The sequence below is a fragment of the Xanthomonas pisi DSM 18956 genome, assembly GCF_001010415.1.
Classification (GTDB): domain Bacteria; phylum Pseudomonadota; class Gammaproteobacteria; order Xanthomonadales; family Xanthomonadaceae; genus Xanthomonas; species Xanthomonas pisi.
On the sequence record NZ_JPLE01000045.1, the window covers coordinates 1 to 57671 of the forward strand.

Annotated in this window: 41 protein-coding genes, 1 other RNA gene and 3 pseudogenes (1 of these 45 running past the window's edge); 25 read left to right on the top strand and 20 right to left on the bottom strand. The window is 65.5% G+C overall.

Translation table 11 applies throughout. From position 1 onward, the window contains the following. Positions 1–793: 793 nt before the first annotated feature. Positions 794–3634 (bottom strand): PAS domain S-box protein, encoded by a 2841-nt coding sequence (locus Y887_RS11590; protein ID WP_425445643.1) that lies wholly within the window; start codon positions 3632–3634, stop codon positions 794–796. Between the two features lie 314 nt (positions 3635–3948). On the opposite strand from Y887_RS11590, the gene Y887_RS11595 reads away from it, so the two are divergent. Both Y887_RS11595 and Y887_RS11600 read left to right on the top strand, forming a co-directional pair. Next, entirely contained in the window at positions 3949–6828 is a 2880-nt protein-coding gene (locus tag Y887_RS11595) for a M16 family metallopeptidase (RefSeq protein ID WP_046964482.1), read from the top strand. A gap of 344 nt (positions 6829–7172) precedes the next feature. Continuing rightward, on the top strand, positions 7173–8165 hold the full coding sequence (locus tag Y887_RS11600; RefSeq protein WP_342749444.1) for a GAF domain-containing protein: 993 nt from the start codon (positions 7173–7175) through the stop codon (positions 8163–8165). A 533-nt stretch (positions 8166–8698) separates the two neighbouring features. On the opposite strand, the gene Y887_RS11605 is transcribed toward Y887_RS11600, so the two are convergent. Then, positions 8699–9709 carry a hypothetical protein gene (locus Y887_RS11605; protein ID WP_046964484.1) on the bottom strand — a complete coding sequence of 337 codons (1011 nt, stop codon included), beginning with the start codon at positions 9707–9709 and terminating at the stop codon, positions 8699–8701. A gap of 593 nt (positions 9710–10302) precedes the next feature. On the opposite strand from Y887_RS11605, the gene treA reads away from it, so the two are divergent. Further along, positions 10303–11976, top strand: a complete 1674-nt coding sequence (gene treA / locus Y887_RS11610; protein WP_046964485.1) for an alpha,alpha-trehalase TreA — start codon at positions 10303–10305, stop codon at positions 11974–11976. Positions 11977–12122: 146 nt separating this feature from the next. On the opposite strand, the gene Y887_RS11615 is transcribed toward treA, so the two are convergent. Together Y887_RS11615 and Y887_RS11620 are read right to left on the bottom strand one after the other, a co-directional pair. Further along, positions 12123–13049 carry an arabinan endo-1,5-alpha-L-arabinosidase gene (locus Y887_RS11615; RefSeq protein ID WP_245879481.1) on the bottom strand — a complete coding sequence of 309 codons (927 nt, stop codon included), beginning with the start codon at positions 13047–13049 and terminating at the stop codon, positions 12123–12125. Positions 13050–13403: 354 nt separating this feature from the next. Next, positions 13404–15503, bottom strand: a complete 2100-nt coding sequence (locus Y887_RS11620) for an NHL repeat-containing protein (protein WP_046964487.1) — start codon at positions 15501–15503, stop codon at positions 13404–13406. 190 nt (positions 15504–15693) lie between these two features. Between Y887_RS11620 and Y887_RS11625 the strand changes: the two genes are divergently transcribed. The 4 genes and pseudogenes from Y887_RS11625 to Y887_RS11640 all read left to right on the top strand — a co-directional run bounded on the left by Y887_RS11625 (position 15694) and on the right by Y887_RS11640 (position 20401). Continuing rightward, a complete protein-coding gene (locus tag Y887_RS11625) occupies positions 15694–16389 on the top strand; it encodes an AIM24 family protein (protein WP_046964488.1) in 696 nt (231 codons plus the stop codon). Positions 16390–16623: 234 nt separating this feature from the next. Beyond that, complete coding sequence (locus Y887_RS11630; RefSeq protein WP_162199166.1) at positions 16624–18129, top strand: serine hydrolase domain-containing protein; 1506 nt, start codon at positions 16624–16626, stop codon at positions 18127–18129. A 198-nt stretch (positions 18130–18327) separates the two neighbouring features. Further along, a pseudogene (locus Y887_RS20285) lies at positions 18328–18498 on the top strand (AIM24 family protein); the annotation flags it as partial. 154 nt (positions 18499–18652) lie between these two features. Further along, the gene (locus Y887_RS11640; protein ID WP_104612379.1) at positions 18653–20401 is read left to right on the top strand and encodes a serine hydrolase domain-containing protein; all 1749 of its coding nucleotides are present in this window, start codon (positions 18653–18655) and stop codon (positions 20399–20401) included. Between the two features lie 97 nt (positions 20402–20498). On the opposite strand, the gene Y887_RS11645 is transcribed toward Y887_RS11640, so the two are convergent. Continuing rightward, on the bottom strand, positions 20499–21410 hold the full coding sequence (locus Y887_RS11645; RefSeq protein ID WP_046964489.1) for a CorA family divalent cation transporter: 912 nt from the start codon (positions 21408–21410) through the stop codon (positions 20499–20501). A 170-nt stretch (positions 21411–21580) separates the two neighbouring features. Continuing rightward, positions 21581–22957, bottom strand: a complete 1377-nt coding sequence (gene cycA / locus Y887_RS11650) for a D-serine/D-alanine/glycine transporter (protein ID WP_046964490.1) — start codon at positions 22955–22957, stop codon at positions 21581–21583. 556 nt (positions 22958–23513) lie between these two features. On the opposite strand from cycA, the gene Y887_RS11665 reads away from it, so the two are divergent. Next, positions 23514–25286, top strand: a complete 1773-nt coding sequence (locus tag Y887_RS11665; RefSeq protein WP_046964493.1) for an expansin EXLX1 family cellulose-binding protein — start codon at positions 23514–23516, stop codon at positions 25284–25286. A gap of 411 nt (positions 25287–25697) precedes the next feature. Here the strand turns inward: Y887_RS11665 and Y887_RS11670 are convergent, their stop codons facing one another. Then, positions 25698–25910, bottom strand: coding sequence for a hypothetical protein (locus Y887_RS11670; protein ID WP_046964494.1), 213 nt, complete (start codon positions 25908–25910; stop codon positions 25698–25700). A gap of 295 nt (positions 25911–26205) precedes the next feature. Between Y887_RS11670 and Y887_RS11675 the strand changes: the two genes are divergently transcribed. Beyond that, a complete protein-coding gene (locus Y887_RS11675) occupies positions 26206–26976 on the top strand; it encodes a transporter substrate-binding domain-containing protein (RefSeq protein WP_046964495.1) in 771 nt (256 codons plus the stop codon). Positions 26977–27100: 124 nt separating this feature from the next. On the opposite strand, the gene Y887_RS11680 is transcribed toward Y887_RS11675, so the two are convergent. Then, complete coding sequence (locus tag Y887_RS11680; RefSeq protein ID WP_046964496.1) at positions 27101–27976, bottom strand: DMT family transporter; 876 nt, start codon at positions 27974–27976, stop codon at positions 27101–27103. A 436-nt stretch (positions 27977–28412) separates the two neighbouring features. Here Y887_RS11680 and Y887_RS11685 point away from each other — a divergent pair, with 436 nt between their 5' ends. Beyond that, the gene (locus tag Y887_RS11685; protein ID WP_046964497.1) at positions 28413–29264 is read left to right on the top strand and encodes a class I SAM-dependent methyltransferase; all 852 of its coding nucleotides are present in this window, start codon (positions 28413–28415) and stop codon (positions 29262–29264) included. Between the two features lie 65 nt (positions 29265–29329). Further along, entirely contained in the window at positions 29330–29863 is a 534-nt protein-coding gene (locus Y887_RS11690) for a hypothetical protein (protein ID WP_046964498.1), read from the top strand. Positions 29864–30010: 147 nt separating this feature from the next. On the opposite strand, the gene Y887_RS19050 is transcribed toward Y887_RS11690, so the two are convergent. Beyond that, positions 30011–30331, bottom strand: a complete 321-nt coding sequence (locus Y887_RS19050; protein WP_084726013.1) for a hypothetical protein — start codon at positions 30329–30331, stop codon at positions 30011–30013. A gap of 306 nt (positions 30332–30637) precedes the next feature. Between Y887_RS19050 and Y887_RS11700 the strand changes: the two genes are divergently transcribed. Then, positions 30638–31183 (top strand): hypothetical protein, encoded by a 546-nt coding sequence (locus tag Y887_RS11700; protein ID WP_046964499.1) that lies wholly within the window; start codon positions 30638–30640, stop codon positions 31181–31183. A gap of 189 nt (positions 31184–31372) precedes the next feature. Here Y887_RS11700 and Y887_RS11705 read toward each other — a convergent pair whose 3' ends face one another. Beyond that, a complete protein-coding gene (locus Y887_RS11705) occupies positions 31373–33241 on the bottom strand; it encodes a diguanylate cyclase domain-containing protein (protein WP_425445644.1) in 1869 nt (622 codons plus the stop codon). Between the two features lie 657 nt (positions 33242–33898). Between Y887_RS11705 and Y887_RS11710 the strand changes: the two genes are divergently transcribed. Then, positions 33899–34957, top strand: coding sequence for a DUF1615 domain-containing protein (locus Y887_RS11710; RefSeq protein ID WP_181113348.1), 1059 nt, complete (start codon positions 33899–33901; stop codon positions 34955–34957). 50 nt (positions 34958–35007) lie between these two features. Here Y887_RS11710 and Y887_RS11715 read toward each other — a convergent pair whose 3' ends face one another. Then, positions 35008–36441, bottom strand: coding sequence for a GAD-like domain-containing protein (locus tag Y887_RS11715; RefSeq protein ID WP_046964501.1), 1434 nt, complete (start codon positions 36439–36441; stop codon positions 35008–35010). Between the two features lie 388 nt (positions 36442–36829). On the opposite strand from Y887_RS11715, the gene Y887_RS11720 reads away from it, so the two are divergent. Continuing rightward, positions 36830–39154, top strand: a complete 2325-nt coding sequence (locus Y887_RS11720; protein ID WP_046964502.1) for a S9 family peptidase — start codon at positions 36830–36832, stop codon at positions 39152–39154. 258 nt (positions 39155–39412) lie between these two features. Further along, entirely contained in the window at positions 39413–40681 is a 1269-nt protein-coding gene (locus Y887_RS11725; protein ID WP_046964503.1) for a VWA domain-containing protein, read from the top strand. A 57-nt stretch (positions 40682–40738) separates the two neighbouring features. Here the strand turns inward: Y887_RS11725 and Y887_RS11730 are convergent, their stop codons facing one another. Further along, positions 40739–42694 (bottom strand): alpha/beta hydrolase family protein, encoded by a 1956-nt coding sequence (locus tag Y887_RS11730; protein WP_046964504.1) that lies wholly within the window; start codon positions 42692–42694, stop codon positions 40739–40741. A gap of 194 nt (positions 42695–42888) precedes the next feature. Further along, positions 42889–43224, bottom strand: a complete 336-nt coding sequence (locus tag Y887_RS11735) for a DUF3817 domain-containing protein (RefSeq protein WP_084726014.1) — start codon at positions 43222–43224, stop codon at positions 42889–42891. 173 nt (positions 43225–43397) lie between these two features. Here Y887_RS11735 and Y887_RS11740 point away from each other — a divergent pair, with 173 nt between their 5' ends. From Y887_RS11740 to Y887_RS19055, 7 genes and pseudogenes are all read left to right on the top strand, one after another. After that, a complete protein-coding gene (locus tag Y887_RS11740) occupies positions 43398–44033 on the top strand; it encodes a YiiX/YebB-like N1pC/P60 family cysteine hydrolase (protein WP_046964521.1) in 636 nt (211 codons plus the stop codon). 274 nt (positions 44034–44307) lie between these two features. Next, positions 44308–45246: an alpha/beta hydrolase gene (locus tag Y887_RS11745; RefSeq protein WP_046964506.1), complete on the top strand. Its 939-nt coding sequence runs from the start codon at positions 44308–44310 to the stop codon at positions 45244–45246. 441 nt (positions 45247–45687) lie between these two features. Further along, positions 45688–46044, top strand: a complete 357-nt coding sequence (locus Y887_RS11755) for a MarR family transcriptional regulator (RefSeq protein ID WP_502362100.1) — start codon at positions 45688–45690, stop codon at positions 46042–46044. 25 nt (positions 46045–46069) lie between these two features. Beyond that, positions 46070–46270: a hypothetical protein gene (locus tag Y887_RS21335; protein ID WP_245879482.1), complete on the top strand. Its 201-nt coding sequence runs from the start codon at positions 46070–46072 to the stop codon at positions 46268–46270. Positions 46271–46288: 18 nt separating this feature from the next. Further along, positions 46289–46996 (top strand): CPBP family intramembrane glutamic endopeptidase, encoded by a 708-nt coding sequence (locus Y887_RS11760; RefSeq protein WP_245879483.1) that lies wholly within the window; start codon positions 46289–46291, stop codon positions 46994–46996. Positions 46997–47206: 210 nt separating this feature from the next. Further along, positions 47207–47668 (top strand): annotated as a pseudogene (locus Y887_RS11765) (DUF4126 family protein). A gap of 276 nt (positions 47669–47944) precedes the next feature. After that, a non-coding RNA gene (locus tag Y887_RS19055) (sX9 sRNA) lies at positions 47945–48020 on the top strand. Between the two features lie 95 nt (positions 48021–48115). Here Y887_RS19055 and Y887_RS11770 read toward each other — a convergent pair. The 4 genes and pseudogenes from Y887_RS11770 to Y887_RS11785 form a co-directional block, all read right to left on the bottom strand. Further along, positions 48116–48754 (bottom strand): hypothetical protein, encoded by a 639-nt coding sequence (locus Y887_RS11770; RefSeq protein ID WP_046964508.1) that lies wholly within the window; start codon positions 48752–48754, stop codon positions 48116–48118. A gap of 111 nt (positions 48755–48865) precedes the next feature. Next, positions 48866–49257: pseudogene (locus Y887_RS11775) on the bottom strand (VOC family protein). Between the two features lie 81 nt (positions 49258–49338). Further along, entirely contained in the window at positions 49339–50313 is a 975-nt protein-coding gene (locus tag Y887_RS11780; RefSeq protein WP_046964509.1) for a glutathione S-transferase family protein, read from the bottom strand. A gap of 143 nt (positions 50314–50456) precedes the next feature. Further along, entirely contained in the window at positions 50457–51236 is a 780-nt protein-coding gene (locus tag Y887_RS11785; RefSeq protein WP_046964522.1) for an SPFH domain-containing protein, read from the bottom strand. A gap of 412 nt (positions 51237–51648) precedes the next feature. Between Y887_RS11785 and Y887_RS11790 the strand changes: the two genes are divergently transcribed. After that, the gene (locus Y887_RS11790; RefSeq protein WP_046964510.1) at positions 51649–53238 is read left to right on the top strand and encodes an SDR family NAD(P)-dependent oxidoreductase; all 1590 of its coding nucleotides are present in this window, start codon (positions 51649–51651) and stop codon (positions 53236–53238) included. A 103-nt stretch (positions 53239–53341) separates the two neighbouring features. Here Y887_RS11790 and Y887_RS21470 read toward each other — a convergent pair whose 3' ends face one another. Together Y887_RS21470 and Y887_RS11795 are read right to left on the bottom strand one after the other, a co-directional pair. Further along, positions 53342–53701, bottom strand: coding sequence for an excalibur calcium-binding domain-containing protein (locus Y887_RS21470; protein ID WP_342749445.1), 360 nt, complete (start codon positions 53699–53701; stop codon positions 53342–53344). A 75-nt stretch (positions 53702–53776) separates the two neighbouring features. Next, positions 53777–54331 carry a hypothetical protein gene (locus tag Y887_RS11795; protein WP_245879493.1) on the bottom strand — a complete coding sequence of 185 codons (555 nt, stop codon included), beginning with the start codon at positions 54329–54331 and terminating at the stop codon, positions 53777–53779. 283 nt (positions 54332–54614) lie between these two features. On the opposite strand from Y887_RS11795, the gene Y887_RS11800 reads away from it, so the two are divergent. Continuing rightward, a complete protein-coding gene (locus tag Y887_RS11800) occupies positions 54615–56111 on the top strand; it encodes a hypothetical protein (RefSeq protein WP_046964523.1) in 1497 nt (498 codons plus the stop codon). A gap of 175 nt (positions 56112–56286) precedes the next feature. On the opposite strand, the gene Y887_RS11805 is transcribed toward Y887_RS11800, so the two are convergent. Next, entirely contained in the window at positions 56287–57207 is a 921-nt protein-coding gene (locus Y887_RS11805; RefSeq protein ID WP_245879484.1) for a hypothetical protein, read from the bottom strand. Between the two features lie 327 nt (positions 57208–57534). Between Y887_RS11805 and Y887_RS11810 the strand changes: the two genes are divergently transcribed. Continuing rightward, a protein-coding gene (locus tag Y887_RS11810) for an ankyrin repeat domain-containing protein (RefSeq protein WP_046964512.1) crosses the window boundary here: on the top strand, positions 57535–57671 show its beginning. It continues 1972 nt past the right edge of the window; only the first 137 of its 2109 coding nucleotides appear in the window; its start codon is at positions 57535–57537; its stop codon lies off the right edge, out of view.

Genomic DNA, 57671 nt, shown 5'->3' on the forward strand with positions numbered 1-57671 from the left:
AGGGGTTGGGGTGAGGGTGCCCCGTCGACCATTACATGTAGGCGGGCAAAGACGCGCACTGCCAGGGGCAGAAATGCGCCGGCAATTGAGAGATCGACAAACACCCCTCGTCACAGCTGTATCCAAACGCATTGATCAGCGCTGGCGCAGCCTGCATCGATGCAGCACCACCGCATCAAGCAGACTGCAGCGCGGAGCAGCACCACAGCTTCAGGCAGGCGCGTAGTAATGCGGCGCGCCACATGGAGCAAACTGCGTGATGCTGCAGCAGTACGTCGAGCAAACCGCAGAGTCATGGCTGACGGGGCACCTGCCTGACGTACCCTCATCCGCCCTTCGGGCACCTTCTCCCGAGGGGAGAAGGAACCGCACCACACGCTTAGCGGCTCAAGCCCCTCTCCCACCGGGAGAGGGGTTGGGGTGAGGGTGCCCCGTCGGTCGTTACATGTCGACATGCAAGACGCGCACTGCCGGTCGGCAGAAATGCGCCGGCAATCGAGAGATCGACAAACACCCCTCCTCACAGCTATATCCAAACGCATTGATCAGCGCTGGCGCAGCCTGCATCGATGCAGCACTATCGCCTAGAGCAGACTGCAGCGCGATGCAGCACCACAGCTTCAAGCAGGCGCGTAGTAATGCGGCGCGCCATATGGAGCAAGCTGCGTGATGCTGCAGCAGTACGTCGAGCAAACCGCAGAGTCATGGCTGATGGAGCGCCTGCCTGACGTACCCTCATCCGCCCTTCGGGCACCTTCTCCCGAGGGAAGAAGGTGCCCGGCTGCCGCTGACCTCAACGCGCAGCGTCGCGGCGGTGCATTGCTGCGTCCCTGCTGCAGCGCGCGTTCTTGGCGACGTACATCGCCTCGTCTGCGGCATGCATCAGGCTTGCCGCCTCGGCCCGGTCGCCGTGTTGCCAGGCGACGCCGATGCTGGGTTGGATCGGCAGCCGCTGCTCGCCGAACAGGGCGCCAGCGGAAGCCGCATGGCGGATGCGCTCGGCGACCCGGGCGCAGTCGGCCTCGGGCGCCTGCAGATTGTCCAGCAGCACCACGAATTCGTCGCCGGCCAGACGCGCGACCAGGTAACGGCCTTCCACCGCACGTTGCAGGCAATGGCCGAACTCCACCAGCACCGCGTCGCCGGCGCGGTGGCCGTAGGTGTCGTTGATGCGCTTGAAGCCATCCAGATCCAGAAACATCACCGCCACCGCGCGTTGCAACTGATGCGCCTGCTGGACGGCGTTCTGCAATGCCTCGGTCCAGGCGTGGCGGTTGGGCAGGCCGGTCAGCGCATCGCGGGTGGCGCGCTCGTGCATCAGGCGGTGCAGGGTCTTGTGCGCGGTGACGTCCTGCGCCATCAGGAAGAACCCTTGCGCCTGCCCCAGCAGGCGCCGGTTTTCCGGCACCAGGGTGATCTCCATGTCGCGTGCGTTGCCACCCACCTGCAACACGTGCTCGAAGCTGGCGCGCTGTCCTTGGGCCACCTGTGCCAGTGCGGCGCGTGCGGTCGCGCCCAGCGGCGCGCCCAGCAGATGCGTAATCGGCGACCCGACCAGGCTGGCCGGCTCCACGCCCAGCCAATCGCGGTGCGCTTCGTTGGCGAACAGGCAGCGTTGGCTTGCATCGAACTGGCTGACCAGCGCCGGGGTGGCGTCGCTGATCGCGCGCAGCCGCGCTTCGCTCTCGGCCAGACGTTCGGCGGCGACATGGCGTTCGGTGACGTCCTGGATCTGCGAAACGAAATGCACCGGTGCACCGCTACCGTCGCGCACCAGCGACACCGACAGCTGCGCCCAGATCACGGTGCCTTGCTGGCTGATGTAGCGCTTGGCCAGGCTGTAACTATCGCGCTTGCCGGCGATCAATTGCTGCACCAGCTGCAGGTCCATTTCCAGATCGTCCGGGTGGGTGATCTGCTGGAAGGTGGTACGCAGCAATTGCTCGCGCGGGTAACCGAGGATGCTGCACAAGGACGGATTGACGTCGCGCCAGGCGCCATCCAGCGAGACGATCGCCATGCCCTGCGGCGCGGTTTCGAAGGCGCCGGTGAAGCGTTCGGCGGCCAATTGTGCGGCGGCCTGCGCCTGCAGTTCGGCGGTGACGTCGATGGCCATGGCCAGATAGCCGGCCAGGCCTTGCTGCGTATCGTGGATGACGTTGAAGCACAGCCGCACCCGGCGCAGCTCGCCGTCCTTGCGTACCAGGGTCCACAATTCTTCGGCCAGCACATTGCCGGCGGCGGCCGCAGCCAGTTCCACATACGCGGGTGGCGACAACGCCAGCGTGGCCATGTGGCGCTCCAACTCGGCCTGCAGATGGAACCGCGACGGCGAGCTGCCCAGCACTTCGTCGGCCGCGTAGCCCAGCAGTTGTTCGGCACCGGGATTGAACAGCTCGATGCGCCCCTGCGGGTCGAAGGCGATGATCGCCACGTCCTGCGAGGCATCCACCAATGCCTGCAGCCGCGCGCGCTCGGCAGACAAGGCCGCCGATGCGTGCTTGAGCTGGGTGATGTCGTGCATCACGCAGACCGCGCCCAACGCAGTGCCCTTGTCGCCGACCACCGGGTCTGCATTGCACAGCACGCTGCGCGGAGGCTGACCGTTGGCACGGATCACCAGTTCGGCGTTGCGCACGTGCTCGCCGCGCCAGGCGCGCAGCAACGGAATGGCGTCGGTGGGCAGCAGTCGGTTGCCGTCCGCGTTGTACAGATCGAAATGCTGCGCCCACTGCTCAGGTGGCAGCACGCGCGGGTCGGTGCCATGCCATTGCCGCGCAGCGTGGTTGAACTCGCGCAGCAAGCCGTCGGTGCCGCAGGCCACCACGCCGTCGGGCATGGCTTCCAGCAGCATGCTCAGGGTCTGCCGCTGCGCCTGCGCATCGAGCCGATCGCGGCGCGCTTCCAGCTGGCTGACCGCCTGCCGCGCCAGTCGGATCAGCGCTTGCTTCTGATTGTCGTCGAGCACGCGCGATCTGGTGCTGAGCGTGCACAAGGTGCCGTAGGCATAGCCTTCGCGGCCGACCAGCGGCACCCCGACGTAGGAACGCACACCGGGCGCGGCGGTCACCAACGGGTTGTTGACGAAGCGTGGGTCGGCCTCGGCGTCGGGCACTTCCATCAATTCGGTGCCCATCACCGCGTAGGAGCAGAACGACACGCTGCGCGGCGTGCCCTCCAGGTCGGTACCGCAGCGCGCCTTGAACCATTGCCGGTCGGCATCCAGCAGCGACACCAGTGCCATCGGTGCGCCGGCGACATGCGACGCCAGCCAGGCGATATCGTCGAACTCGGCCTCGGCCTCGGTGTCCAGCACCCCCAGCCGGCGGACCGCCTCCACGCGCAAGGCGTCGTTGGCGGGAATCGGCACGGGCGGCAATGGGACAGTCATGGCGTGATCGGCGGGCGGCGTCTGGGCAAGAAGGTAGGTCGCCCCAAGTAACGGCGAGGCGACGATCAACTTGAGCGTGCCCAGCCGGGCCCGCTTGTGAGCTAACAAACCAGTGGCGGCCTGTGCGGGAGGGTCATAGTGGCGGGACGATCGCGCCAGCGTAAGCGACCGGCCGCTGCATCGTGCGCTTATGACCGTGCAGGCGCGTGGCGGGGCTCGACCGCCAGCCCTTGCAGTGCCCATGCCGGATCCCGGCACTGGCGCGTGCCGATGGCGCAACACCAACACGGCCAGGCAAGCTACCCACTGCAGCGCCTGCCTGTCCCCAGCACCCATGAGGCCCAAATGCCGGCCCCGACTCGAACCAGACAGCTGCCCGCTGCCACCCGCGCACGCCCGATCTCATGGCGCGCGTTCAACCCAGGACGAAGGTCTGTCGCCGTTTCCGCATTTCCGGCAGCCCGCTACCGCCGGCCGCCGCCTCCGTGCCGATCAGCATTTGCGGCCTCGCCAAGCAGCCACTACCCTCGGCCGATTGTCCCACTCTGGAGTGTCACATGCTGCGTCCGTTGTCCTTGTTGATCGCCGGCGTGCTCGGCGTCGCTGCCGGTACCGTTCCGCCCGCCGCACAGGCCGCCCCGGCCAGCCTGTCCAAGACTGCGGACAACAGCGCCATTCCCGACATCGCCTACACCCGCTTCACCCTGCCCAACGGCCTGACCGTGGTGGTGCACGAAGACCACAAGGCGCCGGTGGTGGCGGTGAGCATCTGGTACCACATCGGTTCCGGCGACGAGCCGGCCGGCAAGACCGGCTTTGCGCACCTGTTCGAGCACCTGATGTTCTCTGGCTCGGAAAACAACAAGGGCAGCTTCTTCGCGCCGCTGGAGCAGGTCGGCACCACCGACATGAACGGCACCACCTGGTTCGACCGTACCAACTACTTCGAAACCGTGCCGACCACCGCGCTGGATACCGCGCTATGGCTGGAGTCGGACCGCATGGGCCACCTGCTCGGCGCGATCGGCCAGGAAGAACTCGATACCCAGCGCGGCGTGGTGCAGAACGAAAAACGCCAGGGCGAAAACCGCCCCTATGGCCGCGTGGACCAGAACATCCTGTCCAACCTGTTCCCGGCCAACCACCCGTACCAGCACGACACCATCGGCTCGATGGAAGATCTGGACGCGGCCTCGCTGGCCGACGTGAAACAGTGGTTCAACGACAACTACGGCGCCGCCAACACCACCCTGGTGCTGGCCGGCGACATCACCGTGGCGCAGGCGCGCGCCAAGGCCGCGCAATACTTTGGCGATATCCCGTCCGGCAAGCCGGTGGCGCGTCAGCAGCCGTGGGTCACTCCGCTGGCCGCACAGAAGCGCGGCGTGCAGCACGACCATGTGTCGCAGCCGCGGATCTACCGCACCTGGGCCGCGCCGCAGCTGGGCACCGACGACATGATCCAGCTGGATCTGGCCACCACCGTGCTGGGCGGCGGCAAGACCTCGCGGCTGTATCAGCGCCTGGTCTACCAGGACAAGCTGGTCGATGACGTTTCCGCCTCGGTGCAGCCGTTTGCGCTCTCCAGCCAGGTGCAGATCCAGGCGGACGTCAAGGACGGTGTGGACCCGGCCAAGGTCGAGGCCGTGATCGACGAAGAGCTCAAGAAATTCATCGCGCAGGGCCCGACCGCCGACGAACTGCAGCGCGCCCAGGTGGCCTACCGCGCCGGCTTCGTGCGCGGGCTGGAAAAGGTCGGCGGCTTTACCGGCAAGGCGGTGCTCCTGGCCGAGGGCCAGGTCTATCGCGGCGACCCGGGCGCCTACAAGAAAGATCTGCAGCGCGGCCAGGCCGCGACCGTGGACAGCGTCAGGCAGGCCTCCGCCACCTGGTTCGGCAAGGGCGACTATCTGCTCACCGTGCTGCCGGCCGGCAAGGAGTTCGACCCGGCTGCCGAAGACAAGGCGGTGGTCGCACGCGCCGCCGAACCGGGCAAGCCGGCGCCCAAGCTGCCTGCGGCCGGCAAGTACACCGTCGCCGCCTCCAAGGTGGACCGCAGCAAGGGCGTGCCCAAGACCACCCAGTTTCCCGACCTGAGCTTTCCCAAACTGCAGCGCGGCAAGCTGAAGAACGGCATCGAGGTGGTCCTGGCCGAGCGCCACACCATCCCGGTCACCCAGGTCGAGCTGCTGTTCGACGCCGGTTACGCCGCCGACCAGGGCAAGAAACTCGGCACCGCCAGCTTCAGCGCCGCACTGATGAACGAGAGCACCGCCGCGCTGGATTCGGTGGAAGTGGCCCAGCGCAAGCAGCGCCTGGGGGCGATCACCGGCGTCGGCTGCGATCTGGATAGCTGCAGCGCCTCGCTCAATGCCCTCAACGACCAGTTGCAGCCGTCGCTGCAATTGTTCTCCGACATCGTGCGCAACCCGGCGTTCAACACGTCGGACATCGAACGCATCCGTGGCCAGTGGCTGGCCGGCATTGCACAGGAAAAGACCAAGCCCAACAGCCTGGGCCTGCGTGCGCTGCCGCCGCTGCTGTATGGCGACAAGCATCCGTACGGCATCCCGCTCACCGGCAGCGGCACCGAGGCGGCGATCAAGAGCCTCAATGCCAAGGACCTGCAGGCGTTCCACAGCCAGTGGCTACGCCCGGACAACCTGCGCATCCTGGTCGCCGGCGACACCACCCTGGCGCAGATCATCCCGCAGCTGGATGCGGCCTTCGGCGACTGGAAGGCCCCGGCCAGCCCGCTGCCGAAGAAGAACCTGGTCGATGTGGCCGCCCAACCCAAGCCGCGCGTGTACCTGATCAATCGGCCGGATGCGCCGCAATCGGTGATCCTGGCGGGCCTGCTGGCGCCACCGACCAAGAGCCCTGAGAATCTGGCCATCGGCGTGGCCGACGATGCCTTCGGCGGCACCTTCACTTCGCGGTTGAACATGAACCTGCGCGAGAACAAGCGCTGGGCCTACGGTGCCTTCACCCAGTTGCTCAATGCACAGGGCCAGCGGCCCTACATGTTCTCCGCACCGGTGCAGACCGACAAGACCGCCGAGTCGGCCAACGAGATCCTCAAGGAGGCCCGCGCCATCGTCGGCGACAAGCCACTGACCGACGAGGAGATCGAAAAGATCAAGAACCAGAACATCCGCGCCCTGCCCGGCAGCTACGAAACCACCACCGCCGTGCTCGGGGCGATCGAAGGCATCGTGCAGTTCGATCGCCCGGACGATTACGTGCAGACGCTCAAGCCGCGCCTGGAAGCGATCGACCAGCCGGCCGCGCAGAAGGCCATCGCACAGATCATCAAGCCCGACGCGATGACCTGGGTGATCGTGGGCGACCTGAAGAAGATCGAGGCCCCGGTGCGCGCGCTCAAGCTGGGCGAGGTGCAGGTGCTGGATGCCGACGGCAGGCCGGTCAAGCGCTGAGCCGCGCCGATGCCCTGCCCGCCTGCGAAATGCAGGCGGGTGGGTGAAGCGCGATGGTGCGTTGCTCGGTGCGCGGAGGTTTGAGGGATTTGCCGGTTGATCCGGTTGATCCGGTTGATCGCTTGATTAGCCGGCTGTTCCAGTGGTTGATCGACTGGTGGGTGGGCGCAGTCCGATCGCGCCGCTACCGGCATCAGGCCACACCGGCTGCTCGATTGCCCGCCTGCTGCTGCATTGCTGGGCGGTTGGCAGCAGTAAACGCCGGACCGTGGGCGATCGGCATTGCAACCCGCACGTCACTGCATCACTCCATTTCCAGCGGCGGCGGCCCTCCTATCCACGCCATGTTATCGGCCAGTCCGTTAAGGTTGGCCGCTCTCCTCGACAGGTGTTTGGCTGATCCGATGAAAGAGATGCCGACGGCAGATGAAGCCTCCCGCCAGCAGGTCCTCGATGGGTATCGCATCGTCGACAGCCTGCCGGAAGATACGTATCAGGACATCGTGCAGGTGGCCGCATCGCTATGCGATACGCCCATTGCACTGATGTCGCTGGTGGACCGCGACCGTCAGTGGTTCAAGGCCCAACTTGGCCTGGGGCTGCAACAGACCGACCGCAGCCAGGCGGTGTGCGACCACGCCATTCGCGACCCCAGCCACCTGATGGAAGTGCCGGACCTGACCCAGGACCCGCGGTTCCGCGATATTTCCGTGGTCACCGGCGACACCGGCGCGCGTTTTTACGCAGGCATGCCGTTGGTGACGACCGAAGGTGTGGCGCTGGGCACCGTCTGCGTGCTCGATACCGAACCGCGCACGCTCAACGAACACCAGCGCACCGGCTTGCAGGCGCTGGCCCGCGTCACCATGAACCTGCTGGACGCACGCCAGGAGGCGCTGCACCAGGAGCGTGCTGCCATCCTGCAGCCGGCCGCGGCCGCCGCGGCAACCGCGCTGGATGCCGAGGCGCCCTACCAGCTGGTGATCCTGGAAGTGCAGGAACTGGCCGCCCTGGCCGAACGCCAGAGCGAGCGCCTGCTTGGCCGCAACCTGCAACAGCTCGATCAGGCGTTCGCCGCACTCGTGCAGGGGCCAGGCAACAGCATCGACCGTGTCACCGACAGCGCGGAATTCATCGCCGTCCTGCGTGGCCCCGATGCCGACCGCACGCTGCAGCAGCTACGCGAGGTCGCGCAGCTGCAACAGGGACTGGGGCTGACGGTCTTGCTCGGCCAGGCGCAAGCCAACCGCGCCGACGAACCGATCGGCCAGGTCTTTTTACGCGCGGAAATTGCGCTGAGCGCAGAGAAGGATCGCTACCGGCAGAGCCTGGCCTAGCCGCTGCTTCGCTGCTGTAGCCTTAGCCGTGCCCTCACCCCAACCCCTCTCCCGCGAGCGGGAGAGGGGCTCACGGCAGCGATGGCGGACTGCCCCCCGTTTGGGACTGCCTTCCCCGTTTGGGACTGCCTTCCCCGCTTGGGACTGCCTTCCCCCGCCTGCGGGGGAAGGTGCCCGAAGGGCGGATGGGGGCCAGCCAAACCAGCTGTTCTCACCCGGATGGGCACAACGCCTTGCAGGGTGGAGCTCAGTGTTGAGTGCGCGGCTTGAGCGGTGAAGGATGTCCTGGCGTGTTTCCAGCGCATGCCTACGTTGCGCTCAGATGGCGGTCTGCCGCCGTGCCCTCACCCCAACCCCCGCTCTGCGCCCCGGCCCGCGCTTGCGGCGCGGGCGCTCCGAGGCACGCGCGCCCGTGGCGCGCCAGCCGTGCCTTCTCGCCCCGCGGGCGGGAGAGGAGCTCACAGCAGCGATCGGCGGACTGCCGTAGCGCCGTAGCGTTCAATCAGATCTACGAGGCAGCGCAAACGTCCCACCTACCCCACCGCGCACTGCTTCAATTGCCGGTCGGCGTACCACAGCGCGCGACGCGCCAGGTCGTAGGCACTGTCGGCCTGACGTGGCAACAGCTGTGCAGCCATTACTGGGTCGGCGCCATTGTTGAGCGCGTGTTCGGCGCGCTCCAGGTCGGACAGATGCGTGCGGACCGGCGACAGCAGCGATTTTCGCCTGGACCCATCGCAGCGTGCGCTGCGTTGTTCCAGCGCCGCCAATGCCTCGCGAATGCGGCGGCTGGCTTCGCCCTTGAGGTCGGGCAAGGTTTCGTGTGCGATCGGCGCGGCCTTGTACGCATCGCCGGTGGCTTCGCTGCCCATTTCTGCCTGATTCCCGGCCAGCGCAGGATTGAAGCGCACGTCCGGCGGCGGGCGGGCCTTGGCCACCTGCGTCTGCGGCCCGTTGAGCATGTCGTTGAACTTTTTCATGCCGCGATTCATTTCCTGCATCGCCACATCGCCCAGGGTGCCGTCGCTCTTCCAATCCTTGGCAAAGCGCGTGTCCTGGTACTGCACCGGGTTGACCCGCTCCATCACGTTGCGCGCCTTGGCCTGCGCCCGCGCGTCGGTCATACCCGGCGGCGCTGCGCCGCCTTGCGCCATCGGGTCCACCTTGGTGTCGAGCGGCATGCGCAGACGGCCCTCGCGGGTATACAGCTGCGCTGCCATCGATGCGTCGGCCGGCGCGTTGGCGGCCGCGACCTGGCGCTGCGGCGGCGGGGTGCGCGTGGGCGGCGGCGCACGACGGGCAGCCGATGCGGAAGCGGCGCTGGCGCGTTGTTGCCGCCTGGGCTGTTCCTGCGGCGGCGGCTCGACCGGCGGCGTCACCTGCGGACGCGGCAGGAAATACACCTGCAGGCTTTCATCCTGCTGCACGGCCAGACGCGGAGCCGGCATGTACAACAACAGGCACGCAAGAAAAAACAGGATGGCGCCCGTGCATGCGGCTGCAGCAACATGCGCGACAAGCGCTTCCTTCCTGCGGGTGATCACAATGCGGGAGACCGATAAGGTAAGAGACGGGCACCGCACCACCAACCCCGGTGCGGAGCGCGCAAATCTAGCGGTCGCGGCGTTTACGCGCGTTTGAAATTCGTTGTCTGCTCGACAGCGACCAGTCGCCATTCACATTGGACGCAGCCCCCGGCTCTACCGATCACGCATCGCGCGGTCAGGGTGCGCGCTGACCGGTGCCGGCTGATCGGCCGGGCAGTCCCGGGCCGGGCACTGACACTGACACTGACACTGACGCAGAGGTGCCTACGTCGGCCCCTCTGCGTGCGCAGCTCCATCATCCGCGGCCGTATCGTCGACCTCGGCCATGCGCGCTTGCCGCCTGCCTGTCGTGCGCTGGCGCACTTCTTGCAACGATGGCATTGGACTCAGTGCGCCGTCGCGACGCTCAAGCTGCCTGCATCGGCGCCGATACGCCTGGATTGGCGCACGTTGCGGCGGCGCGCCGGATCACCTTGCTGAATCCCGTTGTCACTGCGCGAAATCTGCCGGCGTTGCGGCAGCGCACGCGGTCCCGCCTGCCACTTCGGTCGTTTACCATGCCTGACGCCACTGCCCGTTCTGGAGATGCCATGAGTTCTGCCGCGCCCCCGTGCTGCACGTCGCTGCTTGGCCTGTCGCTGAGCATGTTCGTCGCGCCGTGCACGCTGACTGCCGCGCCGATGGACACTCCGGTCGTCAATGCGCCTGCGTCCACGCCGCCGACGCCCGATGTGGCCTACCCGGAACTGTTCCAGGCCGTACAGAGCGGCGAGCTGTTCGACGACCAGAAGCATTTCGTCGACTTCCTGCCGCTGCGCGACCCGGCCCTGATCAACGCCGACTATCTGGCGCAGCACGATCACCCGGGCTTCGATCTGCGCAAGTTCGTGGATGCCAATTTCGAAGAATCGCCGCCGGTGCAGACCGACGCCATCCGCCAGGACACCGCGCTGCGCGAACATATCGACCTGTTGTGGCCGAAGCTGGTGCGCAGCCAGACCCAGGTGCCGCCGCACAGCAGCCTGCTGGCGCTGCCGCACCCGTACGTGGTGCCTGGCGGGCGCTTCCGCGAGGTGTACTACTGGGATTCCTACTTCACCATGCTGGGCCTGGTGAAGAGCGGCGAGACCACGCTCAGCCGCCAGATGCTGGACAACTTCGCCTACCTGATCGATACCTACGGGCATATCCCCAACGGTAACCGCAGCTACTACCTCAGCCGTTCGCAGCCGCCGTTCTTCTCCTACATGGTGGAACTGCAGGCCGGCGTGGAAGGCGAGGCGGTCTATCAGCGGTATCTGCCGCAGCTGCAAAAGGAATACGCGTACTGGATGCAGGGCAGCGACGGGCTCCAGCCCGGCGAAGCCGCGCGCCATGTCGTGCGCCTGGCCGATGGCAGCGTGCTCAACCGCTACTGGGACGAGCGCGACACGCCGCGCCCGGAAGCCTGGTTGCACGACACCCGCACCGCGGCCGAAGTGAAGGACCGTCCGGCCGCCGAGGTCTACCGCGACCTGCGTGCCGGCGCCGAAAGCGGCTGGGACTACACCAGCCGCTGGCTGGCCGATGGACAGAACCTGCGCACCATCCGCACCACCGCCATCATTCCGATCGACCTCAACAGCCTGCTGTATCACCTGGAGCGCACCCTGGCGCAGGCGTGTACGCAGCCGGGTGCCGAGTGCACGCTCGATTACGCCGCACTGGCGCAGCAACGCAAGCAGGCCATCGATGCGCATCTGTGGAACAAGGCCGGCTATTACGCCGACTACGACTGGCAGACGCGTACGCTGAGCAATCAGGTCACCGCCGCAGCGCTGTATCCGCTGTTCGCCGGCTTGGCCTCGGACGATCACGCCAAACGCACCGCCAGCACCGTGCGTCACACGCTGCTGCGCCCGGGCGGCTTGGCCACCACCGCGGTGAAGACCGGACAACAATGGGACGAGCCCAACGGCTGGGCGCCACTGCAGTGGGTGGCGGTGGACGGCTTGCGTCGCTACGGCGAAGACGCACTGGCGCGCACCATCGGCGAGCGTTTCCTCAGCCAGGTGCAGGCGCTGTTCGCACGCGAGCACAAGCTGGTCGAAAAATACGGGCTGGATGCCGATGCGGCCGGGGGCGGCGGCGGCGAATACGCCTTGCAGGACGGCTTTGGCTGGACCAATGGCGTGACCTTGATGCTGTTGAATCTGTATCCGGACTCAGCGACCAAGGCGGCGCCGGCCAAACGCGTGCGCAAGCCCGAAGCGACCACGCGCTGAGCGTGCGCCAGCGCTGCCGGGCAGTGCTCGGCAGCGCTGGCGGCAGCGTCGTTTCGGCAGTCAGCAGCACCGGCAGATCACGGCAACACGCATCGCCCGATCGCTGCGCCATTGCAGGGCGCAGCGGCGTGTGTGGTTGCTCGCTGCTACTGCACCACCGGCCATGCACTGCCGTCGTAACCCAGCCGATTGATGCCCAGGCGCGCGTCGCCGCGGTCGTCGTAGTAGTGGTAGACCAGGATATCGCCGTCGCCATCGCGGAACACCGATTGCCCACCCGGCCCATGCATGCTGCCCACCCCGGACTGGATCACCGTACCGCCGCCGTTGCGCATGTCCACACCGGCGCGATCCAGATACGGCCCGGTCACCGAGCGCGCACGCCCCACCGCGATCTTGTAGGTGCTGCTGGCGCCCTTGCAGCACGCATCGAACGACACGAACAGGTAGTACCAGCCGTTGGCCTGCTGGATGAACGGTGCTTCCACCGCGCCCGGGGACGGCCGGCTCGCCAGGCTGTAGCGCGCCGTGTTGCCGGACAGCTGCTTGCCGGTGCCCGGATCGAGCTGGATCAGCTTGATCCCCGACCAGAACGAGCCGAACGCCAGCCACCACTTGCCGTTACCGTCCACCACCAGATTGCCGTCGATGGCGTTGTAGTCGTCGCTGCCTTTGGAGGTGTAGACGATGCCTTGATCCTTCCACGAGCCAGGCTTGCCGGTGCTGCTGCTGGCAAGCGCAATCGCCGAGGTATTGGTGGCGAACCTGGAGGCGGTGTAATACATCAGGTACTTGCCGCCGTGGAAGGACACATCCGGCGCCCACAGCTGGTTGTCCGGGTTGTAGCTGCGCACCCAGCTCGGCATGCTGCTGAAGATCGCGCCCGCATTGCTGAATTTGGTCCGGTCGGTACTGGTGACCACACCGGTGGTGGCATAGATGTAGTAACGCCCATCGCTCAACTTGAGCATCGACGGGTCGTGCACGATGGTGTCGCCGCTCACCACACCCGGCCCCACTGCCGCCTGCACGGGTGCGCTGTGCACGCCAGTGGCAGCAGCGATCAGGGCCAACAGTGACGCGGTTGCGCCGCCACGCAGCGACATTCCAGACCAGCCCCCATCCACTCGACTGCCAGCAACCACGCGCATCGCCGCACTCCTTGAACAACGTAAAGACGCTTTTCTGCAGGAGCAATCTAGCCCGGCGGCACTGCCACGAATCCGACGCCGATCTCAGAAGCACGGCGCCGGCAGGCTTGGTCCCGTGTTTTGCGACGCGCCTTCGACGCGGAGCGTGCGATGCAGCTGAGTGCCGGGCGTACGTCATGTGGATCCGATCGCGATAGCAGCGATGTCGTGCGCAGGCGCCTGCGCGCGCATGCGTCGCCGATGCACTGCGGCGTCGCCGATGCGACGCTGTCTGCATCATTCCACCCGCACGCGCAGGTCCCGGTTGGCGATCGCCTCATTGCCGCTGTAATCGCGCGCGGTCATGCGCAGGACGTAATCGCCCGGCGGCAGCGCGCCGGCCTGCCACTGCCCGCTGCCGAGACGGCCATCGCGCACCGTGTTGCTGACCATGTAGCGGAACCGCGTCACCGCGCTGCCATGCACGGTGATGCCGCTCTCGGGCGCGTAGGCGGTCAAGACGGCATCCGGGTCGCCGGGCATGCGGTCGAACACGATCGTCATGCGCGGCTCCGCCTCGCCCGCCAGCGGCGCGCCCTGCGCATCCAGCACCTGATACCCCAGCGCGTACAGCCCCAGACGACGACGCGGCAGATTGCGATCCACCTGGTCCCACGCCTCGACCACGATCTGCACCCCCGCCGCGCGGGGCACCTGCACCACGCCGTTGGTCACCGCTAATGGCTGGCCCGCCGCATCGAGCAGACTCACCTTGTCGATACGCGGCGCCACATGATCCGCGTAGCCGACAAACCCCAGCTGCACCGCATTGCGCTCGAAGCCGTTGGCACCAACAGTCAGATGCACATGCGCCATGCCATTGAGCGTGCCCAGTGCATCGCCGGCGCGAAATCGCGTGCCGCGCAGTACGCGCACACGCTCGGGTTTGCCGTCGGCGTCGGCCAGCAGATGAAAGCGTTCCGGGTCCAGCAGCTTGCCTTGCGCGGTACGGCCCACGCGCAGATGGATGTAGCCGATCGTGTCCAGTGCCAGGCCTTCGCTCAATTGCCCCAGCCCCCAACTGGCATTGGGACTGGACACCTTGGCATCGGCAATCGCAACGACCGTCTGGCCGACATCGCCGCGGATGTCCAGGCCCGCATGCAGATGATCGCGACTGACTCCCTGGTAGTTGCCGCGCACCTCGCCGAGCGTGCCCACCACTTCATGCCATCCGGTCTGCGGCTGCAATGGCCAGCGGCCCTGGGTGACCGGCAAGGGCTGCGCATCGGCAGGCCCCACCACGGGCGAGGCATCCGCGTTCGCCGCAGTTGCCGGCACCAACCGATGCACGCGCGCGCTGCCCGCGTCGCTGACGTACACCGCGCCCTGCGCATCCACCGCCATCCCCGCCGGGCGCGACAGGCGTTGCATCACGTCCTCGCCGCTCATCGTCACCACATGCCCGGCACGCGTCACCTGCAGCACACGCCCGCTTGCATCGCCCACGTACAGCACGCCGTCGTGGGTGAGCGCAAGAGTCATCGGGCGATGCAACAGCGGGCTGAGGTCGGCAGGATCGCCGCCGATCAAGGTACTGACGCTGCCATCGGGGGCGATACGGCGGATCGCGTCGTTACGCATGTCGGCCACCCACACCACACCGTGCGCATCCACTTCAAGGTCGGTCGGCGTATCGAAGCGCGCCTGATCGCCGACGCCATCGGCCATGCCGGGCAAGGCGCCGCCGGCCAAGGTGCGGACCTGTCCATCGGGCGCGATGACGCGGATGCGATCGTTGTAGGTATCGGCGACATACACGCGCCCCTGCGCATCCACCGCCACGCCCATCGGCCCATTGAAGCGCGCCTGCGACGCCGCACCGTCGGCAAAGCCCGCACTGCCGTCGCCGGCGAGGGTGGTCACCACGCCTTGCGGTGTGCGCTTGCGGATCGCGTGATTGCCGGTGTCGGCGATATACAGATTACCGGCCGCGTCCAAGGCGATCCCCGATGGCGTATTGAACGCCGCGGCCGCGCCCGTGCCATCGGCAAAACCTTCGCGCCCTCCCGCGAGCGTCTGGACGCTGCCGTTGGGGAGGATGGCGCGGATCCGGTTGTTGTCGCCGCCGTCGGCGATGTACAGCACGCCATGCGCGTCGATCGCCAGGCCGCCAGGGTCGGCAAACTGCGCGTCGGCCGCACGGCCATCCTGCGCGCCACGCACACCGTTGCCGGCCACCCACTGCAACTGCGCCAGCCATCCCAATGGCGTTGCAGCCGGGCCCTGCGCCTGCGGCAATGGCGTTGGTGCCGGCATCCACCACCATGTCGCCAGCAACGCGGTTGCGGTGATCACCAGCACCGCACAGATCCACAGCCTGGGTCGTGTTGCCATGCAAGTCGCGTCTGTCAGAGGAACCGCACTTTAAACGCGTTCGGCAGCGTACGAGGTTGGTTGTGGCATTGAGACGCTGCGTTCAACGCCGCGTCGAGCTGCGGCAAGCACACGCTCCTGCGCGCGCACGCAGGAGCTGCCGACATCCAGGCCGCGTATCATGCGCACTCTTTCACTTCCAGGACGGACCATGGCCGTACGCTCGCTCAACGAATTTCTTGCCCACTCCAAGGAAAAGGACCTCAGCCCCGATCCGTTCGAGCTGGAAAACCCGCATCTGCTGGAAGTACGCCTGGACGGCATGGTGTGGTCCAAGGCCGGCGCCATGGTCGCGCGCACCGGCAACGTCAAGTTCACCCGCGAGGGCTTGCTGGAACAGGGCCTGGGCAACCTGCTGAAGAAGGCTGTCAGCGGCGAAGGCATGCAGCTGATGAAGGCCGAAGGCCAGGGCCGCGTGTATCTGGCCGACCTCGGCAAGCTGGTGACGCTGCTGCGCTTGAATGGCGAGGCGATCTTCGTCAACGGCAACGACGTGCTGGCGTTCGAGTCCGGCGTCGAACACAAGATCACGATGATGCGCAAAGTGGCCGGCATGCTGTCCGGCGGCCTGTTCAACGTGCGCCTGAGCGGCCACGGCATCGTGGCGATCACCTCGCACTACGAACCGCTGACGCTACCGGTGACCGCCGCCAGCGGCCCGGTGTTTACCGACCCGAACGCCACCGTGGCGTGGTCGGGCACCTTGACGCCGGAGCTGGTGACCGACGTCTCGATCGGCACGCTGTTTGGCCGCGGCTCGGGCGAAAGCCTGCAGATGCGCTTTGCCGGGGAAGGTTGGGTGGTGGTGCAGCCGTACGAAGAAGCCAGCTTTCAAGCCAAGGGTTGATGTACGTCTACCCGGCCACGTGATTGCGTGGCTGGGTAGCACGGCGCACAGACTTGCACCCTCGATGTCTGTGCTGACCGATAACAGGCTTCGCGCGATCACGGCGTTCGCAGTGAAACGAATGCCCGCGCTCGACCAAAAGCGCGCATTGAAAGCCGGTGTCTTTGCCGCTACCTTGCGAGCACGTACGGGGACCTATCGGCCTGCATGGCCGCGACCTATGGAGAGGTAACGATGGTGCGACGTGTTGGAACAGCCGTTCTGCACGGCTCGGTCATTGCCGGGCTATTGCTCTCCACACCCGGCGTTGCGCAGCCAAGCCGCTGCCCCTTGCCCGCCGCATCCGCAGGTGGGGCCAGCAACGCGCATACCCGCTACGTGCAGTCGACCTTGCGGCCGCCGGTCATCCAACCAGGCGAGAAGCCATTTCGTCTGGCCGAACGACTGCAGCAGTACGGCGTACCGGGAATCAGCGTCGCCGTGATCCACAAGGGCAAGCTCGACTGGGTCCGCGGCTGGGGGCTGCGCGACGCTGCCAGCTGCGCGCCGGTCACAGCGGACACTGCCTTTCAGGCGGCATCGATCAGTAAGCTGGTGACGGCGACACTGGCGCTGAGACTGGTCGAACACGGCCATATCGGGCTGGATCAGGACATCAACAAGGCGCTGCGATCCTGGCAACTGCCACGCGACGCAACGCTGGCGCCTGACGGTGTCAGCCTTCGCCAGCTGCTCAGTCACACCGCCGGACTCGGCGTCCATGGCTTCGCCGGCTATTTGCCGGATGCACCGCTGCCGACGCCGGCCCAGATCCTAGACGGCACGCCGCCGAGTAACAGTGCTGCGGTCCGCAGCGTGCTGCCAGCAGGAGCACAATTTCAGTATTCGGGCGGCGGATACGTGCTGACGCAACTGGCCCTCTCCGACGTGAGCCGGATGCCCTTCGCAGAACTTGCGCAACGCGAGCTCTTTCAACCACTCGGCATGACGCGAAGCGCCTACGCGCAGCCGCCGTCAGCGGACATCCGCACCGACATGGCATTCGGTCACGCCAATGGCGTGCCGATTCCAGGCAATTACCACGTGTATCCGGAACTGGCGCCCGCGGGGCTGTGGACAACGGCGGGTGACCTGGCGCGTTTGCTGATGGACATCCAGGCCTCTGCCGCTGGCAAAACCGCGCACCGCCTTTCGCCGCGCATGACACAGCAGATGCTGACGCCGGTCAAAGGCAATTGGGGACTGGGCGCCGCGCTGTACACCACAGGCCCCCTGCGATTCGGCCATGACGGCCTCAACGAAGGTTTCCAATCTTTCATGGTTGCCTACGCGGGCAAAGGCGAAGGCATCGTGGTGCTGACCAATGGCGGCCAGGCACGGCGGCTGATCGACGAAGTCGTCCGCGCCGTCGCAACCGACTATGGCTGGCCGGACATTGCACAACCGGCGAGCGAGGAAAAGAAACTATCGCTCGCCGAACTTTCCAAAGCTGCCGGGCGCTTTGAAGGCGGCGGGCTCAATGTGGTGCTTGAAGCGCGTACGGAGGGATTGTTTGCGCACGCCGGCGGTCCGGCTCCCGAACGCTTGCTCGCACTCTCTCCAACGCGCTTCCGATCCGAAGCGCTCGGCGTCACGGTCGAGTTCGCGCCGGATTTTTCGAGCTGCACCGTCATCGAAGGCGGCCCGCCGATGCAGCTGGTGCGCACGGAGGCAGTGCAATCTGCAGCAAAAAAAGAGTGATCCGTTGGACATGCACGGGCGATGGCTGCCCTGGCAGCACATCGCAACGGGGCTGCTCGATGCAGCGTTGCATCGCATCGCCAAGCAGTGGTCTGCATCAGGCCACTTGATGGCGGCCGTCGGTGGCCCAGACCAGGTGTTGAAGACGCAACTGCACCCACCGCGCGCGCGATCATATCCACCCACGTTTGCAGAACCACGCCCCCCAATGCCACCGTGGCTTGGTCGGGCACGCTGACGCCGGAACTCGTCACCGACGTGTCGATCGGCACGCTGTTCGGCCGCGGCTCGGGCGAAAGCCTGCAGATGCGCTTTGCTGGCGAGGGCTGGGTGGTGGTGCAGCCGGCAGTCATTCGCTACGGTGCGTGACTTCCACAGCACCTTGCGACAAGCGCTCGATCCGCGCGACCGCCAGCAGCCATGCTCGCGACAGCAAAGCCAATGACTTTTGGGCCACGCTGAGCCACGCAGCACAGTGCTAGCTTGCTCCGTACACAACTGCTTGGTACGCCGGATGACCCGCATGCAAGCTACTGTTTCCGTCTTGCTGGCAGCATCCATCGCTATGACCTGTGCCACGCAGCCCACGCTTGCGCAGGCCGCCGACACGTCGCCTGCTGATCGGCACGCGCAAGTCGATGCGATCTTCGCGCCATGGAGTGGCAACACCACGCCCGGCTGTGCCGTCGGGATTTCTCGCGACGGCACGCTGGAGTACGCGCGTGGCTATGGCATGTCGAATCTGGAATACGACACCCCGATCACGCCGAAGTCGATTTTCTACGCTGCCTCCATCTCCAAGCAGTTCACCGCGTTTTCGATCGGGCTGCTGGCACAGGACGGCAAGCTGTCACTCGACGACGATATCCGCAGATACGTTCCGGAAATTCCTGATTACGGCAACACGATCACCATTGCGCATCTGGTCCACCACACAAACGGTCTGCGCGAGCAAGGCCAGCTGTTGAACCTGGCCGGTTGGCGTGGCAATGACCTGTACAACCAAGCCGACATGCTCTGGGCGTTGACCCGGCAACGCGGTACGAATTTTGACCCGGGTACGGAGGTCGTGTACGGCAACTCCGCCTACACGCTACTGGCTGTGATCGTGCAGCGCGTCTCTGGCAAGTCACTGCGGTCGTTCGCCGACGAGCGCATCTTCAAGCCGCTCGGCATGGCAGACACCCATTACCATGATGACCACACCGAGATCGTGCAGCGGCGCGCAGCGGCCTATGGTAGCCGCGAAGGCGGTGGCTGGCGGATCAGCGTCCCCAACATCGACTATTACGGCTCGACCGGTCTGTTCACCACCGTCGGCGATTTGCTGAAGTGGGAGCAGAACCTGGTTGATGCCCGCTTGGGCGGGCAGGCGCTGGCAAGCTGGATGCGAACGTCTGGCAAGTTGAACGATGGCACCCGGACCCAATACGGCGCCGGCCTGAGATTGGCCGGTTACCGCGGCCTGCGCATGGTGAGCCACGACGGCGCGGATGGTGGCTACCGCACGGAGGCCACGCTCTTTCCGGACCAGCAGCTGGCGATCGTAGCGCTGTGCAACGGCTCCACGATCGCGCCTACCGAGCTCACGCGCAAGGTGGCCGACGTCTACCTACGCGACCGCATGACCGAAGCGGCGCTGTTGCCGGAAGTGAAAATGCCGGAAGTGAAAATGCCGGAAGCCGAGCAGTCGGCGTTGGCCGGTGTCTACTGGAGCCCGTTGACGGACGAAGTGGTGCGGATGGAATGGAAAGACGGCGCGTTGCGCCAGGTCGGTATCCCCACGGCGTTGGTGCCGATCGGCGGCGGCACCTTCCGTCCGGCCGGGTTGCCGCACGCCTGGCGATTCATTCCGCCAGGAGCCGGCGCACCGCTCGATGCACAACCCGAACTGCGCATCAAGGATTTCTGGCCCACCGAGAGAGTGTTCGCCCGCGTCGTTGCACCCATGCCGACTGCGACCGCGATGGCCTCCTTCGCCGGGCAATACCGCAGCGACGAAACCGACATGACCTACACTGTGCGCATCGCCGACGGCAAGCTGATGCTGTCCTGGCCGCGCCAGTACGACATTGCGCTCGACTCGGTCGGCGGCGACCGCTTCGTTGGCGCGCGTGGCACGGTCACGTTCACGCGGAAGGCGTCTGGCATGGTGGATGGCTTGACGATCAGCAACCGGCGTTTACGCCGGCTGCGCGCAGAGCGGCTCACGGCAAGGGACGAACCAGTGATGCGAACGACTGCAGCAGCAGGCAAAACTACTGTCTGGTGATGCATTGGCATGGCGGCGCGTTCGGCTGCTTTTCTGGATCGCTCAGGACTGGCCAGCAGCACGGTCAATGCGTCGCAGGCTCACCCACGCTCAACCATCACACCCACCCACGCTTGCGAAACCACGCCAGCGGAATCACCACGCTCAATGCGATCGCGCCCAGCGCCCAGAAATAGTGGTCGTGCCCCTTGAGTTCGGGCATGTAGGCGAAGTTCATGCCCCAGATGCCGACCAGCACGGTGGGCGGAATGCCGACCACCGACGCCACCGCCATCACCTTCATCACGTTGTTCTGGTCCATGTTGATCATGCCCAGCACGCTGTCGAGCAGGAACTCGATGCGATCGTCCATGTGCTGCTGGAATTCGCTCAAGGTGGTCAGGTCCTTGTGCAGCATTCCGATCCGTTTGGCCGCATCGGCGGCAAACCAGTCCGGCGCGGCGCCATCCAGATAGGTGACCAGCCGCAGCAGGCCCTGCCCGGCGTTGTGCAGGCCGCCCAGCTGGCGGCCCATGCCGCCGACCTGATGCAGCATGCGCTCCAGATCCTTGGTCTTGTGTGGGCTGTCGAACACCTGCCGCGTAGTCTCGGTGACTGCCGCTTCGAGCGCTTCAAGCCGGTCTGCCAACCGCCCCACCAGTTGGTCGAACATGCGTAACAGCAAATCGTCCGAGCTGTGACAGGGTTCGTGCTGCAGCCGCGCGGTCAAGGCTTCCAATGAGCCGATGCGCTGCTCGCGCAAGGTCACCAGCATGGTCGGCGACAGCGCAAACCCCAGCGGCGCAGTGGGGCCATCCTCGTCCTGGAAACGCGGCACGTTGAGAAACAGCACATCGCCCTGGCGACGCACCCGGCTACTGAATTCGATCTCGCCGATCGCTGCACGGTCGGGCAACGCAAATCCGACCTTGTCGGCGGCTTGTGCCAACTCCTGCGTGCTCGGCTGGCACAGGTCGACCCAGCAGCCTTGGCTGTGCTGGGTTCCGGCAATCGGGTGGATCGTGATCATGCGGCAGGCCGTGGCGATGGATGGCGGCGAGCATCCTGCCCTGCCCGAGCCGCGTCAACGCCACGCGCGAACGCGCTCAGCTGGCAGTGGCCTTTATCGCGGTGCCGTGCACTCAAACACACGAAAGCCCCGCACTGCGGGGCCTTCGTGATACCGCAACGTTGCAGCAGTCAACCTGCGCGCGTCTGACCACGCTTCACGGCATAGCCGATCGTCAGGATCAGGAACCACACCGGGCTGGCCAGCAAGGCCTGACGCGTGTCGGCCTGCAGGGTCAGCAGGACGATGACGAAGGCGAAGAACGCCAGGCACACGTAGCACATCAACACGCCACCGGGCATCTTGAACGCCGATGCCGCGTGCTGCTCGGGCCGCTTGCGCCGGTACGCGATGTAGGCGCACAGGATCAGCGACCACACGAACATGAAGAGCACCGCCGACAACGTCGTGACCAGCGTAAATGCGGTGACCAGATTGGGAATCAGATAGACCAGCATCGCGCCCAGCAACAAGCATACGCAGGAGAACAGCAGCCCTCGCGCCGGCACCGCTGCACGCGAGAGCTTGGCGAAGCCCTTCGGCGCATGCTGTTCTTCGGCCAAACCGTAGAGCATGCGGCTGGTGGAGAAAATGCCGCTATTGGCCGAGGAGGTGGCCGAGGTCAGCACCACGAAGTTGATCAAACTCGCCGCCGCCGGCACGCCGGCCAGCACGAACAACTCCACGAACGGGCTCTTGTCGGCCACTACCTGCCGCCACGGCGTGACCGCCATGATCGCCACCAACGCCAGCACGTAGAAGATCAGGATGCGGACCGGAATCGAGTTGATCGCCTTGGGCAGATTGCGGCGCGGGTCGGCGGTTTCCGCCGCAGTGGTGCCGACCAGCTCGATACCGACAAAGGCGAATACCGCGATCTGGAAACCGGCGAAGAACCCGCCAATGCCCATCGGGAACATGCCGCCGTCGTTCCACAGATTGCTCAGCGAGGCCACGTTGCCCGACGGCGAGCGGAAGCCCCACGCCACCAGACCGGCACCGGTGACGATCAACGCACAGATGGCGATGATCTTGATCAGCGCAAACCAGAATTCCATCTCGCCGAACAGTTTCACCGTCACCAGATTCAGTGCCAGCAGCAACAGCACGCACAAAATCGCCGGAATCCACGGCGCCAGGCCCGGAAACCAGAATTGCGCATACGCGGCGATGGCAATCACATCGGCAATGGCGGTGATGATCCAGCAGAACCAGTACGTCCATCCACAGAAAAACCCGGCCCATGGCCCGAGCAGGTCGGTGGAGAAATCGATGAACGACTTGTAGTCCAGGTTGGACAGCAGCAGCTCGCCCATCGCGCGCATCACGAAGAACAGCATCGCGCCGATGATGAGGTAGACGAACAGGATCGACGGCCCGGCCAGGCTGATGGTCTTGCCCGAGCCCATGAACAACCCGGTGCCGATCGCCCCGCCGATCGCAATCAACTGCAGGTGACGATTGGACAGGCTGCGTTGCAACTGATCGGGTGCGGACGGATCGGACATGGGCACGGCACCGGCAAGTGAACAAGCCGTCAAAAATACGAGATCGCGCCCGCCGGCACCAGCGTTTGATGCAGATGCCGTGCGCAGGGACGAAGTCGCGACAGCAGGGGGAGCTCCCGCCCCAACATGGTGCGCTGATCGTCACCGTCACGCGGCCATCGGCCGATCGCCATCTGCGAGTCCATCGGTTGGTCAGGCCTGCTGCGTTGCGCTTGCCAGCGGCACGCTTGGATCCAGGCACGCGCGGCGTCCGTGGCACTGGAGTGCACCGCGACTGCAGTGCGCTGCCAGCCCATCTGTCCACCGACTGTCATCCACGCAGTGCAGCGTGTGGTGTCATGCACTGACCAGCAGCCAGCCGTACACGCGCCATCCGGGACGACTATGCCGCGCCAGATGACATTCGTGCGGCATCTCGCACAAACCGCGATCCCCATTCCAGTGCGGCAGTCTGCTCACGCTGCTGCGCACACTCCCGCCCGCTTCCTTGACTGCGCGCACGGACCGCATTGGGCAATCGCTGGTCTGCTGCACAGCCGCCACCCAGGAGACTTCCATGCAATCGCGCCCCCGTCTATTGCTCGCCCTCGCGCTGCTCGCCCCCGTGACCGCACTGGCGGTGCAAGTCGATCCGCAGGGCCGACTCGTCGATGCGCAAGGTCAGACACTGCAGATTCGCGGGGTGACCTGGCCCGGCTTCGATCGCGCTGCGCTGGCCGCTGCCGGCTTGCGCGACAGCACGCTGGCGCAGGTGCTGGATCAGATGCAGGCTGCCGATATCAATACCGTGCGTGTGCCGGTGTGCGCAGCGGCGCTGCAAGCCACGCCAGTGGCGGCGGCAGAGGTTGCCGGCGACCCGGCATTGCGTGGGCTAGATGCATCGCAGCTGCTCGATGCGGTGGTGCGTGCCGCCACCGGACGCGGGCTGCAGGTGATGTTCGCGTTTGCCGATGGCCGCTGCGATGGCAGTGCACCGCAACTGGGCACGCAGCAACAGACATGGATGCGTGGTCTGACCGGCCTGGCGTATCGCTACCGCGACACCGCGGGTGTCATCGGCATCGACCTTGGCAGCAGCGGTTACCGCAATGCCAGTTGGGCAGGCAATGCCGCAGAGGCGGACTGGAATCGCATCGCATCGCGTGCGGCCGCCAGCGTGCTCGCCCAGGCACCACGCTGGGTGGTGGGCGTGGAAGGCGTCGGCAGCAACGCGGTGTGCAGCGACCCTGCACACAAGGCGGCCGGCAGCAATCTGCAGCCGCTGGCCTGCGCGCCGCTGCGTATCGCAGCGCGACACCTGGTGTTGATGCCGAAGCTGGCCGGCCCGGATCGCGATACGGTCGACGCGTTTGCAGCGCCGGACTTTGCGCAGCGGTTGCCTGCCAGCTGGCAACGCGACTTCGGACAATTTGCGCGCGACCACGCCGTGGTCCCGGTCAGCATCGGGGGCGGACTGGGCGATGGCGATCCGCGCGACCCGGCATGGCAAGCCGCGCTGAGCACCTATCTTGCCGACACCGGATTGCGCAGCGCGGTGCTCGGCAGCTGGGAGGTGGGCAACGCGAACAATGGCGGCCTGCTGGCGCGCGATGGCAACCCGCGCGCCGACAAGCTGCAGGTGCTGCACCAGGCCTGGGGCATTGCTCCGGCAGCCCCTGTCGCCGCATCTGCAACCAGTGCCGGCGCAAAGGACGTCGGCAAGGCCACCACCTGGAACAGCACCTTCACCGGCACCGCGACGTATACCGGCTCCGGGTATTCCGGCGGCGCGCTGCTGCTGGATCCAATTCCGAGCACCGCCTTCATCACCGCCCTCAACCCGACGCAGCTGAACTTCGGCGGCGTCAAGGCCGCAATGGCGGGTGCCTATCTGGAAGTGACCGGCCCCAAGGGCAAGACCACCGTGTATGTCACCGACCTGTATCCGGAAGGGGCTTCCGGGGGGCTGGACCTGTCGCATAACGCGTTCGCGGCGATCGGCGACATGGTGGACGGGCGCATCCCCATCAGCTGGAAGGTCGTGCGCGCACCGGTCACCGGCAATGTGCAGTACCGCATCAAGGAAGGCAGCTCACGTTGGTGGGCGGCCATCCAGGTGCGCAACCACGCCTATCCGGTGGTCAAGTTCGAAGTAAAGCAAGGCAACACCTGGAAGAGCCTGCAGAAGATGGATTACAACCATTTCCTAGGCGAACAACTGGGCAATCAACCGCTGTCCATCCGCATCACCGATATCCGCGGCAAGGCCATCCTCGACACGATTCCGGCACTCTACGAAGACGGCAGCCACCCGGCGTACTTCCAGCCTGGGAGTGTGCAGTTTCCGTGATTTGGGATTCGGGATTCGGGATTCGCAATGGCGTAATGCGTAGCTGGCGTATCGGTCATGCGCAAGCGAGTGACTCAACGCGGTCTACGCCAGTCGAAACGATCAACGCCCCTCTCCAGCCGAGGCGAGGGGCGTTGCTTGCGTCATTCGACCGGCAAGCCCTGAAGTGCCCGCACCGCTGGCGCAGGCCCGAACGCCGAGTGGGATTGTGAGCAAGAGAAAGGCGCGGAGCCTCGGCATGTGCATCGTCGGCCGGAGGCATCCATCTCTTTCACCACGTCGTCTTTCAGGCAATGCGCCTTGAGCCAGTAACGTTGCAGGCAGCGTCGCTGTACGGCAGTCGTCTCCAGACAGGACGCAACCCGTTCGCCTCATGCGAGCAGCATGACTGCACAGCTTGCCACTACGGCCTCACCCGCCGGCAAGACCACCGCCGACACGCCCCGGCAAGGCCTGATCGTCTTCCTCGTCGAGAGTGCCCACCTCATCGCGCAAGCCACCTTGTTGCGGCGACTCCTCGACGGGGATCTCGTCGCCGTTCGTATCCGGATCCGGGGTGCCGTGGACCGACAAGCCTGCCGTAAAGCTGGTCATCGGGCGTGCAATGTGTGGAGTTGAGTACATGGCGAGTCCGTGCGTGCGAGTGATGCGGCGACGCTAGGCCGGATGGCGCTACCGGGCTGTGAGCCGGACGGCGGGAGCCGTAACGCCATGTTGACGCCGCTCGGCAACGGGGGCGCGGTGGCAACGCGTGGCGCACGCAGCGCCGCCTGGCCTATCGTCCATGGCAACACCGCTGTCACCGACAGCACGCAGCGCACCGGCACGGAGGCACCGCCTGCCACCGGCTGCGTCGCAGCGGTCCAGCGCAACCTTCCCGACCATCGCTATCATGCGTCCTCATCCTCGAGGCCATGCCATGCGCTGTCGCATCCTGCTCGCACTTCTGCTGACCGGTGGTACCGCGCACGCTGCCACGCCGGTGTCGCGGCTGGATGCAGTGCTGCACGCCGGCGTCTTGCGTGTGTGCACCACCGGCGACTATCGCCCCTATAGCTTAGTGCGCGCCGACGGCAGCTTTGAAGGCAGCGATATCGCGCTGGCGCAATCGCTGGCCGATAGTCTCGGGGTACGGACCAGTTTTGTGCACACCAGCTGGCCGCAGCTGCTGCCCGACCTGCTGGCCGACCGGTGCGAGATTGCCGTTGGCGGCATTTCGGTGACCTTGCAACGGCAGCGCCAGGCCAGCTTCAGCGCGGTGCTGGATGTGGACGGCAAGATCCCGCTGGTGCGCTGCGCCGACCAGGCACGCTACCGCAGCGTTGCCCAGCTCAATCGCCCCGACGTGCACGTGATCGAACCGCCGGGCGGCACCAACGAGGCCTTCGCACGGCGCGAATTGCCGCGCGCGCAGCTGCGCCTGTTTGCCGACAACACCACCATCTTTCAGGAGCTGCTGGACCAACGCGCCGATGTCATGATCACCGACGCGTCCGAAGCGCTCTACCAGCAGGCACGACTTCCCGGCCTATGCGCCATCGCTCCCGAGCAACCGTTGCAATACAGCGAAAAGGCCTTCCTGCTTCCACGCGACGACACCGCATGGAAAGCCTATGTGGACCAGTGGCTGCACCTGAGCAAGGCCAGCGGCGAGTATGTTCGTCTTGTCGAGACCTGGCGTAGGCCTTGATTCGGGATTCGGGATTCGGGATTCGGGATTCGGAAGAGTGCTGTTTCGACGTGTCGCGATGCGCATGATGCTGTTGCGAATCCCGAATCCCGAATCCCCATTCCCGCGGCGCGCCGCGCCGCCCTCACACAATCTTGGTTCGCCGCCACCAGCGCGATACCTGTTCTTCGCGGATCAAGGTAAACAGGCCGGCGCCCAGGATCAGCGCAATTCCCACGCCCATCGGCCAGTCCAGATGGTCATGGAACAGCAGGTAGCCGAACGCGATCGCCCACAACATCTGGCTGTATTGCGTGGGGGCCACCACACTGACCGGCGCCAGCCGCGTGGCGTACATCATGCAAATGGCCGCCAACCCCGCAAGCAGGCCGTAACCGGCCAGCAGGCCCCATTGGTAAAGCGACGGCCAGACGAAACTCGGCAGCATCAGGATGCCGCCCATCACCAACGGCCCGATCACGCCGGCCCCGTACAGCGTCAAGCGTTTTTCGCTATGCCCGGCCATACGCAGGGCGATCACCGAGATCGCACCGACCAGACCGCACACGATCGCCGCCACATGACCATGGGTGAGATGCCGAAACCCGGGGCGCAGCACGATCAGCACACCGATGAAGCCGACGATGACTGCGGTCCAGCGCCGCCAGCGTACTTCCTCTTTCAGAAACACCACCGACAGCACGGTGACGAAGATCGGCATCAGGAAGATCAGCGCAAACGCTTCGGCCATCGGCAAGGTGGTGAAGGCGATCACCGAGGTGAGATTACCGATGGCGCCGGTGAGCGCGCGCAGCAGCCACAATGCCGGCTGCTTGGCCATGACCAGTTCGCGCAGCTGGTCGTCGGGCTTCTTCAGGAACGGCACCGCCAACAGCATCAGCAAGGCGCCGAGAAACAGCACCTCGTAGACGGGCAGCGTCCCTTCGAGCAGCTTGACGAAGGCATCGCTGATCGAATAGGCCGCATAACACGCAAAACCGAGCAGCACACCTTTGAGCATCACGCGCCTCGTGCATTCGATGACGCCCCACGCGGAAGGAGCGCGGGGAACGCAGCCATTATGCAGTGTGCGTGCGGCCTGCTGGCCGTGTGATCGCGCCACTTCGCCCCAACGTGTCCATGCCAGGTCGTGCGAGGACGCCTGCCTTCAGCGCCTGGCCGCGAACCGTCGCCAGGCGTGCAGGGTGCATGCGCGAGACCGTCGGTGACCGAACCTGGGCGGAGCTTGCGCAAGGGCCGGCAGCCGCGGGGGCCTTGCGCGCCATCCCCGTCGTCGCAGACCAGATCCCCTCACACGTGCGCAGGCACTGCGCGCACGTAGCGCCGTTCTCCGGCCAGCGCCAGCAAACGCTGCGATGTCTCGCGCATGCATCACCACGTTTTTAACTCGTCGCCTCGTCGGTTACGATGCCGCGAAGCTCTTCCTCTGCGACCACGTGACCCACTACTCCGGACCGTTGCTCACCCTTCCCGATGCCCAGGCGCTGCTGGCCGCACGCAGCGCCGGCCTTGCCGCGTGGACCGGGTCGCTGGATCTGGGCCGCGGCAGCGATACCGTGCAGCTCGACGCACAGACATGGCAGTGGCGGGGCATGGGCTTTCCCTATCCGGGCAAGCTCAAGGACCGCACGGTGTATTTCTGGGGGGGCGACGATTTTGCGCCGATCTCGCGCTTCGGCAGTGCGCTGATCAAGCTGGTACCGACCGAATGGGGCGCGCCCACCTTCGAGATCGATGGGATCAAGATGCTGCCGTCTGCACAGATCTCGCCGTTCGAAGATGCGCGCCGCAAGGTGGCGCTGGTGAACCCACGCGGCAAGATCGTGCTGGACACCTGCGGCGGCCTGGGCTATTTCGCGGCCTGTGCGCTGGAAGACGGCGTGGCACAGTTGCTCTCCTTCGAAAAGAACGCCGACGTCCTGTGGCTGCGCACCCTCAACCCGTGGTCGCCGAATCCGGAGGCGGCCGATGCCGGCGGGCGCCTGCACCTCACCCATGCCGACGTATCGCAGCAGATCGCCACGCTGGCGGACGATTCGGTCGACGCCATCCTGCATGACCCGCCACGTTTCGGTATCGCCGGCGAGCTGTATTCGCAGGTGTTCTACGACCAACTGGCGCGCGTCTTGCGCCGCGGCGGGCGGCTGTTTCATTACACCGGCGCACCCAACAAGCTCACCAGCGGCCGCGATGTGCCCAATGAAGTGGCCAAGCGCCTGATCAAGGCCGGCTTCACCGCCCAGCTCGCGCTGGATGGTGTGCTCGCCACGCTGCCTGTGCGGCGCTAGTTTTCTGGCCCGGCAATGCCGCCGCGCGATCTGCGATACTGCATCGCCCTCGACACGGACGTTACATGCGCACGCATCTGGCCACTTTCTCCTTCGCCGCGTTGTTGATGGCGCTGTGCGCCCCTGCACGCGCGCAGACCGCGCCGGCACAGCCCATGTCGGAAGTCACCACCCGGTACCCGGTGACCACCGCAACGCTGGGCGGGCGCCTGATCCGGCTGGGCGAACGCGATGGCAACTGCGCGGTCTTGCGCGACAACGAGGTGCTGCCACTGGGCGTGCACGCCCCTTGTTACTTCAGCATCAACCGCGAGCACGGCGCGCAGGTGCATCACTTCAATGGCAGCGACATCGTGCTGGTGCAGCATGCGCATCCCACCGCGCACGCAGATTGGGACGTCGCCCGCTATGGGCCGATCTGCGCGTTCGAATCGCAATCGGTGCGCGAGGTCGACGGGGTGCTGGAGCCCGGCACCGTTGCCAGCTCCTGGCATTGCGATCCCACGGCAGGCGCCGACCAGAAGCAGTTCGTCTATAGCTACGACACCTGGCCCAAACGCGACGCGCAACGACCTGCGCGCAGGCAACGCACGCCCTAGGGCGCGCCCCTGCATGCGCGAAAGCGCACCTGCCGCGTTGGGTCCTTGCGCTGGTTGCCAGCGCCTCTCAGTGCAGCCAGGCCTGCGACGCATCGGCGAACGCACTCCCTCAGGCGCAGGCGGCGATCGCGCGGATGGCCGTAGCGCTCAGCGGCGTGTGCGGCGAGACGAGGTCCACTCGGCACAAGCGAACCAGACGATGAGGGCCAACAGCGTGCAAGTCAGTGCGGCATCCCAGCCGATGGAAATCCAGAACCGCTGCGTGTCGCTATGGGCATCGAAGATCCTGGCCGGGCGACCGCGGATGACGCTGACATAGCGCTGTCTGGAGATCGCCTCCAGCAGCAGCCATAGCCGCCCGCCACACGCGATCGCCACGGCCAGCACCACCGCGCGCACCAACCATGTCTGGAGGGTGGAGCGCGCACGCGTGTGCGCCGGTGGCGAGACAGTGCGAGGCTTTTTCACCCGGGTGTCCAGACGTTGCGGGGCGCGCAGTGTACGTGAGCGATCACGCGCGCCGCAGGCGTTGATGGTTGTCTGCGCGGATCGAAGGCGAATGCGCCGCCACTGAGCTGGTGTTGCAAGGCGCATGGACAAGGCGTGCAGCTATACTGCCGGCGCAGCGTACGCAACTGCGTGCGAGGAAGGCTTCACGCTGCATTCGTCTCAAGGAAGATGGCCTGCACAACGCGATGCCGATGTCCGGACGCTTCCTTGAGTTCCTGCGGGTTTGCCACTCGATGGCAACCGCGTTGTATCAAGGATCTCACTTTGAAGACGTTCACCACCCTGTTGCTGGTCTCCCTCAGCCTGTTGCTCCCGGCGTGCGGAGGCGGCGTCACGTCCGGCGCATCCAAGCTGTCTTCCAGCGATTACCTGCTGCACAACGTGTCGGTCTGGAACGGCGCCGTGACCATCATCGACCCGTGGGTGTCGGGCGAGCGCGGGCAGAACCTGATCGCCGATGCCGTCGCGCACAAACCGCTGGGCGGCTACAAGACTGCGCTGGGCAGCCAGCGCAAGGCATTGGCGGCCAATACGCAGGCCAATACCGCGATGGCCTCGGGCGTGCCGGACAACGCCAAGGACCTGGACACCAAACTGTCGGCCTATCTCAAGAGCGCCGATACGATGATGGCCGCGCTGGAACGCGTCGCCTCCTTGCCCGACGGCTACACCAACGCCGAACTGGAGCCATTGGCCAAGGATCTGGAATCGGTCTCCAACCAGCTCAACACCGACATGGAAGCCTTGAATACCGCCCAGCGCGCGTATTCCACCGAGCACAAGATTCCGCTGCAGGAAGCCCGCCAGTAACACCTGCGGCCATCGTTCGCCCGCGCAGGCCATGCTTGCCTCTGCGGGCGAACGACGTGGCAACGGGCCGGTCCCGGTCGGTGGAGTGATGCGCAGACCGTCGGGCACGAACGCCGGCCGCGTGCAGCACGCACCGAGCGCATCGCGCCTGCAGCGCCAGTCACACGCTGCCCGTCGCATGTCACGGGCTCAGCACACCGCCCATTGATCGCGCCCTGCCGTCTTGGCGGCGTACAGCGCCAGATCGGCCTGGCTCAACAGCACGTCCAGTCCTGCCGCCGGGGTCACGCTCACCGCGCCCAGGCAGAAGCGCACCGGCCGCTGTGCGGGCAAGCCGGGGATCTCGATCGCCGCCACCGCATTGCGCAACCGGGCAAACACCGCCGGAATTTCGTCCGCACTGCAGCCCGGCAGCACCAGCAGGAATTCCTCGCCGCCCAGTCGGCCCAGGCGATCGTGCGCGCGCAACGCCAGCAGCGAGGCACTGGCCAGCGCCTTGAGCACCGCATCGCCACTGGCATGGCCGTGCACATCGTTGATCAGCTTGAAGTGATCCAGGTCGATCAAGGCCAGCATGCAGGGCGTCTGGGTGCGCAAGGCATGGTCGATCTGTTGCTGCGCCTCGGCGCGAATGGCGCGGCGGTTGGGCAGGCCGGTGAGTTCGTCGCGCATGGCCAGCCGCGAGAGTTGCCGGCGATGGCGTGCGACAAATGCCAGCACGATCAGCGCACCCACCAGCAGCAGGCAGGCGGCGCAGAGCGCGATCCACAAGGCGCGCTGGCCGGCTTCGCGTGCCTCCAGCGCAAGCTGCGCGGTCTCGCTGCGACGGCGCAACTCGGCGTTTTCCGCTTCGCGCCGGGCGTCTTCATAGCGCGCCTGCAGCCGCAGCATCACCGTATCGCGCTGGCGGTCCAGGTTCTGCGCGCGCAGCGCGTTGGCGCGCTGCAGCTGCTGGTAGGCCTCGGCATGGCGCCCTTCCACCGCCAACGCCTGGGCGATGGCATCGACCAGCTCCGCACGCCCGCTCAAGCTCAGGTTCGGGTCGTCGGCCGCCTCCGCTGCGACGATCGCGCTGCCGAGGCTGGGCGATTTCAGTGCGGTCAAGGCCTGCAACAGGATCGCGTGGCAGGCGGCCACCCGGCCGATGTTTCCCTGCGCCTGCATCAAGGGCAGCGCCTCGCGCGCCATGGCCAGCGCTGCGGCCGCATCGCCGGTCTTGATCAAGGCTTCGCTGGTGCTGGTCAGCGCTGCGGCCACGCCGGCCTGATCGCCCAGCGCGCGGCTGAGCGCCAGCGCGCGCCGGAAGTGCAGCAATGCGGCGGACGGTTGCTGCAGTGCCAGCGCGCTGCCGTATTCGTATTCGATCAGGCTGCGCTGAAAGCGTGCCGGTTGGCCGTGCAGCCGCGCCAGGGCGCGTTGCAGGTAATCCTGGGCATCGTTGTCGTCGACCACCCGGCCTGCGACGCGGCTGGCCAGCGACCCCAGCTGGGTCAGGCCATCCAGCTCCAGGCCCAACAGGTGTTCGCGCGCGGCGCATTGGTAACTGGTCTGCGCTGCACTCCAGGCCTCGTCGCTGCTACCGGAGGCCAGCATGCTCCACATGTCGACCGCTTCGATCTCGCACAACAGATCGCTGCGCCCCAGCGCGCGCGCCTGCTGACGCAGGCCGTTCAGCCGCGCCACCATGCTGCGATTGGGATTTTCGCGCACGTCGCTGAGCGCCTGCACGATGTCCAGCCATAGCCGCGCCTGCGCCGCATTGCCATGCAGCTGGTCCAGCAGGCCGTGGGCCTGGGTGAGCGCGGCCTGGCGCGCATCGCTGTCTTCCAGCGAGATCAGCACGCGCGCCTGCGCCAGCAGCGCCCAGAACTGCGCATCGCGGTCGCCATCGGCGCGGGCCTGTTGCAACGCATGCTGGGCGATCCGCAACGCCTGCATCGGGTCGTCGAGCGTGGCCGACTCGATGGTCTTCCAGGGCTGCGGCTGCGCCCAGGCCGTAGCGCTCACCAACAGCAACAGGCAGGCAGCGAGCAGGCGGCGCCAGGCGATCGCAGGCATGCTCAGCGCCCCCTCACTGCGCGGGAGGGCCACACCGCATGCACACGCTTGCCACCGCACTGCACCTGACCTGGCCGGGACTGGCTGTTTGCTGCGGCATCTGAAGGCACTCCCGTGGTCGGACAGCGGTGGAATCGCGCGAGCTGCGCGGCAATGCGCGCGCTCGATGGCAGACGGCTGCAAGGATGACCTGCGGAAACGGCCGAGGCCCTGACACGCTTTCATGGTCGAGCCCGTTATCGGCCGGAATGCGCAAGTCTTGAATCGGGTGGATGAAGCGGTTGGGCGCGCCGGGCTGTCTGCATGCGGGGCAGCAGGCCTTCGACGCCCTGGACGCGGCGGCTTTGCGGAGCTGCGGTGGACGACGCTTGCCCGTGTCGCCGTGCTCTCCGGTGCTGCGTGGCGTGTAGCGGAGGCCGGTCATGTGCGGTTGATCGATGCGGGCTTGCCGCAGCACCGAGCGCAGCGGCGCATCGGGCGCCAGGGCCAGGCCACCGCCGTATCGCCACGATCGCGATGCGCGCGGCGCAAACCTGCCTTGCGCGACAGCCCATGACAGACGCCACGGCGCAGCCACGTAAACTTCGGCACGGCAGCTGCCGCCCCCGATCGTCTGGAGACGCCGTGACCTTGTCCCTGCACCGCCTGCTCACCCTGATGGCCGTCGCGCTGCTGTCGGCCTGCGCCACCCAGGCGCCGCGCGCGCCGCAGCGCTCGCCGGAGGCGGCCAAGGCCGATATCGCACGGCGCCTGCCGGCCAGCCTGCCAGACCGCGCGGGCTGGGCCAACGATGTCTACGTCGCGCTGTCGTCGCAGGCATTGGACACCAGCGCCGATCACATCTGTGCCGTGCTGGCGGTGACCGAGCAGGAATCGACCTACCAGGCCAATCCCGCGGTGCCCAACCTGGGCAAGATCTCGCGCGCAGAGATCGACCGCCGCGCCAGCGCGCACCACATCCCGGCCTTCATGGTCGATGCCGCCCTGCGCATCCCCTCGCCGGATGGCCGCAGCTACGCCGCCCGTATCGCCGCGGCGCGCACCGAGCAGGAACTGAGCCGCATCTTCGAAGACTTCACCGGCAGCGTGCCGCTGGGTGCGCGCCTGTTCGACGGACTCAACCCGGTGCACACCGCCGGGCCGATGCAGGTGAGCATCGCCTTTGCCGAACAGCATGCCGCGCGCTATCCGTATCCGCCCGACAGCTCGATCCGCCACGAGGTGTTCAGCCGCCGCGGCGGGCTGTGGTTCGGCACCACCCATCTGCTGGGTTACCCCGCCAGCTACGACGCGCTGCTGTATCGCTTCGCCGATTTCAATGCCGGTTGGTACGCCAGCCGCAATGCCGCCTTCCAGGCCGCGCTGAGCAAGGCCAGCGGCATCGCGCTGACCCTGGACGGCGACCTGCTGACACCGGGTGCCAGCCTGGATGCGCCCGGCGGCACCGAACGCGCCGCACGCGCCCTGGGCAGCCAGCTGGCGATGAGCGACCGGCAGCTACGCCGCGCCCTGGAAGCCGGCAACTCTGCCGATTTCGAAGACACCGCGCTGTATCGCCAGGTCTTCGCGCTGGCCGAGCGTAGTGCCGGCAAGCCGCTGCCGCGCGCGGTGCTGCCCGGCATCACGCTGGAAAGCCCCAAGATCACCCGCACCCTCACCACCGCCTGGTTCGCGCAACGCGTGAACGAGCGCTGGAAGCGCTGCATGGGCAAGTAAGCGACTGGCTTGCCGCGCTGCGAGCATTGCCTGCGCTGCGCATCGCCATCTCATTCCCCGCTCAGGCGACTGGTCAACACATCGCCGACAACAGGGCCATGTTCCACCTTGCCATCGCTGCCGCGTTGATAGTTGATGCCGACCCGACACGCGGCAGGGTGCATCTCCCAGACCCAGCCATACAGGGCGCGCCCGGTGTCTGGCGGCGAGCGCAGCGGCATGTTCATGCGCAGCCCATCGTCCTGGCCTCGGTCCAATGTGCACATGACGGTGCCGGCGCCGTCGTCTTCAGCATCCGGGTCGACGTCGTCCACATGGGTGATGGTGGCGATGATCGCTTCGGCAGTCACCCGTTGCTGTAACGCGCGTGGAAGATCGGCAAGCGGGGGCGCAGCGCGTCCACCGGAGGGCTCCTCGACAAATGCATCGCCCAACCCCACCTTGCGAAAGTAGTACTCGCTGCGACCCAGCGTTTTCGATCCATCCATGGCCGTTGCCATGTCTGCCAGCTCGTCGACGCGCAGCAGAAACATGTCGGTACCCGAGCGCATGACCACCAGCTGCGCATCGTTGGCATCGCTACCACTGGAGTCGCTGCGCAACCGAATATCGAGCGTCACCTGTTCGTCGCCAATCTCGGTCTGCGTTACCTCGTAGCGGCCCGCATACGCACGCACATCGGTGCGTGCAAGGCTGCGATGATCGATTTTCCAAAACAGCAGGCGATACTGGCCGTTGGGCTCGAGCGCCAGCATGCGATGCCAATCGATATACGACGAAAGGTACACGCCGTGCAGGTCGTTGCCGGACTGTGGCGCGTTGAAGAGGCCCTCGAACATGGAGCGCTGCGCTGCGGGTAGTGCCTCACCATTGGTCGTCGCTGCATCGGCAACGGTTGCAGGGCCGTCGACAGCATCGCGAAGCCGGGTGTGCAGCGCCAACGCATCGACCTTGTCGACCCGCAACATCTGCATCGAAAACATCATCTGATCGATCTCGTAGACCTCGCCCGCCGCGAGCGGGCCGCACGCTTTGCGGGCGGCGGCAAGCAGGTCGGATGGAATCAGGCGATCGCAGGATGCGGCGTCGCACAGGTACTGATTGAAGAAGTCGTCCAGGTTCCAGGTCAGATCGCCAGTCGCTTTCGAGACCGGGTCCAGATAGGCCACGTCTTCGTCGGTGGGAGTGAGCTTGCGGTAGTACACCACTGCGCCGAAAGGGGTGAGCGCGATCGGAATACGCCGTACCGCGTCAGGTGGCGAGACGATCCAGCGATCCAGCACCGGTTGCCATTGCCGGGGGTCGATCAGCGCGAGTTGCATGTCGCCATAGTGCCCCAGTCCTTTTTGGCGCCAGAGTTCAAGCAGGCTGGCAGGCAGCACCGGCGCATAGGCGGCAATCAGGTCCGCCGGGGCAGGCTGCGTCTTGCGCGGCGGGTGCGCCTTGATAAAGGGGGACAGTGCCAAGCGGCGGAACCATGACATCAGACGGCCTCCAGTCAACGTTGCGTGCGTGCAGCAAACCCAGATCGTGCCGCATGGCCCTGTGTGGACGCCGAGAAGCGGAGTTCATGCCGGGACATTCCCGCAGTCAGTGGCTGGCCGATCACCGGCGCGCCTGCGGTCCACGGGTGTGATCTGCCTAGATGGGCATCGCGATCGACGAACCTCTTCGGTCACGCTGCGGCGATGCGCTCGGCAACCGCTCCACCACAGGCCCGCCCCGCGTCGGCCGCCGAAACGCGTGCGGTCCGCCCCGGTCGACAATGGCGCGAGCACGACTTCTGGCAGAGGCACCCGGCCCTCATGGCCGGTAGCATCGGACGGTCGCGCCGACCGTAGTGCGCGCTCCTTTCGTCCCGGAGAGTCTTTCATGCCCACCTCCTTGCCGTTGCGGCAGCTGTTCGTCGCCATCGCCCTGGCCACCCTGCCGGCACTCGCCAGCGCGCAGGCGCCTGCCGTCACCGAGGCCGACTACGCCCGCGCCGAGCGCCTCACCAGCTATCTGGCGCAACCGCTGGTCGATCACCAGGCCACCCGCATCGACTGGCTGGACGCCACCCACGTGGTCTATGTCGACCACGATGCCAAGGGCAACCAGCTGTTGCAGCTGGACACCGCCACCGGCAAGAGCGCGCCGATCTTCAAGCAGTCCGCATTGGTCGCCTCGCTCAACACGCTGCTCAAGACCGGCGACAAGCCGCTCAAGGCCGACACCTTCGCGCCGGCGGTCAAGCGCACCGCCGATGGCCGCTACCGCCTCAACGTGCGCGACACTGCCGTGGTCTGCGATGCGCGTGCGCGTTGCAGCAAGCTGTATGCAAAGGACAAGGCCGAGCCGGGCGTGCTGTCGCCGGACAAGCGCAGCGAAGCCTTCATCCGCAACTGGAACCTGTGGGTGCGCGATCTTGCCAGCGGCCAGGAGACCCAGCTCACCCGCGACGGCGTGGAAAACTTCGGCTACGCCACCGACAACGCCGGCTGGCAGCACAGCGACAACGCCATCGTGGCCTGGTCGCCGGACTCGCGCAAGATCGCCACTTTCCAGCAGGACCAGCGCAAGACCGGCGACATGTACCTGGTCAGCACCAAGCTCGGGCATCCGGAACTGCAGTCGTGGAAATACCCGCTGGCCGGCGACAAGGACGTGACCATGATCGAGCGCGTGGTCATCGACGTACCTACGCGCAGCGTGCTGCGGCTGAAACTGCCGCCCGACCAGCACCGCTCCACCCTGTGCGATGACGTGAGCTGCTCGCCGGGCCTGTGGGACGATGTGAAGTGGGCGCCGGACGGCAAGACGCTGGCCTTCGTCTCCACCTCGCGCTTCCACAAGCAGGCCTGGTTGCGCATTGCCGATGTCGCCACCGGCGACGTGCGCACCGCCTTCGACGAAACCGCCAAGACCTATTACGAAAGCGGCCAGGTCGCCGCCAACTGGGCGTATCTGCCGGCCAGCGACGAGGCAGTGTGGTTTTCCGAACGCAGCGATTGGGGCCAGCTGTATCTCTACGACCTGCGTACCGGCAAACCCAAACATGCCATCACCACGGGCGACGGCAACGTCACCGAGCTGTTGCGCGTGGATCCGGCGACACGCACCGCATGGTTCATGGCGGTAGGCCGTTCGCCAGGGGTGGACCCGTATTACCAGCAGTTGTGGAAGGTGAGCCTGGATGGCGGGGCGCCGGTGTTGCTCACGCCTGAAGTCGCCGATCACAGCGTTGCGCTGTCGCCCGATGGCGCGCGTTTTGTCGACACCTATTCCACCTCGGTCACGCCACCGGTCACGTTGCTGCGCGAGGCCGGCGATGGCCGCACTGTCAGCACGATCGCCACCGCCGATATCACTCGCCTCAAGGCCGCCGGCTGGGTGCCGCCGGAGCCGATCACGGTCAAGGCGCGCGATGGCAAGACCACGCTCTATGGGTTGATGTTCAAGCCCAGCAACTTCGATCCGACGCGCAAGTATCCGGTCATCGATTACGTCTACCCCGGCCCGCAGACCGGCTCGGTCCGTGGCCGCAGTTTCCTCGCCGGCCATGGCGACAATCAATCGCTGGCGGAGCTGGGCTTCATCGTGGTCGCCATCGATGGCATGGGCACGCCGTGGCGCTCCAAGAGCTTCCACGACACCTGGTACGCCAACATGGGCGACAACACCTTGCCCGACCAGGTCGCCGGACTGAAGGAACTGGGGCAGCGCTACCCCTGGATCGATCTGGACCGCGTCGGCATCTGGGGCCATTCCGGCGGCGGCAACGCCTCCACCGGCGCGATGCTGCGCTACCCCGATTTCTTCAAGGTGGCGTGGTCGGAAAGCGGCAACCACGACAACCGCGGCTACGAAGACGACTGGGCGGAGAAGTACCACGGCGACCACATCGTCAACAAGGACGGCACCTCCAACTACGACGACCAGGCCAACGCCAACCACGCCAGCAAGCTCAAGGGCCGGCTGATGCTGGTGCACGGCACCCTGGACGACAACGTACCGCCGTACCTCACCCTGCTGGTGGCCGATGCGTTGATCAAGGCCAACAAGGACTTCGACATGCTGATGCTGCCCAACGCCAAGCACGGCTACGGCGATCTCACCCCGTACGTCACCCGCCGCCGCTGGGACTATTTCGTGCAGTACCTGCTCGGCGCCACCCCGCCGGCGCAGTACCAGATGAAGCCGATGCCCAAGAACTGAGGGAAACGCAGCACACAGGCGCTCTGCCGCAGAAAGCCGCAGAGCGCATTCCCAGCGCACGACACGATCTGCAGGCGGCTCAAGACGTCCGTGCGCGTCTCTCCGGCCCTGTCCGGCGGCCATGCGCCACTTCCTCAAACACCATCCGCAGATACGAGGCCTGCGGTGTGGGGAACGCAGGCGTCCGTCGGGATTCCGCTGTTTCGGTGCAGGCTTAACTTGTAATCTACTCGGCCAACGAACTTCAAAGGAACTGAAATGCAGTTGTCGCAAGGTCAACGCGTCCCACTGTCGACGCTGATCCAGCAGCCCAGGTTCGACTTCGTCACCCAGATCGCCTCCAACCGCACCATCGATTACGTGTGCTTCGGTCTCGACGCGGCCGGCAAGCTCTCCGACGACCGTTACATGGTGTTCTTCAATCAGCCCAGCAGCCCATGCGGCAGTGTCCGCCAGAGTGCGGACGGGCGCTTCGAGCTGTCCCTGGCAAGCCTACCGGCGACGATCGATCGCCTGGTCTTCACCGCCTCCATCGACGGCCCGGGTGTCATGCGCGACATCGACGCCAGCCATTTCAGTCTCCAGGCCGGCGGACAGGAAGCTGCACGTTGCAGCTTCGGCGGCACAAGCTTTGCCGACGAAAAGGCCATCATGGTGGCCGATATTTACCGCAGCAAGGATCAGTGGCGCATCGTCGCCAACCTGCAGGGTTTCAATGCCGGGCTGGATGCGCTGGTGGTCCACTTTGGCGGTGAGGTCTCCGAGCCGCCGACAGCGCCCGCAGCGCCACCCTCAGCCGCGCCGGCGCCGACGCCGGCAGCGAAAGTCTCGCTGGAAAAGCGGGTGGGCGATGTGGCGCCGCAGTTGGTCAGCCTGGCGAAAAAGGCACAGATCAGCCTGGAAAAAGCCAGGCTGACCGACGTGAAGGCACGGGTCGGATTGGTCCTGGATGCGTCCGGGTCGATGAGCGCCCAATACAGCCGCGGCCATGTTCAACAGGTTGTCGATCGCCTCATCCCGCTGGCAGTCCATTTCGATGACGACGGCGCACTGGATTGCTGGGCATTCGGCGCAACTCCATGCCAGCTGTCACCTGTGACGCTGCATAACTTTCCGGGCTATATCGAGCGCGATTGCGGTGGCTGGAAAAAATGGTCACTGGGCCCGCGCATCAACGATGAGCCCAAGGCCATGCGCATGGTGATCGACTACTACAAGCAATCCAAGGACCGCACTCCGGTCTACATCCTGTTCATCAGTGACGGCGGCGTGCATCAGGATCGCGAAATCACCCAGCTGATGAAGGAAGCCGCTGCACTGCCGATTTTCTGGCAGTTTGTCGGCTTGGGTGGCCGTGGCTACGGCATCCTGGAGAAGCTCGATGACATGCGCGGCCGTGTGGTGGACAACTGCAATTTCTTTGCACTGGATCGGCTTGACCAGGTGCCCGAAGAGAAACTCTACGATCTGCTGATGGAAGAGTTTCCCATGTGGCTCAACGCAGCGAAGGCGAAGAACATCCTGTAAGGCAAGGCCTCAGGCCTGGATGACGCCGATCGCCCTGCTGCGTGCGGCAAGCACGGCTCACTTGGCCGTGCTACCGCCAAGCTGCTTGCTCAGGAACGCCAGCAAGCGCGTGTAATACTCGCGCCGATGCGCTTCGGTGTAGAAGCCGTGGCCCTCGTTGGGAAAGTACAGCGACTCCACCGGAACGCCAGCACCCTTCAACGCGCGCTCCATGGCCTTGGTATGTTCGATCGGCGCGCGCTCGTCCTTGCCGCCGGCCGCCAGAAACACCGGCACCTTGATCTGTGGTGCCAGGGTCACCGGCGAGCGCGCAGCCAAGGTGTCGCGTGCGCCCAGCCAATCGACCGTCCAGTTCTTGGCCCAGCGCGCGGAGCGCCCGGTATCGCGCGCCATCATCTCCAGGTCGTAGACGCCCACATAACCGGCCGCGCAGCGATACAGCGCAGGCTCCTTGGCCACCCCCATCAGTGCCGCATATCCGCCGTAGCTGGCGCCATAGATGCACACCCGCGATGCGTCGGCAATGCCTTCGGCGATGGCCCACCGCGTGGCATCGGTGACATCGTCCTGCATGCGTCCACCCCACTCCCTGGCCCCGGCCTGGGTAAATGCATGGCCGTAATTGGCCGAGCCACGGTAGTTGACGCGCAGCACTGCGTAACCGGCTGCCGCCAGCAACTGGGTGTCGTCATCGAACTCCCACTTGTCGAAGATCCCGAACGGGCCGCCATGCGGCATCACGATCAACGGTTGCGGCTTGCCGGCTTGCGCCTGCAAGGGCTGGGTCAGGTAGCCATGCAGCACCAGGCCATCGCGCGCCTGGAAACTCACCTGCCGGGTCGCCGGAACTCCATCGGGCGCAAACCACTCTCTGCGGCTGAACACCCGATCGGCCTTCTTGCTGACCGTGTCGAACAGATAGTAATCCCCGTTGTTGCGATCGCTCCACACATAGACCAGCACCAGGCGGCGATCGCTGGTGGCCGAGGTGATATAGACCGCGTTGCCGTCGAAGGCTTTTTCCAGGCTGCGATACAACCTGGCAGTAGGCGATGTTTCATCGAAGAAGCGGTTGCGCACGCGATCGCTCATGTACGACGCACCGATCGGCGTGGTGCCGTCCAGATCGCGCAGGATGCGGTACGGGTCCACGGTATCGTCGCGCAACAGCGGTGTCGCCTTGCTGGTTGCCGGGTCCCACGCCACCAGCACGTCGGTGCCGGCCGCCTGCTCCACCTGCAGATAGGCGCGGCTGCCATCGGCCGAGAAACCCAGCGGAAACTCGCGCTGCTTGCTGATGGCCGCATCGTTGATCAGCCGCCAGGGCGCGTCGTCGTTGTCGCGGTAATAGAGCTTGCTGACGTTGCTGATGTCCAGGCCGTTGGCAAAGCGGATACGCCCCTGCTGGTCGGTCACAAACCCCGCCCGACGTACCGGCGAGGTGGCCACGGTCGTGCGCCGACCGGTCTGGATGTCCAGCTTGTCGATGCGGACGTTGGGATCGCCCACGAACGGAACTGCCGACACCAGGATGTTGCGCGCGTCGCCCGGCAAGGTATCCAGCATGTAGGTGGCCGGGTCCAGGTCCATCTTCAACTGTGCGCCGTTGATGTCCGGATTGGTGCCGTACGGGCTGGCCAGCAGACGGCCATTCTTGCCGTCGGCATCGATGGCATGCAGTTGCCCGATCGCCACCGGCTCGTCGCGCGAGCCCAGCCGCTGCGCCATCGACACCACGATGCGCTCATCGCTGGCCCACCAGAAATCGTCCACCACGGTGTTGACGCCGCCGGTGACCTTGGCCGTGGCTATCTTGCCCTCGCGCCGCACGATGCCCAGCACGGTGCGATCTTCCAGCGGCATGGTCAGCGCGAAATATGCACCGGACGGCGAAATCTTGATCCGCTCGAACTGATCGCTCTTCAGATACGGCGCCAGATCCACGGTTTCCGGCGCGCCCTGCGCGACTCCCGGGCCCGCAACTCCCCAAACCAGCACACTCAACACGCCCATTGTCCAACAACGCATCTCGCCCCCTACGATCTGTCCTTGTGGGGCGCATGGTGGCAAACGACCGCCGCCGCGTCTACGCGCACGCGATCCCCGCACGTGATCGCAACGCAGAAACTGCACGCACATTGGCTCGCGCGGCGCGCACCGAACCTACTGCGATCCGCGCAGCAAGCGGGCGATCCGCATGCGACGCCTCAAGCTGCCGACGGCGGCCGCTGGCCAAGCAAGCCGATACGCCGGAACCACATTTCCAATGGCACCGTCACCAACGGCGGCAGCGCAGCCAGCAGGCTCAGCGCCCAGGCCCACCACGGCCAGCGCAGCCGCAGCGCGGCGAGCACGCTCACCACCACGTAGAAGAGGAATGCACCGCCGTGCAACCGACCGAACAGCCACACCACCACTTCGGTGGTCTGTGTGCCGTATTTGAGCACCATGCCGAGCAGCAGCCCGGCCCAGGTCACGCCTTCGATCAAGGCGGCAACCGCAAACAGCCGACCCATCGGCGACAACCCAGCAGCAGAACGCATGCAACACTCCAGTGGACACCAAGGATTGCCGCGACGCGATGGCGGCGGCGACGCCCGCTGGCAGCGGCAGTTTACAGGTCGACGACGTCGATGCGTGGCGCTGCAAGCACTCGAGCGGCCCGCTGCCCGGCGCAGCGGGCATGCATCCCGGCGATAATGCCGGCACTGTCGTCCTGAAAGCTCAGACCATGCGCATTGCCCTGCTGTTGTTGCTGCTGATCGCCTTATTGCCCGGCACCGCGCGTGCACTGAGGGTGCACGATGGCGACCTGCTGTTCGTCACCGCGGCACGCACCGGCCTGAGCGGCGCCATCGACGACGCGACCGCCACACAGGGCGAGCTCAGCTTCGACCATGTCGCGCTGGTGGCGCATGCCGGCGATACGCAGGTGGTGCTGCACGCAGACGAACACGGCTCCCGCGAGCAGCCCTTGCAGGCGTTCATCGATGACGCCACCGCCAAGCACCGGCAGATCGTCGCATACCGGCTCACCCCCGAGCATCGCGCTGCCATCTCCGATGCCATTGCGCAGGCGCGCCGCATGCTCGGCAAACCGTACAATCAGACCTACGTGCAGGACGACAACAGCTATTACTGCTCGGACTTCATCGAGCGCGCCTTCCGCGCACATCACGTGTTTGCGCTGCAACCGATGAACTTCAGGAACCTGCAGACCGGTCAGGTATCGCCCTACTGGATCGAGTTCTATCGCAGCAAGGGCATGGCCGTGCCGCAGGGCCTGCCCGGTACCAATCCGAACGACATGGCCAAGGCAGCGGCGTTGCGCGTGGTTGGTCGTCTGAACTGAGCACGTGTACTCGCAGGCTTTCGATGATTCCACGGGCGCTTGGTTCTTCGAGCGTCGAGAACCTGGCAGCGCCCCGTGTGTGCGTTGCCAGGCCAATCGGATGTTCCCGCTTGACTGACATCGTCGATGTCAGCACGCACCCAACGCAACAGAACCGGCACGCGCGGCTCGCTATGCATCTGCGGCCAGCGCTGGTCTGCACCGCTGCGACGGCACCACGCTCCCCCACATGCAGGAGGCTGTATTGAACAAGTTGTTATCGGCAGGATTGGGAATGTTGCTGCTGATTGGCTGCGGCAAGACACCACCGCCAGCGCCAACACCGGCTGCCACAGCGATACCGGCGCCCACAGCGCGGACGCCCACTCTCGCGCCTGGTAGCCAGCGTGGCGATGGCCAACCGTATGAACTGGCCGATACGCAGGTCTGGGATGTGCCCGATCCGGCGACAGGTCGCACCTACCAGGTCTTCGTGGCGCTGCCACGCGGCTATGCAGACAATCCGCAGCGCCGTTACCCGGTGTTGTATGCCACCGATGGCGACTATGCGTTTCCACTGGTCAAGCAGATTGCGCGTCGCTTGAACGGCGAAGGGCCGGCCATCGAGGATTTCATTCTGGTTGGGCTGTCCTACGCAGTCGGCGACGAGCCCATGCCGAGCCGCAGGCGCGATTACACGCCCACCCCGGAGGATGGCCCAACCGCAGCACCGGTTGCCACCCATGGCAAGGGAGCAGACTACATCCGTTACCTACGCGATCGCGTGCTGCCGTTCGTTGCCAACCGTTACCGAACCGACGAACAGCGGCGCCTGTATCTGGGGCATTCGTACGGCGGCCTGCTGGGCACGCAGATCCTGTTGAGCACACCGGAGATGTTCGCCGGCTACATCCTGGGCAGCCCCTCGTACTGGTATGGCGAGCACGCGATGGTGGCGCAGGAGACAACCTTTGCCGCCTCGCATACCGACCTGCCGGCACAGGTGTACATGTACGTCGGCGAGTACGAGCAGGTGCGCTATCACCAGAATCACGACATGGTCGTCGACGCACAGAACATGGCGCAGGCACTGCGCGCGCGACACTATCGATCGTTGCATCTCGCGCTGGAAGTCCTCAATGACGAGGACCACCTGACCATCGGGCCACGCGGCACCACCCACGGCTTGAAGGTCTTGCTCGGGATAAAGGCTCCCGATAGGAGTGCGCAGTGAAACAGTAGGGACTGGCTGCACACAGGGTCCTGACTGCGCTACTGGCACTCGCATCGTCTTCGCTGATGGCCGCAGCGCCGACACTGCCAGGTGCCGGGTTCGAGGTGGAGCGCTATCACATGCAACTGCGCCCGGACCTCTCCACCACCGCGCTCTCCGGTGCACAGCGCAGTCGCCTACGCAGCACGTCCGACCACCTCACCCCGCGCTACCACGCGGCGACGCCGGTGAAGCAGCACCTTTCGTCTGCGCCGGCTGAGGCCCCTACTTCCGGCACATCGCGCAATCACAACAGCGCTTATGCATTTGGTCCATGAGCTCCCCATCCGCGACCCTCGGCACCCTGGTCCGGCATCTGATCGAGCTGCTCGACGGCGACCTGGAGGCGGTCTACGCCGCATCCGGCCTTGCCTGGCGACCGCGCTATACGCCCGTGCTGCGGTGCTCATGCGGCTTGGCCCGACATCCATCAAGGTACTGGCGCAGCAGATCGGCATCACCCACTCCGCTGCCAGCCAGACCGTGGCGCAGATGGCCAAGCACCGTCTGGTCGCGCTCAAACCCGGTGCAGATGCACGCGAGCGCATCGTGGTGCTCAGCGCCAGAACGAAGCAGATGATTCCAGCCTTGCAGCGTCAGTGGGCAGCAACCACTGCAGCAGCCGCACAGCTGGATATGGAGCTGTCGGTGCCGCTGTCGGCAGTGCTTGCAGAAGCCATCGCCGCGTTGAACCAGCGCTCCTTTGCAACCCGCATTTGTGCGGCAGCGACCGCACTTTCCAGCACGCCCACGCCATAGCCGAAGCATCTACAAGGAGTCGCATATGCATGCAACGACGCAATCCACCGGCACGGTCGCGGTATCGGCAGGAACACTGGCCCCGCATCCCATCGCGCTGGGTGATGCCGGTGTCTTGCGCCCCGGGCGGCTGCGCTGGCTACGCGCATGCGGCTGGGCGATCGTCCTGTTCTTCCTGGTCGCCGTCCCCACCGGCGTGCTGACACGGTTTCTGGGCGGGTTCTAGCCAAAAACCGATGCGCCGGTGCAGTTCGCCGTCAGCCTGTTCGGGGCGCTGGTGGCGCTTTGCATCTACACATTGGCAGTGCGCCTGGCCGAAAAGCGCACGCCGTCGGAGATTGCGCTACGTGCCTTGCTGCCGCAGTTGACCATCGGCCTGTTGGCAGGTGCCGCGATGTTTTCGGTGGTGATGGGCATCATGGCGCTGTTCGGCCTGTACGACATCCAGTGGAGCGGTCCGGCATCGGCGTTGACGCCGCTGCGTAAGGCACTGCAAGCCGGTGTCGTGGAAGAGCTGATGATGCGTGCGGTGCTTTTGCGTCTGGTGTGGCGTGCATTTGGCCCGTGGAGCGCGTTTGCGGTGTCATCGGCGGTGTTCGGCTTCAGCCATCTGGGCAACCCGAATGCCACGGTCTTTGCGGCGATCTGCATCGCACTGGAAGCCGGGGTCATGCTGGGCGCCTTCTACGCGCTTACCGGCCGTCTGTGGATGTCGATCGGTGCGCATATCGCCTGGAACTTCACCCAGGGCTATCTGTTCGGTGCCGCCGTCTCGGGCATGGCAATGGGCCCGGCGATCGCGCGCAGCACGCTCAACGCCACGATGCCGGACTGGCTCACCGGGGGCGCATTCGGCCCGGAGGCATCGCTACCCGGCATGCTGGTCTGCCTGGCAGTCGGCCTCACGCTGGTCTGGCTGGCCTGGCGCAGGGGTCAGTTCGCCAGGCACTGACGGGCGCGCGCATCGCAGCGTGCTGCCGATGCGCGCGTCATCGCTTGCCGCTGCCCTCCATCCGCGGCGCCACCGGTGGGCCGCGACCGCTGCGTGGCCTGCACATCGTCTTGCCAAGTTCCACACATGTCAGGACCTAGTGTGCACGGCACGACAGCGTGCCGCGCAGCGCATCCCGCCTGCGCTGGTTGCGCACATGCAGAGGTGCACATGGCATTGATCCATTCCATTTTGATGAGCGCCGTTGCCGGCATGCGCTCGATGACTCCCCTGGCCGCGGTGGCCAATGCGGCACGCACCGGCAAGCTTCCCGCCGACAATGGCGCGCCGGCGTTGCTTGCCAATCCACTCGCATCGGCCGGCATGTTGGCGCTTGCCGGTGGCGAGCTGGCCGGCGACAAGATGAAAACCGCACCCGACCGCATCGTGTTGCCCGGCATGATTGCCCGCATCGCCACCGGCGTCATCGTCGGCACGGCGTTGGCACCGCGCTAACAACGCGGCATCGCCGCATTGCTCGGTGCCACCACCGCGGTTGCCGCGGCCTATCTCACCTTCAATGCGCGCATGCGTGCGATCGAGCGCTATGGCCAAACCGGCACCGGTGTCGTCGAAGACGCCATCGCGGTGGGTGTGGCGACACTCATCGTGCGCGATGCGGCAAGGCGGTAGGCTGTCATGGATCACAGCGGCCGAGCTTCGCCTGACAGGCAGGCTGGACATGCTGAGTGCCATCAAGCAATCGCGCGCCCTGTTTTGATTGATCAAATCAGCATGATTGAAGAACCAAGGCTGGCTCCGAACTGCCCGGCTCTCCCCTGCTGCCGCAATTGATGGCCGCTCCCGCTCTAGACTGCAAGCCTCCGCACGCACTCTCATCGCCTAGGAGCGGCCAACAACACGATTGCGCTCACCGCCAGGCGGGCGCGGCCAGTGCTCGGAATCGGCATGTCCCACGCGCGCACTCCAGGTCCTGTGCGCCGTCCGCACCCAGCTGACGACGATGCGCTGTGTTCTATCGGCAATTCCAAGGGGCAAAGCGCTGGTGTGATGGAAGCGTGCCTTTCAAAAAACCCATTTACCTGAGGCGAACCGCATCTTCGCTTCCAGGCGCAATCGTTATTTTGACGATTCCATCAAGACAGTCCGTTCACTACAGCCGCTCCACAGACCAACTGATGGACAGCGCGCCTCCAGCGTATTGACGACAATCATCGTTACCTGAGGAAGAGGAACCATCAGCTTTCGGTTGTTGATGGACGTCCAGTACTTTTGGTCCAACCGGATACTGCCCAGTGCGATTCCACCGTTGTCGACCGGAGACTGCAGCATGAGAAGCGCCAGGGAGTTCGTCATATCCTCCAAGAGGCCGCCATAGGTAAGAACGTAGCGATCCGGGTGTTGCTTCTCCTGTTCGGCCCTCCAGCTTTGACGTGCAGCCCAGTAATCATCTCTTGTCATAGGCTCGGAAGGTTTGAACGACTCGAGCTTCACATCAAAGCCGCGCTCTCTGAGCTGCTCAGCCAAAATCAAAGGGAAATTCATACACCGTTGATAATATGGATTGTCCGGATTACGACGATCCTTTTCGCCCGGTTTCGGGATCGAACACGCGCCCAGGTCGTAGTCAGCCAAGATCAGCAATGGATTGATCCTGACGTCGATAGGAATTTTGGCGTTGATCACCTCTTTCGCTGCCACAGCGAATGGAGCAAGCAACAACAAGGACAGCAGCAGGATTTTTTTTGGATCGAACATCTTGAACTCTCTCGCTACGCACGTATAGGAAAGCTGCGCGACTGCACAGCGCCATGAGCATTAGCGGCAGAAGACTGCATTCTTGAAGGTCACGCAGACTGGGGCACGATTTCATCGTGCTGCCCGATGCGGTTGCGCATGCCGTCGGCACCAGCATGCGATGGCCAGCCAGACCGGCCCCATGCGGCTCTCATGCAGGCCCGGTGGACCCTCGATGGGCACGCCACCTGCCGCCACAGCAGCGTCGTGGAAGACCTGCACCTGCTCGGGCGAGCGACAGGTGAAGCCGACGGTGGCGCCGTTGCCGCTGGTCTCGGACGAATTGTCGATCGGCTCGCTGATGACGAAGGTGCTGCCGGCATGCCGGTAAAACAAGCGCACATGGCTGGAGCCGGCAGTGCCGACCAGCGGTGCGGCGCAGCGAAGACGCCGCCAAGTGCCGCATCTTAGAACTGCATGGATCGCGCACTATCGTTCGATCCCACCATCACATGATTGAGCACGCATCGCACCTGCCCGCATACAAGGCACGCAGCCTGGTGCAGGCCACGCGGCAGCGTGCCTGAGCGCGGCGGGGAGAGACATCAGCCGCCACGCCCATGCGGCGCATGCAGTTCCAGCACCGGCCCCATCGGCACGATACCGGTCGGGTTGATGGTGGCGTGACTTTGGTAGTAATGGTGTTTGATGTGCTGAAAATTCACCGTGTCTGCGATACCGGGCATCTGATAGAGCTCGCGCAAAAAGCCGGACAACTGCGGATAGTCGGCAATCCTTCGTAGATTGCATTTGAAGTGCCCGACATATACCGCGTCGAACCGTATCAGCGTGGTAAACAGCCGCCAATCTGCCTCGGTGAGCACGTCGCCGCAGAGATAACGGCGCTCGCCCAGGCGCGCCTCCAGCCAATCCAGCGTCTCGAACAGCGGCACCACCGCTTCTTCGTAGGCCGCCTGCGTGGTGGCAAACCCCGCCTTGTAAACGCCATTATTGACGGTGTCGTAGATACGCGCATTGAACGCATCGATCTGCTCACGCAGCGGAGCGGGATAAAAGTCTCCTTCGGCCGCACCAACGGCATCGAAGGCGCTATTGAACATGCGGATGATATCGGCCGACTCGTTGCTCACCACCGTGTTGCGCTCGCGGTCCCACAACACCGGCACGGTCACGCGCCCGGAGTAGCGCGGATCGGCGTTGAGATACACCTCATACAACCGCTTGGCGTGGTGAAGCGGATCGGCGATCACGCCCGGGCCAGGATCGAACGTCCAGCCCTGGTCGCGCATCAACCAGTTCACGACCGATACGTCGATCAGCGGCTCCAAGCCCTTGAGGCGGCGAAAGATCAAGGTGCGATGCGCCCACGGGCACGCCAATGACACATACAGGTGATAACGCCCCGCCGCCGCCTGAAATCCGCCCTCTCCATGCGGCCCGGCAGAGCCATCGGCTGTCACCCAGTGACGAAATTGCGACTGCGACCGCTCAAAGCGCCCCTCGCTCTTGTCGGTGTCATACCAACGATCTTGCCACTTGCCATCGACCAGCAGGCCCATGGTGTCTCCTTGCAGTCACGACAGGCAATCACCGTAGCCCAGCCATGTTGGAAGGCACGTGAGCGGCCTGCAATCACCGCGAGCATGCCTGCCGCGCAGTTGCCTCATCAGGTCGCAACCCACTCCCGGGTGAGGCCGCCCAGCTAGCGCGCGATCACGGATGTGCCGGACGGCACCATGTAGCACGCCTGCGCTTTCTTGCACGCCTCTGCATTGAGTTCGGCGATCTGGCTGGCCAGATACTGCTCCGGGGTCAGCCCCATGCGATTGCGGTACGCATTGTCGGCATCGGCCTTGGCGACCTGCTCCTGTTCACGCTGCCGCTCGGCCGTGGTGGCCTCGACGAGCGTTTTGACCCGCTGCTGCTGTGCAGCGGTCAGGTTCATCTGCTGCAGGACATCCGGGTTGGGACGTGCGCGGCCCAAGGTGATGTTCTGGATCTCGATCGGCAGCCGCTGCTCCTTGACCAGCGCGCGAACGTTCTGCGTCACCGAATCGTCGATTTTTCTGGCGGTATCGGGATCGCTCATCATCTTGGTCATGTCATAGCGCTTGACCTGGTCGCGCACGATGGACGCGTATTGGCTGGCGACATTGTTCTTGAACCAATCCTGCCCGAAGCCGGACAACAACAAGGCCGGTGCGGTGATCCGGTACTGAATCTGCGTAGAGAAATCCAGCAGGATATTGTCGCTGGACGAAAAGTCGTCGAAGGCCACCTGCACGGTCTGCGGCGTCACATCCACATAGGTGGCGGAGGTGGTCAACCACGCATAGGTCCGACCCGGATCACGCACGTCGTCCAGGCGGATTCCGCCTTTACCGAACAGCATCGGCTTATCCACCAACACCGCTTTCTGGCCCGGGTCGGGCGATACCACCGTACACGCGCACAGCCCACCCGCCAGCCCAAGAGCCAACAAGAACGTCTTCATCAATTTTCCCCTTTGATCGGCGCGCACGACTGCCCAGCCGAGATCGAAGGATAGCCAAGCAGCAGCTTGGCCTGCCAGTGACCAGCGCGACCGACACCTTTGCCTACGGCAGGCCCAATGCCTGCAAGCCGCTTGTAAGCGGCCCAGCGACGCGTGGCGCGAGCAGATGACTTTGGCAGTGGCCCGCGCAGAGCGCACGCATCAGCGCTCCGGGGCACCTGGTACACGCTCCGGCCCATCCATTGGCGCCACTGCCCCACAATCGGCGAAAATGCCCGAGTTGCGGCCGATCGCTTGCCGCCAGCCGGCAGCCTGCCGCCGTTCTTGCCTGTGCCCTTCACACTTCCCGGCTGCCGGCCGTCCCCGCCACGCCCCTGTACCGCTTCTTTCCGGATCTACCTTGAACACCACTGCCCCGCCCTTGCCCGCCAACGACGACCTGCCGCTCACCGACCGCCTGCGCGCGGCGCTGGACCTGCTAGAGGCCATCGAGGCCGACCGCAGCGTGCTCGACACCCTGCCCGAGGCCGACCGCGTGCGCCTGCACCAGGTGGTGGCCAAGGTCTATCACCCCGAACCCAAGGCACGGCGGCAGTTGCTCAAGCAGCGCGAGCGCGAGCGGCATCAGGAGAAGGTGCGCAAGGCCGAGGCCCTGCTCGAGCAGCGCGGCATCCGCGCACTGCGGCGCAAGCCGGTGTTCAGCACGCCAAACTTTTTCCCGCCGCATGCCGCCGGTCTGCACGACGCGCATAACGGCGAGAACGCGTCCGCGACGCCGGAGCCGCTGCATTCGCCCGAGCTGCGGCATTGCTACGTGTGCAAGCAGAAGTTCACCCAGCTGCATCACTTCTACGACCAGATGTGCCCGGCCTGCGCCGAGCTGAATTTCTTCAAGCGCACCGAAACCGCCGACCTGCACGGTCGCGTGGCGTTGCTGACCGGTGGGCGGGTCAAGATCGGCTATCAGGCAGGCCTGAAGTTGTTGCGCGCCGGTGCCGAGCTGATTGTCACCACGCGCTTCCCACGCGATTCGGCTGCGCGCTACGCGCAAGAGCCGGATTTTGCGCAGTGGGGCCATCGCCTGCAGGTATTCGGCCTGGATCTGCGCCACACCCCCAGCGTGGAGGCGTTCTGCAGCCAGTTGCTGGCCACGCGCGAGCGGCTGGATTTCATCATCAACAACGCCTGCCAGACCGTGCGCCGCCCGCCGCAGTTCTACGCGCACATGATGGCCAACGAAACCGCCGCGCTGGATGCACTGCCGCAAACCGTCCAAAAGCTCGTTGGCCATTACGAAGGCCTGCGCACGCCCGAGCTATTGCGCGAAGCCTCGGCCACCGCACTGCCGGCCGTGCATGGGCGCGGCCTTGCCGATGCCGATGGCCTCACCCGCGCCGCCGAGCTGTCGCAGGTCGCGCTGCTGGACGACGAGCTGGTCGGGCAGGAGCACCTGTTCCCCGAAGGCCGTCTCGATCAGGATCTGCAGCAGGTCGACTTGCGCGGTCGTAATTCCTGGCGGCTGCTGATGGCCGAAGTGCCGTCGGTCGAGTTGCTGGAAACGCAGCTGGTCAACGCCATCGCGCCGTTCATCATCAACGCACGCCTCAAGCCGCTGATGCTGCGCACGCCCGAGCGCGACAAGCACATCGTCAATGTCTCGGCGATGGAGGGCCAGTTCTACCGCAACTTCAAGACCACCCGTCACCCGCATACCAACATGGCCAAGGCCGCGCTGAACATGATGACGCGCACCTCGGCGGCCGATTATCAAAACGACGGCATCCACATGAACAGCGTCGACACCGGTTGGGTCACCGACGAAGATCCGGCCGACATCGCCGCACTCAAGGTGCAGCAGGAGCGTTTTCACCCGCCGCTGGACATCGTCGACGGCGCCGCCCGCATCGTCGACCCGATCATCCACGGCTTCAACACCGGCGAGCACGTGTGGGGACAGTTCCTGAAGGATTACGCGCCGACGGATTGGTGAGCGGCAATACCGGGCCGCGCATCCAGGACAGATGCGCGGCCCACACTGGCAGCACGGATGCGCCCCACGTGGCAGTGATGCGCTGGCGGGATGGTGTCGTGAATCAGCGCCGACGCGACGGCTCGCATCCCACGCCATCATGATCGCGATCCAGATGCGGGCCGTATCCTGGATCGCCACGCCGCACCGGTGCAGCACCCGCTGCACGCGCTTCTGCGCACTTGCGGAAGACCGCCCCGGTCGATGGCATCCACGCGGACGGATCAAGCGGCTCAGCAGCGGCCGCCGGTCTTCCTTCGCCACTGGCGGCGCGGTGACGGTGGTAGCCACCGTTCTTGCGGTCGTTGTGGCAGCCCTGCTTGTTCAATCCACCAGGATGCGCGACAGCTGCGGGGGTTACCCAGGCAATCGCGGTGATACTCGCTGCCAGCAATGACAGGCGTGATGGCATTGAATCAAGCATCCGGGAATCGCCACTACCAATCGTGCAGCGCTTGCGCTGCACCTGTCTTGTTTCTGCTGCGACGATGGGCTGCAGTTACTTGCAGTCTTTGGCAACCGGCGCCACATCCACCGGGCTGACCTGACCATTGGCGTCCACACGGTTGACCGCCAACGTGCACACCGAACTGCGAAAATCCAGGTTCAGGGCCACTTCGTAATCTGCGCCCGGCTCCGGGACAAACGTGGACGCAAGCAGTGCGCCGCAGCTCCAGCCAACGTGGTATCCAGGCGCCTGATTCCAATGTGCCGGTGAACTCGCACCAGCCTCCACAACGACCGGCTTACCCGGCTCGATCGCGTATTCCTTGTAGAACGGCTTGGAGCCGATCATCTTCCGGTCGCCCAGACGACGTACATTCTCCGTCTCCGGGATGCCGATCGGCTCATTCTTCACCGAGCCCATCAACGACCCGAAAGCGCTCTTCAGCGAGCCGGATGCGCGCACCTTCTCGCCATACTTGGCCGTGCACACCGCATCCTTGTACAGCACGATGCCAACGCCATTCTGACCAAACATCCGGATGCGCGCGCCGCCACCTTCAGTGGATGAGGGCGCAGGCTCTGCAGCCATGGCAGCCATGGCCGGCATCGCAGACACCAGAGACAAGATCAGCAATCCACGCAATACGTTCAACGCACTCTCCACTATCGCAATCCGACGATTCCATTGAGCTTGCGATAGCGGCGCGATGTGCCGGTTCTTGATCACAAACGATGGCTTGAGATGAAAAGTGCGCAGCAGCGCACGAACAGGCAGCGGATCCGCGCCGGGCGGCACGGCTCCCGCCCGCGACCTTTCCCGCTCACGCGGTTGCCCGGACCACTGGCATGATGATGCCCGCATGTTGACCACTGACGCACAGGAGGCACGGATGTCACAACACGCTATCGAGGAGTTCATCGAACGCTGCGTCCAGCTGGTCGATCGCGGCAGCTTGAGTCGCACGCACAAGGCAGCGCTCATGCGTAGCTTGCTGGGGCTGCAGGCGCGCTACGACACCGGCCTGACCTGGTTCGGCGTGCACACCGAGCTCCTGCGCCATGGCGTGCTGGTGCGTACGGCGGTCGAGGACATCGACGATGCGACCCTGCGCGCGCAGGCCCTGGCCGCCGAGGCGCCGGGTTGGCTGGAGGACGCACAGGGCGAGGTCTATCTGCAATGGCAAGACCAGGCACGCGTGGTCTACCGCCGACCAGACACCGGCCACACGCTACCGCTGGCAGAAGTATTCGGCGACGTTCTCGACCTCGCCCACCAGGCCGATGACAGCGCGTTGTTCACCGACTGCTACGGCCTGTTGGTCAACAGCTGGCTGGACGAGACCTTCGACGCAGCCGACGGTATCGCCCCCACCCTGGACGGCCTGCTCGCTTCCGACACCTTGCGCGCCATCCGTGCGCTGGCCGCACTCCGCGCGCTCAAGCCTCGCCGTGGCGCGCCCGAGGACCTGGCCGTGCCGCGGCTGGCCGACAGCGGCACCTTCGGTGAGATCGAGCGCGAGATGGGTCTGCGGTTTTTCCTGCAGCCCAAGCGCACGCCTGCGGCGTTACGCACTGCGCGTGACAAGGCCACACGTCAGCAGGTGCGTCTGCGCGAGCTGCTCCCGCAACTGGTGGAGCAACACCTGGGCACATCGCTGCGCGCTGCTGGTTGGTCTGCTGTCGCGGTTGAAGCGAGCCATCGTTGGCAATGGATCCGCGACCACGACGGCAGCCGTCAGTGTCTGTGGGCCAGCTATGACCCGACCCTGGGCGAGCTGATGGTCCGGGCGGGGCTGCAGCATGCCCGCCTGCTGGCCTGGCAGCAGCGTGCGGCGACCACGCAGCTGCATGACCTGCATTGCGTGGCCGATGCGGCCACCTTCCTGGGCAAGCAGGTCCTGGACAGCGCGGACGTGGGCGACTACGGCGGCTGGGCACTGAATCCATCTCACAGCGACGCCGTGCTGAGCGCTGCCCTGGCCCGTCTGGCGACGGCACTACCCGCACTGGATGTGCACTTCTTCAGCCGCATCACCGATCAGCTGGCCGGCCCCTGGTTCCAACGCTCCGCCGACACCTGGCTGCAGCTGCTGGAACACGGCGACGACAACGGCGTGGTGCCGCCCGAGGTGATATTCGCCAGCCCGGACAGCGTGCTGCTGGTATTCGTGTTCTTCCACCTGGAGTGCGGCGAACAGACACGTGCCAACGCACATGTCGAACAGTTGCGCCAGCGGCTGGCCGCACGCGCCCGTCCAACTGTCTGGCATCGCCAATGGCTGGCGCCATTTCTGCAGCAGTGGGAGCACGGGGCAGGCACTGCTCCCATGCCACCGCTGCTGCACCCGCTGCTGCTCGATCACCTGCGCGCAAACGATGGCGCCTGATTGCCGCACCACGCCGCCGATACGCGGCTGGCGCGACTCAGGCGTGTGTACGGAGGCCTTGCAGGTCGACATCTTGCTGCCGCAAGCCGCGGCGCCGCGCAGGCAACGCGGTGCCGCATTCCAAGGCCTTGTCCGCTTGCAATGCCGGCAGCGCACAGGCATCGCGCACAGCCCCTCAATAGCGTAGCGCCTCCGCTGTGGGTGCCACCGGCGCAAACCGCGCCTTGCTGAAGTCATGCAGCAGCCGAGCCGCCTGCTCACCCTGCTCGGAATAGCGCCGGAAATCGCTTTTGTACAATCGATACAGGCAGCCGCCCCGCGCGAACACCAGGTCGCCGCCATCCCAGTCGGCCCAGTCGGTGCCGGGCAGGTCCACCAGCACGGCGCCGTCGCGATCCAGCACGCGATGATCCAGCGCATACCAGGCATCGTTCTGGCGCCCCACGGCACGCAACAGCGATTGCAGCCGACGCCCGCCACTGCCGTCCTTCTCCCACACGCGTGGGCGCGTGAAGCCGTAGAGCACGCCGCTTCGCAAACCGCCGCGTTCGCCCTCACCGCCGTCGAGCGTTCGCCAGCCAGCGCGCTGCCGCAGCATGCTGTCGATCGGCTCGTCTTCGCCACCGCCGGACCATTGCCCGAACGGCCGCACCGTCATCCCGTGCTTCAGACCGAAGCCGGTCGGCAGCGGAAACGGCTCGCGGCCTGCCTGCGGGCGATGATTCAACAGCAAGGTCTGCTCGTCCTCAAACGCACCACCGCCACCCCACGCGTCCCCCTTGGGCCACAGCGCCAGCGCGGTGAAGAACGGCGGGCGCGACAGCGCGGTCCAGGTCCCGAAATCGCCCTTGTGCTTGGCCGCGAAATACACCAGCAGCCGCCCCGACGGCGACAGGTCGCAACGCCGTTCGTAGATGCGGCCCTTGAACCACTGCCCATGCTCGAACGTGTCCGTGCGCAAGTCCCAGCGGATCAGCTGTAGCTGCTTGCTGGGCCCACGCCGGAAGATCACCCCGGTGCGTGCGTCCCGCGCCAGCAGGACATACAGCCGCGTGGCCGGGGTGAACCTGTCTTCCATCTGCGATGTCGATTGCATCTGCATCCTCCGTGGATTGACGTTTCTCCCGCACCGATGCAGTGCAGCCGCATCCGGCTGCAGGCCGCATGTAGCGCAGCCACAGCCCGGTCGTGCCGATTATCGAGCCCAGGCAACAGAGCGCAAGATCTCCGCTGCAGGCATTCCGAGGTCGCGCCCTGGTGTCTCGCTCGCGCGTTGCCTGCTGCCGGGCACTGATCCCCTCGCGCGTTATCCTTCGCCCCGCAAGCAGCTGTCTCTTCCGCCTTCTGCGAGGAACCGCATCTGAGCAATGTCACCCGTCGTCAGTTTCTCGAAGCCGGCATCGTCGCCCTGGGCACAGCGGGCATGCTCGGTGCCTGCGCCACGCAGGACAGCGCCCTGCACACGCGCTGGAGCCAGTGGCAGGCGAAATGGCGCTGGATGGAAGCCATCGCCCGCAAGCGCCGTTGGCAGGTGACGCCGCTGCTCATCGCCCCGCCTGC

What these genes read in the sequence shown, in the direction of transcription:
- Y887_RS11645 (WP_046964489.1), bottom strand. Translation starts at nt 21,410, where the DNA reads ATGATCACGATCCACCCGATTGCCGGAACCCAGCACAGCCAAGGCTGC.
- Y887_RS11630 (WP_162199166.1), top strand. Translation starts at nt 16,624, where the DNA reads ATGGTGCGACGTGTTGGAACAGCCGTTCTGCACGGCTCGGTCATTGCC.
- Y887_RS11680 (WP_046964496.1), bottom strand. Translation starts at nt 27,976, where the DNA reads ATGCTCAAAGGTGTGCTGCTCGGTTTTGCGTGTTATGCGGCCTATTCG.
- Y887_RS11770 (WP_046964508.1), bottom strand. Translation starts at nt 48,754, where the DNA reads ATGTTCGATCCAAAAAAAATCCTGCTGCTGTCCTTGTTGTTGCTTGCT.
- Y887_RS11600 (WP_342749444.1), top strand. Translation starts at nt 7,173, where the DNA reads ATGTTATCGGCCAGTCCGTTAAGGTTGGCCGCTCTCCTCGACAGGTGT.
- Y887_RS11670 (WP_046964494.1), bottom strand. Translation starts at nt 25,910, where the DNA reads ATGTACTCAACTCCACACATTGCACGCCCGATGACCAGCTTTACGGCA.
- Y887_RS11745 (WP_046964506.1), top strand. Translation starts at nt 44,308, where the DNA reads ATGTTGCTGCTGATTGGCTGCGGCAAGACACCACCGCCAGCGCCAACA.
- Y887_RS11800 (WP_046964523.1), top strand. Translation starts at nt 54,615, where the DNA reads ATGTCACAACACGCTATCGAGGAGTTCATCGAACGCTGCGTCCAGCTG.
- Y887_RS11720 (WP_046964502.1), top strand. Translation starts at nt 36,830, where the DNA reads ATGCCCACCTCCTTGCCGTTGCGGCAGCTGTTCGTCGCCATCGCCCTG.
- treA (WP_046964485.1), top strand. Translation starts at nt 10,303, where the DNA reads ATGAGTTCTGCCGCGCCCCCGTGCTGCACGTCGCTGCTTGGCCTGTCG.
- Y887_RS11625 (WP_046964488.1), top strand. Translation starts at nt 15,694, where the DNA reads ATGGCCGTACGCTCGCTCAACGAATTTCTTGCCCACTCCAAGGAAAAG.
- Y887_RS11735 (WP_084726014.1), bottom strand. Translation starts at nt 43,224, where the DNA reads ATGCGTTCTGCTGCTGGGTTGTCGCCGATGGGTCGGCTGTTTGCGGTT.
- cycA (WP_046964490.1), bottom strand. Translation starts at nt 22,957, where the DNA reads ATGTCCGATCCGTCCGCACCCGATCAGTTGCAACGCAGCCTGTCCAAT.
- Y887_RS11590 (WP_425445643.1), bottom strand. Translation starts at nt 3,634, where the DNA reads ATGGGCACTGCAAGGGCTGGCGGTCGAGCCCCGCCACGCGCCTGCACG.
- Y887_RS11725 (WP_046964503.1), top strand. Translation starts at nt 39,413, where the DNA reads ATGCAGTTGTCGCAAGGTCAACGCGTCCCACTGTCGACGCTGATCCAG.
- Y887_RS11715 (WP_046964501.1), bottom strand. Translation starts at nt 36,441, where the DNA reads ATGTCATGGTTCCGCCGCTTGGCACTGTCCCCCTTTATCAAGGCGCAC.
- Y887_RS11640 (WP_104612379.1), top strand. Translation starts at nt 18,653, where the DNA reads ATGCAAGCTACTGTTTCCGTCTTGCTGGCAGCATCCATCGCTATGACC.
- Y887_RS11730 (WP_046964504.1), bottom strand. Translation starts at nt 42,694, where the DNA reads ATGGGCGTGTTGAGTGTGCTGGTTTGGGGAGTTGCGGGCCCGGGAGTC.
- Y887_RS11675 (WP_046964495.1), top strand. Translation starts at nt 26,206, where the DNA reads ATGCGCTGTCGCATCCTGCTCGCACTTCTGCTGACCGGTGGTACCGCG.
- Y887_RS11665 (WP_046964493.1), top strand. Translation starts at nt 23,514, where the DNA reads ATGCAATCGCGCCCCCGTCTATTGCTCGCCCTCGCGCTGCTCGCCCCC.
- Y887_RS11805 (WP_245879484.1), bottom strand. Translation starts at nt 57,207, where the DNA reads ATGCAATCGACATCGCAGATGGAAGACAGGTTCACCCCGGCCACGCGG.
- Y887_RS11690 (WP_046964498.1), top strand. Translation starts at nt 29,330, where the DNA reads ATGCGCACGCATCTGGCCACTTTCTCCTTCGCCGCGTTGTTGATGGCG.
- Y887_RS11795 (WP_245879493.1), bottom strand. Translation starts at nt 54,331, where the DNA reads ATGCCGGCCATGGCTGCCATGGCTGCAGAGCCTGCGCCCTCATCCACT.
- Y887_RS11705 (WP_425445644.1), bottom strand. Translation starts at nt 33,241, where the DNA reads ATGCCTGCGATCGCCTGGCGCCGCCTGCTCGCTGCCTGCCTGTTGCTG.
- Y887_RS21335 (WP_245879482.1), top strand. Translation starts at nt 46,070, where the DNA reads ATGCATGCAACGACGCAATCCACCGGCACGGTCGCGGTATCGGCAGGA.
- Y887_RS11595 (WP_046964482.1), top strand. Translation starts at nt 3,949, where the DNA reads ATGCTGCGTCCGTTGTCCTTGTTGATCGCCGGCGTGCTCGGCGTCGCT.
- Y887_RS11710 (WP_181113348.1), top strand. Translation starts at nt 33,899, where the DNA reads ATGGCCGTCGCGCTGCTGTCGGCCTGCGCCACCCAGGCGCCGCGCGCG.
- Y887_RS11620 (WP_046964487.1), bottom strand. Translation starts at nt 15,503, where the DNA reads ATGGCAACACGACCCAGGCTGTGGATCTGTGCGGTGCTGGTGATCACC.
- Y887_RS11780 (WP_046964509.1), bottom strand. Translation starts at nt 50,313, where the DNA reads ATGGGCCTGCTGGTCGATGGCAAGTGGCAAGATCGTTGGTATGACACC.
- Y887_RS21470 (WP_342749445.1), bottom strand. Translation starts at nt 53,701, where the DNA reads ATGCTTGATTCAATGCCATCACGCCTGTCATTGCTGGCAGCGAGTATC.